This window comes from Streptomyces sp. R302 (genome assembly GCF_012927245.1).
Taxonomy (GTDB): Bacteria; Actinomycetota; Actinomycetes; order Streptomycetales; family Streptomycetaceae; genus Streptomyces.
Map to the genome: position 1 here is coordinate 277653 of NZ_JABBGE010000005.1, position 57671 is coordinate 335323.

44 protein-coding genes and 1 pseudogene (1 of these 45 only partly in view) are annotated in these 57671 nt (G+C 74.6%); 13 read left to right on the plus strand and 32 right to left on the minus strand.

What is annotated here, in order from left to right; genetic code table 11:
• Positions 1-169: 169 nt before the first annotated feature.
• From HHL19_RS17590 to HHL19_RS17605, 4 genes are all read left to right on the plus strand, one after another.
• A complete protein-coding gene (locus HHL19_RS17590; protein ID WP_169090631.1) occupies positions 170-736 on the plus strand; it encodes a dihydrofolate reductase family protein in 567 nt (188 codons plus the stop codon).
• A 166-nt stretch (positions 737-902) separates the two neighbouring features.
• Entirely contained in the window at positions 903-2003 is a 1101-nt protein-coding gene (locus HHL19_RS17595) for a hypothetical protein (RefSeq protein ID WP_169090633.1), read from the plus strand.
• An 87-nt stretch (positions 2004-2090) separates the two neighbouring features.
• Positions 2091-3434 (plus strand): GH1 family beta-glucosidase, encoded by a 1344-nt coding sequence (locus HHL19_RS17600; protein WP_169090635.1) that lies wholly within the window; start codon positions 2091-2093, stop codon positions 3432-3434.
• Positions 3431-4672, plus strand: a complete 1242-nt coding sequence (locus tag HHL19_RS17605) for an MFS transporter (protein WP_169090637.1) — start codon at positions 3431-3433, stop codon at positions 4670-4672. Before HHL19_RS17600 ends, HHL19_RS17605 begins: the two co-directional genes overlap by 4 nt.
• A gap of 186 nt (positions 4673-4858) precedes the next feature.
• Here HHL19_RS17605 and HHL19_RS17610 read toward each other — a convergent pair whose 3' ends face one another.
• A complete protein-coding gene (locus HHL19_RS17610; protein ID WP_169090639.1) occupies positions 4859-5074 on the minus strand; it encodes a hypothetical protein in 216 nt (71 codons plus the stop codon).
• A 21-nt stretch (positions 5075-5095) separates the two neighbouring features.
• Positions 5096-5836, minus strand: a complete 741-nt coding sequence (locus tag HHL19_RS17615; protein ID WP_169090641.1) for a GntR family transcriptional regulator — start codon at positions 5834-5836, stop codon at positions 5096-5098.
• A gap of 217 nt (positions 5837-6053) precedes the next feature.
• Between HHL19_RS17615 and HHL19_RS17620 the strand changes: the two genes are divergently transcribed.
• From HHL19_RS17620 to HHL19_RS17640, 5 genes are read left to right on the plus strand one after another with little or no spacing between them, the layout of a single operon-like run.
• On the plus strand, positions 6054-7217 hold the full coding sequence (locus HHL19_RS17620; RefSeq protein WP_169090643.1) for an extracellular solute-binding protein: 1164 nt from the start codon (positions 6054-6056) through the stop codon (positions 7215-7217).
• Positions 7214-8113, plus strand: coding sequence for an ABC transporter permease subunit (locus HHL19_RS17625; RefSeq protein WP_169090645.1), 900 nt, complete (start codon positions 7214-7216; stop codon positions 8111-8113). Before HHL19_RS17620 ends, HHL19_RS17625 begins: the two co-directional genes overlap by 4 nt.
• Positions 8101-8952: an ABC transporter permease subunit gene (locus tag HHL19_RS17630; protein ID WP_169090647.1), complete on the plus strand. Its 852-nt coding sequence runs from the start codon at positions 8101-8103 to the stop codon at positions 8950-8952. Before HHL19_RS17625 ends, HHL19_RS17630 begins: the two co-directional genes overlap by 13 nt.
• Positions 8949-10037, plus strand: coding sequence for an ABC transporter ATP-binding protein (locus HHL19_RS17635; RefSeq protein ID WP_169090649.1), 1089 nt, complete (start codon positions 8949-8951; stop codon positions 10035-10037). Before HHL19_RS17630 ends, HHL19_RS17635 begins: the two co-directional genes overlap by 4 nt.
• 51 nt (positions 10038-10088) lie before the next feature.
• The gene (locus HHL19_RS17640) at positions 10089-11567 is read left to right on the plus strand and encodes an HAD-IA family hydrolase (RefSeq protein ID WP_346768433.1); all 1479 of its coding nucleotides are present in this window, start codon (positions 10089-10091) and stop codon (positions 11565-11567) included.
• 205 nt (positions 11568-11772) lie between these two features.
• Here HHL19_RS17640 and HHL19_RS17645 read toward each other — a convergent pair whose 3' ends face one another.
• Positions 11773-12075 carry a hypothetical protein gene (locus HHL19_RS17645; RefSeq protein ID WP_169090650.1) on the minus strand — a complete coding sequence of 101 codons (303 nt, stop codon included), beginning with the start codon at positions 12073-12075 and terminating at the stop codon, positions 11773-11775.
• A gap of 209 nt (positions 12076-12284) precedes the next feature.
• Here HHL19_RS17645 and HHL19_RS37320 point away from each other — a divergent pair.
• A pseudogene (locus tag HHL19_RS37320) lies at positions 12285-12501 on the plus strand (hydrolase); the annotation flags it as partial.
• Positions 12502-12554: 53 nt separating this feature from the next.
• On the opposite strand, the gene HHL19_RS17655 reads toward HHL19_RS37320, so the two are convergent.
• The gene (locus HHL19_RS17655) at positions 12555-13649 is read right to left on the minus strand and encodes a serine hydrolase domain-containing protein (protein WP_169090652.1); all 1095 of its coding nucleotides are present in this window, start codon (positions 13647-13649) and stop codon (positions 12555-12557) included.
• 95 nt (positions 13650-13744) lie between these two features.
• Here HHL19_RS17655 and HHL19_RS17660 point away from each other — a divergent pair, with 95 nt between their 5' ends.
• A complete protein-coding gene (locus tag HHL19_RS17660) occupies positions 13745-14524 on the plus strand; it encodes a MerR family transcriptional regulator (protein ID WP_169090654.1) in 780 nt (259 codons plus the stop codon).
• Positions 14525-14533: 9 nt separating this feature from the next.
• Here the strand turns inward: HHL19_RS17660 and HHL19_RS17665 are convergent, their stop codons facing one another.
• Entirely contained in the window at positions 14534-14968 is a 435-nt protein-coding gene (locus HHL19_RS17665) for an SHOCT domain-containing protein (protein WP_169090656.1), read from the minus strand.
• 125 nt (positions 14969-15093) lie between these two features.
• On the opposite strand from HHL19_RS17665, the gene HHL19_RS17670 reads away from it, so the two are divergent.
• On the plus strand, positions 15094-15759 hold the full coding sequence (locus tag HHL19_RS17670; protein WP_169090658.1) for a phosphatase PAP2 family protein: 666 nt from the start codon (positions 15094-15096) through the stop codon (positions 15757-15759).
• Between the two features lie 12 nt (positions 15760-15771).
• On the opposite strand, the gene HHL19_RS17675 is transcribed toward HHL19_RS17670, so the two are convergent.
• The 21 genes from HHL19_RS17675 to HHL19_RS17775 all read right to left on the minus strand — a co-directional run bounded on the left by HHL19_RS17675 (position 15772) and on the right by HHL19_RS17775 (position 42355).
• Positions 15772-17112 (minus strand): glutamate-1-semialdehyde 2,1-aminomutase, encoded by a 1341-nt coding sequence (locus HHL19_RS17675; RefSeq protein ID WP_169090660.1) that lies wholly within the window; start codon positions 17110-17112, stop codon positions 15772-15774.
• An 8-nt stretch (positions 17113-17120) separates the two neighbouring features.
• Positions 17121-17672, minus strand: coding sequence for a dTDP-4-dehydrorhamnose 3,5-epimerase family protein (locus HHL19_RS17680; protein WP_169090662.1), 552 nt, complete (start codon positions 17670-17672; stop codon positions 17121-17123).
• Entirely contained in the window at positions 17669-18871 is a 1203-nt protein-coding gene (locus tag HHL19_RS17685; protein ID WP_169090664.1) for a polysaccharide pyruvyl transferase family protein, read from the minus strand. Before HHL19_RS17685 ends, HHL19_RS17680 begins: the two co-directional genes overlap by 4 nt.
• Positions 18868-19815, minus strand: a complete 948-nt coding sequence (locus HHL19_RS17690) for a glycosyltransferase family 2 protein (RefSeq protein ID WP_169090666.1) — start codon at positions 19813-19815, stop codon at positions 18868-18870. The genes HHL19_RS17685 and HHL19_RS17690 overlap by 4 nt, the downstream gene beginning before the upstream one ends.
• Positions 19812-21104, minus strand: a complete 1293-nt coding sequence (locus tag HHL19_RS17695; RefSeq protein WP_169090668.1) for a hypothetical protein — start codon at positions 21102-21104, stop codon at positions 19812-19814. The genes HHL19_RS17690 and HHL19_RS17695 overlap by 4 nt, the downstream gene beginning before the upstream one ends.
• Before the next feature lie 5 nt (positions 21105-21109).
• Positions 21110-22363, minus strand: a complete 1254-nt coding sequence (locus HHL19_RS17700; protein WP_169091162.1) for a DUF4910 domain-containing protein — start codon at positions 22361-22363, stop codon at positions 21110-21112.
• A 20-nt stretch (positions 22364-22383) separates the two neighbouring features.
• The gene (locus HHL19_RS17705) at positions 22384-23409 is read right to left on the minus strand and encodes an NAD-dependent epimerase/dehydratase (RefSeq protein WP_169090670.1); all 1026 of its coding nucleotides are present in this window, start codon (positions 23407-23409) and stop codon (positions 22384-22386) included.
• Positions 23410-23412: 3 nt separating this feature from the next.
• Entirely contained in the window at positions 23413-24060 is a 648-nt protein-coding gene (locus HHL19_RS17710; RefSeq protein WP_169090672.1) for a PIG-L family deacetylase, read from the minus strand.
• A complete protein-coding gene (locus HHL19_RS17715) occupies positions 24057-24851 on the minus strand; it encodes a glucose-1-phosphate cytidylyltransferase (RefSeq protein ID WP_169090674.1) in 795 nt (264 codons plus the stop codon). Before HHL19_RS17715 ends, HHL19_RS17710 begins: the two co-directional genes overlap by 4 nt.
• Positions 24848-26083: a class I SAM-dependent methyltransferase gene (locus HHL19_RS17720; RefSeq protein ID WP_169090677.1), complete on the minus strand. Its 1236-nt coding sequence runs from the start codon at positions 26081-26083 to the stop codon at positions 24848-24850. The genes HHL19_RS17715 and HHL19_RS17720 overlap by 4 nt, the downstream gene beginning before the upstream one ends.
• Positions 26083-27291 (minus strand): glycosyltransferase, encoded by a 1209-nt coding sequence (locus tag HHL19_RS17725; protein ID WP_169090679.1) that lies wholly within the window; start codon positions 27289-27291, stop codon positions 26083-26085. The genes HHL19_RS17720 and HHL19_RS17725 overlap by 1 nt, the downstream gene beginning before the upstream one ends.
• A gap of 7 nt (positions 27292-27298) precedes the next feature.
• Positions 27299-28519 (minus strand): O-antigen ligase domain-containing protein, encoded by a 1221-nt coding sequence (locus HHL19_RS17730; RefSeq protein ID WP_169090681.1) that lies wholly within the window; start codon positions 28517-28519, stop codon positions 27299-27301.
• Positions 28520-28557: 38 nt separating this feature from the next.
• Complete coding sequence (locus tag HHL19_RS17735) at positions 28558-30585, minus strand: alginate lyase family protein (RefSeq protein WP_169090683.1); 2028 nt, start codon at positions 30583-30585, stop codon at positions 28558-28560.
• Positions 30582-32774 (minus strand): bi-domain-containing oxidoreductase, encoded by a 2193-nt coding sequence (locus HHL19_RS17740; protein ID WP_169090685.1) that lies wholly within the window; start codon positions 32772-32774, stop codon positions 30582-30584. Before HHL19_RS17740 ends, HHL19_RS17735 begins: the two co-directional genes overlap by 4 nt.
• Positions 32775-32802: 28 nt before the next feature.
• On the minus strand, positions 32803-34737 hold the full coding sequence (gene asnB, locus HHL19_RS17745) for an asparagine synthase (glutamine-hydrolyzing) (RefSeq protein WP_169090687.1): 1935 nt from the start codon (positions 34735-34737) through the stop codon (positions 32803-32805).
• Positions 34738-34739: 2 nt separating this feature from the next.
• Positions 34740-36293, minus strand: a complete 1554-nt coding sequence (locus tag HHL19_RS17750) for a Wzz/FepE/Etk N-terminal domain-containing protein (RefSeq protein WP_169090689.1) — start codon at positions 36291-36293, stop codon at positions 34740-34742.
• Positions 36290-37624, minus strand: a complete 1335-nt coding sequence (locus tag HHL19_RS17755) for a Wzz/FepE/Etk N-terminal domain-containing protein (protein ID WP_169090691.1) — start codon at positions 37622-37624, stop codon at positions 36290-36292. The genes HHL19_RS17750 and HHL19_RS17755 overlap by 4 nt, the downstream gene beginning before the upstream one ends.
• Positions 37621-38868, minus strand: coding sequence for a glycosyltransferase family 4 protein (locus HHL19_RS17760; protein ID WP_169090692.1), 1248 nt, complete (start codon positions 38866-38868; stop codon positions 37621-37623). Before HHL19_RS17760 ends, HHL19_RS17755 begins: the two co-directional genes overlap by 4 nt.
• Positions 38858-40174 carry a nucleotide sugar dehydrogenase gene (locus HHL19_RS17765; RefSeq protein WP_169090694.1) on the minus strand — a complete coding sequence of 439 codons (1317 nt, stop codon included), beginning with the start codon at positions 40172-40174 and terminating at the stop codon, positions 38858-38860. The genes HHL19_RS17760 and HHL19_RS17765 overlap by 11 nt, the downstream gene beginning before the upstream one ends.
• Before the next feature lie 77 nt (positions 40175-40251).
• Positions 40252-41730 carry a sugar transferase gene (locus HHL19_RS17770; protein ID WP_169090697.1) on the minus strand — a complete coding sequence of 493 codons (1479 nt, stop codon included), beginning with the start codon at positions 41728-41730 and terminating at the stop codon, positions 40252-40254.
• Between the two features lie 337 nt (positions 41731-42067).
• Entirely contained in the window at positions 42068-42355 is a 288-nt protein-coding gene (locus HHL19_RS17775) for a hypothetical protein (RefSeq protein WP_169090699.1), read from the minus strand.
• Positions 42356-42558: 203 nt separating this feature from the next.
• Here HHL19_RS17775 and HHL19_RS17780 point away from each other — a divergent pair, with 203 nt between their 5' ends.
• Positions 42559-42972, plus strand: a complete 414-nt coding sequence (locus HHL19_RS17780; RefSeq protein WP_169090701.1) for a hypothetical protein — start codon at positions 42559-42561, stop codon at positions 42970-42972.
• An 87-nt stretch (positions 42973-43059) separates the two neighbouring features.
• Here the strand turns inward: HHL19_RS17780 and HHL19_RS38530 are convergent, their stop codons facing one another.
• The 6 genes from HHL19_RS38530 to HHL19_RS17810 all read right to left on the minus strand — a co-directional run.
• Complete coding sequence (locus HHL19_RS38530) at positions 43060-44538, minus strand: phosphodiester glycosidase family protein (protein WP_169090703.1); 1479 nt, start codon at positions 44536-44538, stop codon at positions 43060-43062.
• 2 nt (positions 44539-44540) lie between these two features.
• Entirely contained in the window at positions 44541-45311 is a 771-nt protein-coding gene (locus HHL19_RS17790) for a peptidase inhibitor family I36 protein (protein WP_169090705.1), read from the minus strand.
• 852 nt (positions 45312-46163) lie between these two features.
• Positions 46164-48065 (minus strand): hypothetical protein, encoded by a 1902-nt coding sequence (locus HHL19_RS17795; protein WP_169090707.1) that lies wholly within the window; start codon positions 48063-48065, stop codon positions 46164-46166.
• Entirely contained in the window at positions 48062-51592 is a 3531-nt protein-coding gene (locus HHL19_RS17800; protein WP_169090709.1) for a DUF5682 family protein, read from the minus strand. The genes HHL19_RS17795 and HHL19_RS17800 overlap by 4 nt, the downstream gene beginning before the upstream one ends.
• A complete protein-coding gene (locus HHL19_RS17805; protein WP_169090711.1) occupies positions 51589-52746 on the minus strand; it encodes an AAA family ATPase in 1158 nt (385 codons plus the stop codon). The genes HHL19_RS17800 and HHL19_RS17805 overlap by 4 nt, the downstream gene beginning before the upstream one ends.
• Positions 52747-53046: 300 nt before the next feature.
• Positions 53047-57671 carry the 3' portion of a DNA-binding protein gene (locus tag HHL19_RS17810; RefSeq protein WP_169090713.1) on the minus strand. Its footprint extends 283 nt past the window's final position, so only the last 4625 of its 4908 coding nucleotides appear in the window; its start codon lies off the right edge, out of view; the stop codon is at positions 53047-53049.

Here is a 57671-nt window from a genome sequence, read left to right on the forward strand (position 1 = left end):
TGACGGAGCGTCGACTTCCGGTCCCACGGTAGAGCAGCGGCCACCGGTCGGGGGAGCGCGCGCGGGCGCGTCGGGAGCGTGGTGGGCGGGGCGCGGACTGCGAGAATGCGCGTACCGGCGTGTCCCGTCGTGGAACGGCCGTCGAACCCGTGACTGAGGTGGACTTCTGATGCGCAGCGTTACTTACTCGATGGGCGTCTCGCTCGACGGCTACATCACGGACCCGGGCGGCGGCATCGACTGGGGGGACCCGGACGAGGAGGTCTTCCGCTTCGCCATCGAGGAGACCCGGAGGGTCGGCGTCCACCTGCTCGGCCGACGGCTGTACGAGACGATGCTGTACTGGGAGGGCATGGAGCAGGACCCGACGCTCGACCCGCCGACGCGCGAGTGGGTCGAGCTGTGGAACCCGCTGCCCAAGGTGGTCTTCTCCCGGACGCTGACCGAAGTGCGGGGGCAGGCCCGGCTCGCGGCCGGCAGCCTGGCGGAGGAGATCGAACGGCTGCGGGCGGAGCCGGGCGAGGGCGAGATCGCCCTCGGCGGCGCGACCCTCGCCGCCGAGGCCGCCGCGGCGGACCTGATCGACGAGTACCTGATCAGGATCTCGCCGGTGCTGCTCGGTGGCGGCACCCCCTTCTTCGCCCGGGACGAACGCCGGGTGAACCTCGAACTCGTCGAGTCCCGCACCTTCCGCTCCTCGCAGGTCGTCTACCTCCGCTACCGCGTGGCGCGCTGACCCCCCGTCATGCCTGCCGTCGCCGGCCGGGAGGACCCGACGGCTCGTGGCGGCGGCCCGTCCGCTTGTCGGACGTCTGTGCGATCATGCGATCCGAGCCATCGACCATGGGGCGAACGGGAACGGAGTGCGTGTGAGCGGGGCCGGGGGGCAGGACGGGTCGTCCGTGTCGGACGAGGAGTGGGAGCGGTTCCTGCGGGACGCGGAGGCGGGAGCGGGCAGCGCGCCCGTCGAGCCCTCGGCGCGCGCCCGTGAGACGGAGCGGCGGCTGCGGGACGAGGCCGGACAGCCCGAACCGTGGCGGACGTACACGCCCGCGGCGGCGCGGCCCCGGCGCAGGACGGGCTGGTACGTGACGGGGTTCGTCGCGGCGGTCGCGCTGCTGGCCGTCGCGTTCTTCCCGCAGCGGATCGTCGGCTGGTTCGGCGGCGACGGCGGGCAGGACGCGGCGCCCCTCGCCGCCGAGACCGGGCGCCCGCAGGAGGCGCCGGAGGCCGGGCGTGCCCTGCGGGCGACCCTGGCCGAGCCCTTCCGGGGTTCGCCCGCCGCCCGGTGGGCCGACGGCGCGGCCGGGATCACGGTGCCGGACGCGAAGGCGACCGGCTGGATGGACGCCGCCCAGGTCGCGCAGGCCCTCGGACGGAGCCGGGACTTCCTGGTGGCCGCCGGGCTCGACCCCCGCGTCCTGCGCGGCGCGCGGCCCACGAAGGCGATCGCGCTGCTGAACCCGCATCAGAAGGACGTCGAGGAGTACCTCCGTACCGCCCTGTCCGCCGAGGTGCCGACGCCCGACACCGATCCGCTCCTCCTCTTCAGCCGCTTCCGGCCGGAGCAGGCCCGACTGGTCGGCGACGTCGTCAAGACGCGGGGCCGGCTCACGTACCGCGAGGGGAAGCGGGGCGCGGTGGAGGTGACGGCGGACGTCACCTTCGTCTACCCGGTCACCCCGGCCGCCGGCGCCGGGGACGACGGCGAGGTCATCCGCACGATCGCGCGCCGCCAGATCGTCATGAGCTGGGACGACCCCGCCCAGGTCCGCACCGAACCCGGCACGATGACCCTCCTCTCCTACGCGCTCGACATGACCAACGGCGGCTGTGACGCTCCCACCGGCTACTTCGTACCGCCGTTCGGTACGGCCGCCGCCGACGCGGGGTCCACCGACCCGTCCCGGCAGGTCGACCCGTACGACCGCACCGAGCCGCTCGACCCGAACGGCGGGACGGGCACGGCGGGCGACGGATGCGACACCGCCACCCGCTCGTGACCGGTCGTCCGGGCCGTGCAACGTGAGGAATTCCGGAGACAATTCACCTCTGTGACCAGGGTGTTGACTTCCTACTGACCGGTACCGATGATCGCGGCCATGGCAGCTACCACGGACCCGCTCCCGACGTTCCCGCCCGGCTTCCTCTGGGGTGTCTCCACCTCCGCCCACCAGATCGAGGGCGACGTCGCCGGACGTCGCCCCTCGGTGTGGGACGCCTTCAGCGCCGAACCCGGGCGGATCAGGGACGGCTCCACCGCGGACGTCGCCTGCGACCACGTGGCCCGCTACCGCGAGGACGTCGGCCTCGTCCGCGACCTGGGCGTGGACGCGTACCGCTTCTCGGTCTCCTGGCCGCGCGTCCTCGCCCCCGGCGGACTCGACTTCTACGACCGGCTCGTCGACGAACTGTGCGCGCAGGGCGTGCGGCCGGTGCCCACCCTCTTCCACTGGGACCTGCCGCTGGAGGTCGAAGAGGCCGGCGGCTGGCTGGAACGGGACACCGCCCACCGCTTCGCCGCCTACACGGCGACCGTCGCCGAACGGCTCGGCGACCGAGTCCACACGTGGATCACCCTCAACGAGCCCGCCGAGCACACCCTCCTCGGCCATGCGCTCGGCGCCCACGCGCCCGGCAGGAAGCTGCTGTTCGACGCGCTGCCCGTGGCCCACCACCAGCTCCTCGGCCACGGCCTCGCCGCCGGCGCGCTGCGGGCCGCCGGTGCCACCGACATCGGGATCGCCAACTCGCACGGACCGACCTGGCCCGCCTCCGACAGCCGCGCCGACACCGAGGCCGCCGACCTGTACGACCTCATCCTCAACCGGCTCTTCGCCGACCCGCTGCTCCTCGGCCGCTACCCCGACGGCTTCGGCGAACTCATGCCGGGCGGAGACGTGGACGCCGACCTGAAGACGATCTCCGAGTCCACGCTCGACTGGTACGGGATCAACTTCTACCAGCCGACGAAGGCCGGCGCGCCCGCCGAGGAGGACGTCGAGTTCTCCGGACTCACCCTCCCCGCCGGACTGCCCTTCTCCGTGCGGCGGATCGAGGGGTACCCGGTCACGGACTTCGGCTGGCCGGTGGTCCCCGACGCCTTCACCGAACTCCTCCTCGCCTTCCGCGCACGGTACGGCGACCGCCTGCCGCCGCTGATGATCACCGAGAACGGCTGCGCCTATGAGGGCCTCGACGACCAGGCCCGCATCGCCTACCTCGACGGACACCTGCGGGCCCTGCACCGGGCCGTCGAGGCGGGCGTCGACGTCCGCGGCTACTTCCACTGGTCGCTCCTGGACAACTTCGAGTGGGCCGAGGGCTATACGAAGCGGTTCGGCCTCGTCCACGTCGACTACGCCACCGGGACCCGCACGCCGAAGGCCTCGTACGCCTGGCTCCGGGACGCGTTGAGAGCGCGCCGGGGATGACGGCGCTCGCCCTGGAGGAGCCCGCCGAGCGGGTCGGACGCGGCTGGACGGCCGCGCTGTCGCTGGCCAACGGCGCGATCTGGGTCGGCTGGTACGGGCCGCTGCAGATCCTCCTCGCCCAGCAGGCCGAACGGTTCGCCCCCGGCACCGGACTCTCCAAGGAGTCGCTGCTCGCCTGGGTGACCGGCGTCGGAGCGGTGGTGTCCCTGGTCGCCAACCCGCTCTTCGGCGCCCTGTCGGACCGGACCGCGTCGCGGTACGGGCGGCGTACGCCGTGGATCGTGGCGGGCACGGCGGCCGGCGCGCCCGCCCTGCTGTTCCTGGGCGCGGCGGACGCGGTCTGGACGCTGTTCCTCGGCTGGTGCCTGGTGCAGCTGACGCTGAACGCGGCCTTCGCCGCCGTCACCGCCGCCGTCCCCGACCGGGTGCCGCGCGCCCAGCGGGGCACGGTGGGCGGCTGGCTCGGCGCCGCGCAGCTCCTCGGCGTCGTCGCCGGCACCGGCCTCGCGGCGGCGGCCGGGGGAGTGGGTGCGGGGTACGCGGCCTGCGCGGTGTTCACCCTCCTCGGCGTCGCCCCGTACGTGCTGCGCCACCCGGACCTGCGGCTCGCCGAGGCCGACCGGCCCGCCTGGTCCTGGCGGGGCTTCCTGGCGGGCTTCCGGCTGAGTCCCCGCGCCCACCCCGACCTGGCGTGGGCCTGGCTGACCCGCTTCCTGGTCAACCTGGGCAACGCCCTCGTCCTCCTCTACCTCTACTACTACCTGCGCGACCTGCTCCACCACCCGGACCCGGAGACCGGCGTCCTCGTCCTGACGGCGGTCAACGGCGTGACCCTGCTCGCCACCGTCGTCGTCGGCGGCGTCCGGTCGGACCGCGTGGGCCGGCGCAAGCCCTTCGTCCTGTGGTCCGGAGTCCTGATGGCCGCGGCGACCGGCCTGCTCGCAGGCTGGCAGACCTGGCCCGGCGCCCTCGTCGCCGCGGCCCTCCTGGGCGTCGGCTTCGGGATCTTCACCTCGGTCGACTTCGCCCTGATGACGGACGTCCTCCCGAAGGCCGCCGACCGCGGCAAGGACCTCGGCGTCGTCAACATCGCCAACTCCCTTCCCCAGGTCGCCGCCCCCGCCCTCGCCGCCCCCCTCGTCAACCACCTCGGCGGCTACCGCACCCTGTACGCGGTGGCGGCGGCCGTCGGACTGCTCGGCGCGGTGCTGGTACGGCGGATCAGGTCGGTGGACTGAGCCGACGGCGGTCCGCCGGAGGCCAGGCCTTCGTCACGGCGCCGGCGGTGGTGTCGTCCGGGAAGGTCTCCAGGCGGACGACCGGTCGACACGTGGTTCCGCCGCTTCTCGGGCGGGGGCTCGGACGTCCGCCCCTGACCGACCCCCACCGCCGTCCCGCCGTGGGCGTCAGACCGCCCGGGCCCGTCAGCCCCGGTGGCCGAAGAACTCGATCTCGGCCACCGCCAGATGGCGCCCGCGCCCGGCACCGTACGCCGTCTCGGGCATCACCCGGATCCGGGTCACCCCGCAACCCCGCAGGTCGAAGGTCTGCTGGCCCGGCTGGTCCTTGAGCGTGATCCGGCGGGTCGAGGCGACCACCTCACCCGCCAGGCCGCCCGCCTCAACGCCCTGCTGCGCCACCGCTGAGTGGTCGGGGGTCCGTCACCCGGCGGTCGTCCGCACGAGCGGGTTGCGGCCGATCGCGTTGTGGACGGAGAAGCTGACCGCGTCCGGGCGGTAGCGGTCGTCGGACCACTCCACCGGCCGGCCGTCGTGGGTGGTCGTCACGCGGCGGACGCGCAGCAGCGGGCTGGTGCGGCGGACGGCGAGGAGCTCGGCGTCCCGAGCGCCGGCCGAGACCGCGTCGATGACGTGCTCGCCGTGGGCGAAGACCAGGCCCGTCTCGTCGTAGAGGCGCTGGGTGACCGACGCGCAGTCGGGGGCGAGGAGTTCGACCGCGGGCGAGATCCAGTCGGCGTAGACGGTGCGCTCGACCAGGACCGGCTCGCCGTCGAGACCGCGCACGCGCAGCACGTTCAACAGCGCTACGCCTTCGGAGAGTTGGAGCCGGGCGGCGTCCTGCGGGGTGGCCGGGCGGTACTCTTGCGCGACGACCCGGCCGGTGGCCTCGCGGCCCATCGACCGCGCCCACTGGGCGAAGCTGCGCAGCTCGGCGAAGCTCTGGCTGCGGCCGCCGGCCAGTACCACCCGCCGGGCGCCCTGGCGGGAGCCGATCAGCCCCTCGGCGGTCAGCGCGGCGACGGCCTGGCGGACGGTGCCGCGCGAGACGCCGTACCGGGCGGCGAGCTCGGTCTCGGCGGGGAGGTGCGCGCCGACCGGGTACTCCTCGCGCTGGATCGCCCGCCGCAGCTCCGCGGCGATCTGCTCGTGGCGCGCGCTCATCGCTGCTCCCCTGCTCCGTGTGTCGTGTGCGCAGCACGGCCCGTGTGCGCAGGAGCACCAGCCTAGTTGAACGTGTCAGTGGCCGGAAAGCGACGCCAATGTGCAGGGAATCGCGGGAATCCATTCCCTCCTCGTTCATCTTCGCGTCACCGGAGCCGGGCGTACTGAGGCCGACTTGTTCAGACAAGTTGCACCCTCGACCCTCCTTGGAGAAGCCGTGCCCGTCCCCGCGCACCTTCCGAGAAACGCCGTCCTCGGCGGTTCCCTCGCCCTCGTCGCCGCCCTCGCGCTCACCGCCTGCGGCGCCGCCCCCGAGCCCGCCGGCACCACCGCCGACGGCAAGAACGCCGCCTCCGCCACCTCCGCCGCCGACTTCGGCGGCATGGACGCCCTCGTCGCCGCGGCCAAGAAGGAAGGCACGCTCCACGCCATCGCGCTGCCCCGCGACTGGGCCAACTACGGCGCCCTCATCGACGGCTTCCAGCAGAAGTACGGCATCAAGGTCGAGGTGGAGAACCCGGACGCCTCCAGCCAGGACGAGATCAACGCCGTCACCTCCCGCAAGGGCCAGGACCGCGCCCCCGACGTCCTCGACCTGGGCAGCTCCTTCGCCCTCAGCGCCGCCAAGCAGGGCCTCCTCGCCCCGTACAAGGTGACCGCCTGGAGCGACATCCCCGAGGGCCAGAAGGACCCGGAGGGCCGCTGGTACAACGACTACGGCGGCTACGTCTCCATCGGCTGCGACGCCAAGCGCGTCAAGAACTGCCCCACCACCTTCAAGGACCTCCTCAAGCCCGAGTACAAGGGCCAGGTCGCCCTCAACGGCAACCCCACCAAGTCCGGCTCCGCGTTCGCCGGCGTCTTCGCCGCCTCCCTCGCCCAGGGCGGCTCCTTCGACGACATCCAGCCCGGCATCGACTTCTTCGCCGAGCTGAAGAAGAACGGCAACTTCACGCCCGTCGAGTCCACCCCCGCCACCGTCGAGAAGGGCGAGACGCCCATCAGCATCGACTGGGACTACCTGAACGCCGGCTACGCCCAGGAGTTCACCTCCAAGGGCCTCGACTGGAAGGTCGCCGTCCCCACCGACGGCCGCTACTCCCAGTACTACTCGCAGGCCATCAACAAGGACGCCCCGCACCCGGCGGCCGCCCGCCTCTGGCAGGAGTACCTCTACAGCGCCGAGGCCCAGAACCTCTGGCTCAAGGGCTTCGCCCGCCCGGTCCTGATGCCCGCCATGGACAAGGCCGGCACCCTCGACCAGGCCGCCGCCGTCAAGCTGCCCGCCGTCTCCGGCGTCCCGGCCTTCCCGGCCGAAGCCCAGCAGGCCAAGGCCAAGACCGTCCTCGCCGAGGGCTGGGGCAAGGCCGTCGCCGGATGACGGCCGCCGCCACCGCTGCCGTCGCCGCCGGGCAGACCCCTGCCCGGCGGCGCGGCCGCCGCGCCCCCGCCTGGCTCGCCGCCGTCCCCCTGCTCGCCGTCACCGCGATCGCCTTCGGCGTCCCCGCCGTCGCCATGCTCGGCGGCGCCCTCACCGTCGACGACCCGGCCACCGGCGCCGGCGCGTACGGCACCGGGAACCTGACCGCCTCCCTCCAGGGCGCCTACCTCACCGCCCTCCTCGGCAGCGTCAAGCTCTCCGCGACCGCCGCCGTCCTCGCCGCCGTCCTCGGACTGCCGCTCGCGCAGGCCGTCGTCACCTCCCGCTCCCGCGCCCTGCGCGAGGCCGTGCTCACCGCCTCCGGCGTCCTCGCCAACTTCGGCGGCGTCCCCCTCGCCTTCGCCTTCGTCGCCACCCTCGGCAACTCCGGCGTCCTCACCCGGCAGTGGGGCCTCACCGAGAAGGGCTGGAGCCTGTACAGCTTCTGGGGCCTGGTCCTCGTCTACCTGTACTTCCTGATCCCCCTCATGGTTCTCACCATCACCCCGGCCCTCGACGGCCTGCGCAGCCAGTGGCGCGAGGCCGCCCGCAACAACGGTGCCACCACCCTCCAGTACTGGCGCCACGTCGCCCTGCCGGTCCTCACCCCGAGCCTGCTCGGCGGGTTCGTCCTGCTCTTCGGCAGCGCCTTCGCCGCGTACGCCACCGCCGCCGCGATGGTCGGCAGCGCCGTCCCGCTCGTCACCCTCCAGATCTCCGACGCCCTCTCCGGCAACGTCCTCGTCGGCCAGGAGAACGTCGCCCTCGCCCTCAGCCTCGACATGGTCGTCGTCGCCGGACTCGTCATGGCCGTCTACCTGCCCCTGCAACGCCGGAGCTCGCGATGGCTCACCTGAACCGCACCGCCGCCGCCTGGCGCCCCCTCGTCCTCGGCCTCGCCGGGCTCTACTTCCTGGCGCCCCTCGCCGCCTCCGTGGTCTTCACCGTCGACGTGCCGGAACACGGCCTCACCTTCGACGCCTACACGAAGATCATCGGCACCGAGGGCTTCCTCACCAGCCTCCTCCTCTCCCTCGGCCTCGCCGCCGTCACCATCGCCGTCGTCCTCCTGCTCGTCGTCCCCGCCATGGTGGCCCTGCGGCTCGGCGCGCCCCGGCTGCGCCCCCTCGTCGAGGCGGTCTGCTCCCTGCCCCTGGTCGTCCCGCCCATCGCCTTCGTCGCCGGCATCGGCACCGTCCTCAAGTGGGGCCCCGAGCACCTCTCCCGCACCCCGCTCTTCCAGACCTTCGTGGCCCTGCAGAACCCGGACTTCCCCCTCGTCCTCGTCCTCGCGTACGTCGTGATGGCGCTGCCCTTCACCTACCGCGCCCTCGACGCGGGCCTGCGGGCCGTCGACGTCCGCACCCTCGTCGAGGCCGCCCGCAGCTGCGGCGCCGGACCCGCCCGCGCCCTGGTCACCGCCGTGCTGCCGAACCTACGCGGCGCGCTCATGAACGCGGCCTTCCTCACCCTGGCCCTCGTCCTCGGCGAGTACACCGTCGCCCAACTGCTCGGCTTCCGGCCCTTCGCCGTCTGGATCGTCAACATCTCCGGCTCCCAGGCCCAGATGTCCGTGGCCGTCTCCGTCCTCAGCCTCCTCGTCACCTGGGTGCTGCTCCTGGCCCTCGCCGGGGCGGGCGGCCGCACCCCCGGCGCCCGCCGCACCCGGACCCGCACCGCCAAGGGAACACCATGACCGTCACCCTCACCGACGCCACGAACCAGGCCTCCGCCGCCGAGGCGGCGACCGTCGAATTCCGCGCCCTGCGACGGCGGTTCGGGACCACCACCGCCCTCGACGGACTCGACCTGACCGTCGCCCCCGGCGAACTCCTCGCGCTCCTCGGCCCCTCCGGCTGCGGCAAGACGACCGCCCTGCGCATGCTCGCCGGCTTCGAGACCCCCGACTCCGGCGCGGTGCTCGTCGACGGCCGCGACATCACCCACGTACCGGCCCACCGCCGCGACGCGGGCATGGTCTTCCAGTCGTACAGCCTCTTCCCCCACCTCGACTGCGTCGACAACGTCGCCTTCGGCCCGCGCATGCGCAGGACCGGCAAGGCGGAGCGCCGTCGGCAGGCGCGCGAACTCCTCGAACTCGTCGGCCTCGGCGACAAGGGCGGCAGCTACCCCCACCAGCTGTCCGGCGGCCAGCAGCAGCGCGTCGCCCTCGCCCGGGCCCTCGCCCTGCGCCCCCGCGTGCTCCTCCTCGACGAGCCGCTGTCGGCGCTCGACGCCAAGGTCCGCCTCACCCTGCGCGACGAGATCCGCCGCATCCAGCGCGAACTCGGCATCACCACCCTCTTCGTGACGCACGATCAGGAAGAGGCCCTGTCCATGGCCGACCGGGTCGCCGTGATGCGCGCCGGCCGCCTCGAACAGTGCGCCCCGCCCGCCGAACTGTACGGCCGCCCGGCGACCGCCTTCGTCGCCGAGTTCGTCGGCACCATGAGCCGCATCCCCGGTCACCTCGACGGCAGCACCGTCGAGGTGCTCGGCCGCCGGCTGCCGATCGACGGCGACGCCCCCGCGGCCCGCGCGGTCGACGTGCTCGTCCGCCCGGAGGACCTGCGGGTCACCACGGACGGCGCGTGCTCGGCGCGGATCGTCGCGACGGCCTTCCTCGGCGCCACCACCCGGCTCACCGTACGGCTCGCCGACGCCACCGAGGTCAAGGCCGACCTGCCCACGCACGAGGCCGCCGCGCTCACGGCCGGCGACGCCGTGACGGTGACCCCGCGCGAACGCCCGGTCCTCGTCGCGGCCCGCGCCACCGCCTGAACACCGCGGCCCGCCCGACACCCGTACCACCCGCAACGGAAAGCGAACAGCGTGACCACCGAACTCCCCCTGCAAGCCGTCCTCTTCGACATGGACGGCACGCTCGTCGACACCGAGGGCCTGTGGTGGGAGGCGGTGGAACAGGTGGCGGGCCGCCCGCTGAACGAGGCCGACCGCCCCCACGTCCTCGGCCGCCCGGTCGAGCACACGGCGGCCTGGCTGGCCACGACGGCGGGCCGGGCCGCCTCCGCCGACGCGCTCGCGGCGGCGCTGCACCGCGAGTTCGCCGACCGGGTCAGGGCCGAGGTCGTGCCGCGCCCCGGCGCGCTCGCCCTGCTCTCCGCCCTCGCCCGCGACGGGGTGCCGACCGCCCTCGTCACGGCCTCGCCCCGGGCGGTCGCCGACCTCGTGCTGCACGCCCTCGGGACGCTCGGCGCACCGGAGTTCGCCGTCTCGGTCACCGCCGACGACACCCCCCGCACCAAGCCCGAGCCCGCCCCGTACCTCGCCGCCTGCGCCGCCCTCGGAGCCGCCCCCGCGCGCTGCGTCGCCGTCGAGGACACCCCCACCGGCGTCGCCTCGGCGGAGGCGGCGGGCTGCGCGGTCCTCGCCGTCCCCTCGCTCACCCCGATCGCCACGGCACCGGGCCGCACCGTCCTGGACGGACTCACGGAGGTCACCCCGGAGCGGCTGCGGGCGATGGCGGCCCGCCGCCTCACCGTCATGACCTGGAACCTGTGGCACGGCGGCGCCGCGGTCGACGACGCCCGGGCGAAGCAGCTGGCCGCGATCCGCGCCTCCGGCGCGGACGTCGTGGGCCTCCAGGAGACTTCGGGCACCGCGACCCAGGAGCTCGCCGAGGCGCTCGGCTGGCACCACCACCGGGCCGGGGTGAACCTGGGCGTCCTCAGCCGCCACCCGATCACGGCCCGTCTCGGCGACCCGGACGTCGGCTTCTACGGCGCGGCCGGCGTCCGCGTCCGGATCGCCGACGGCCACGAGGCGGACGTCTGGACGGCGCACCTCCACTACACGCCGTACGGCCCGTACGAGGCGGACCTCGACGGCCTCCCGGCCGGAGAGCTGATCGCCCACGAGTCGGTCCGTCTGGCCCAGATGCGGGACACGCTCGACCGGATCGCCGGCACGGCGGGGGAGGAGCGCCCGGTCGTCCTCGTCGGCGACTTCAACGCGCCTTCGCACCTCGACCGGGCCGACGTGGCCTGGCCGGTGACGAGGGCGGCGGAGGACGCCGGCTTCCGCGACAGCTACCGGGAGGCCCACCCCGACCCCGTACGCGCCCCGGGCCACACCTGGTCGCCGATCCACCCCGTCCACCCGGAGCAGGGCCCCCACGCCGGCCGCCCCGAGCCGCAGGACCGCATCGACTACGTCCTGCACAACGCCCGCGGCCTGCGCGTCCTCGACTCCCGCACCCTGGTGACCGGCACACCGGCGCCGTGGCCGGACGTCGCCGCGAACGACTGGCCGTCCGACCACGCGGCGGTGGTGACGACCTTCGCCTTCTGAGCGCCGGGGACGACCGTGCCCGGAAACGGATTGTGCCCCACACCCTGAAGGGTGTGGGGCACCGGAGGAACGGGAGTCCAACGACCAGTCGGCCCCTCCCTCCGTGGTTCCCACCGTAGTGGGCGTCCGCACCGAGAAGCCCGGTTCCACGGCTGCACGACCGGAACGAGTGACGGCGGGCGCGACCGCTGACGGCGGGGTGCGGTCAGGCGGAGAACGACCCGGCGCCACCGGGCACATGGACGCCGTAACCGGGCTGGACGACCACCGAGGGGCCGAGGCAGAACGGGTTGCCGTAGATCCGCACCGGCCCGTCCGTCTGGTTGTTCAGCACGTGCGCCGCCACGGGCAGCTGCCGACAGCCGACCGGGTCCCGGTAGACGTCCAGCGGCTGGAGCTCGGTGGAGAAGACGACGACGTCGCCGGAGGCGGCGGCCTGGGCGGACCCGGTCAGTCCGAACACCGCGCTCGCGGCGACCAGGGCGACCAGAACTGCTCGTGTGCGCATGAGACATATCCTCGGAACGGAAGATCCCGCATCGGCGCGGGCTCGCACCACAGCTATCGGCCCGCCCCGCCCAAGATCCACTTCAGCCGGGGGGTTTCACTCTCCAGGCTGAGAGGAACCCGCCCGGAGAAGCCCGTCCTTGACGCCCCCGGCCCGCGCCGGAGGCTGCCGCGTCGATCTCCATGGGGCTCTCGTTCGTCGTCGGGACCCAGAGCTTCGCCGGCTGGCACGTCCTCGTCGGTCGCCATCGACAACAGCCAGATCACCTACGACGACGACGGCGCCGTCTTCGGCACCCACGACCAGCGGGTCGACTACGTCCTGCACGTCAAGGACCAGGTCCTCGCCCCGGCCCAGGTGACGGCCCGGCTCGCCGCTCTGCGCGCCGCCGGCACCACCTTCGTCGACGAGGTCCCCGCCTCCTGACCCCCGCCTCGACACTGCCCAGGGGGCGCCCGTCAGGCGGCGCCCGCCGGCCCCTACGCGAACACCGCCTTGACCAGCGTCTGCTTCGCCTTCTCGAACGTCCCGGCCATGGTGGGCAGGTCCATCTCGACGTCCCCGGACGTCAGCGAGCCGGTCAGGGTCCTGGTGCCGTCGGGCGTGCTGTACATCAGCGCGCCCCAGCCCCAGAACCCTCCGTTGTGGTGGAGGACGGTGCCGCCGCCCTCCAGCTCCTCCACGAACACCCCCAGGCCGTAACCCATCGTGGGGTCCGGGACGCGCATCTCGGCCAGCAGCTCGGTCGAGATGAGCTTGCCGCCGTTCAGGGCGGAGAAGAACGTGTGGAGGTCCCGGCTGGTCGAGATCATGTCGCCGGAGGCGGATGCCCAGGAGGGATTGAAGCGGGTGGTGTCGACCACCTTCCACCGGCCGGCGTCGTCGTAGCCGAAGTAGCCGTGGGCGTGCGGCTCGGGGATCTCTTCCCGGGCCTCCGGCAGTACGGTGCCCGTCAGCCCGAGCGGGCCCAGGACCAGCCGGTGCGTCACTTCGGGCAGGGAACGTCCGGTGGCCTTCTCGATCAGCAGCCTGGCCAGTACGTAGTTGGTGTTGGAGTAGCTCCAGGCCGTCCCCGGTTCGAACCGCGCCGGCTTCGCCAGCGCTCCCCGTACCAGCTCCTCCGGCCGGAAGGTCGCGTGCCGGAGGTCGACCCACTCCTTGCCGAAGCCGGCGACCACACCGGGCTCGACCGTCCCGTCGGCGGAGAACTCGCCGGTGAAGTTGAAGATTCCGCTGGTGTGCTGCAGCAGCATCCTCACCGTGATCCGCCGGTCGAGCCCGAGCTCGGGCAGGTGGTCGGCCACCGGGTCCTGAAGGCCGAGCCTGCCCTCGTCCACGAGCTGCAGCACGACGGTCGCGACGAAGGTCTTGGTGACACTGCCGACCCGGAAGTGCCCGTCGGTCGGCGGCTTCGCGGTCCGGCCCAGTTCGCTCACGCCGGCGCTGCCGACCCACTCGCCGAGCTCGTCGTTCACGCGCAGCTGCACGCCGGCGAAACCGGCGTCGACGATCTCCTGCATGGCCTTCCGCAGCTCGGGGCGGTCCTGCGCGGCGGCGGTGTTCTGCTCGGTCATGGTGATTCCTCATCTCGCGTCAGCGGGTGTGAGATGAGCTTGGACCCTGACCCAAGGTCAAGGTCAAGGCGACGGAGGCGCGTTACTCTCGCCCCATGGCAGAGGGGCTCACGATCGGTCAGGCGGCGGCTTTCGTCGGGATCACCGTCAAGACGGTGCGGCACTACCACCGGCTCGGCCTGGTCGCCGAACCGGAGCGGGACCATTCCGGCTACCGGCGCTACGGGTCGGCCGACCTGCTGTGCCTTGTCCAGGTCCGGGCCCTGGCCGGGGCGGGCGTGCCGCTGGCCGAGATCGGCGAGCTGCTCGACGCCGAGCCCGAGCGGTTCGCCACCGCCCTGGACGACGTCCGCCGCCGGCTCACCGAACAGATCGAGGAGCTGACCGCCCGCCGCGACACCCTGCACCGGCTCGCCCACGGCGACCGCGCCCTGCTGCCCGACCGGGCCTGCGCGGTTCTGGAGCGACTCGCCGAGCTCGACTTCAGCCCCGACTACGTCACCACCCAGCGGGAGGCCCTCGTGCTGTCGCGGGCGCTGACTCCCGAGGTCTTCGACCTCTTCCTGACCAACCTCGAACACCGGCTCGAAGACCCGGAGTTCGTCGAGCTGACCAAGCGCGGCTGGGAGGCGAGGTCCTGGGACCCCGACGACCCGCGGATCGAGGAGCTGGCCTCGGCGGTGGCCGCCAACCTGCTGGGCGACCGCGCGCTGCTGACGCTGCCGGCCAAGCGACGACCGCACCGGCCCGACGCGGCCTCCCGGTACGGCGTGGTCAACCGCCACCGGGAGGACGAGGCACCGTCCATCGCCCGGCTGAACGCGCTGATCGAGGAGCACTTGCGCGCGGCGGGCATCGAGGTCCCGCGGCAGTGACGGACACCCCTAGGCGGCCTTCTGCGAGGGCTGGTCGTCCGTCAGGACGAGGGCCTTCGCCCGGGCGAACTCCTCGTCCGTGATGTCGCCGCGCGACCGGAGCTCGGAGAGGCGGGCCAGTTCGTCGACGCTGCTGCGCCGCTCGCCGTCGCCCGTGGCCGTCTTGCGGATGTACGAGTCGAACTCCTGCTGCTGGGCCCGCGCCTGGGCGATCTCGCGGCGGCCCATGTTCTTGCCGCGGGCGATCACGTACACGAGTACGCCGAGGAACGGCAGCAGGATGACGAAGGCCATCCAGCCGGCCTTGCCCCAGCCGTTCATGTCGTCGTCGCGGAAGATGTCCATGATGATCCTGAAGAGCAGGATGAACCACAGGATCCACAGGAAGAACCAGAGCATGCTCCAGAACACGCTGAGCAGCGGATAGTCGTACGCCAGGTACATGATCGTCTCCGGTCGCTATACGGCTTGTCGACCGTAACCTCCCGTCCGCCGTCTGTCGCGCGCAGAACCGGCGACCCCCGCGCCGCACGGTGGCTAGGGTGACCGGGACGGGGGAGGGGAGCGCGATGGGACCGACGGGCGCGGGGCCGGGGCGGGCGGTGCTGCCGGGGCCGGTGCGCGGGTGGCTGGGGGCGGTCGCGGGGCTCGCCGCCGTGGCGGTCGCCCTGCTCGGCGCCCGGTACGGGGGCGCGGGCGGGCCCGGCAGGGCCGACGTCCGGGTCCGTGGCCTGCTGGGCGACGCGGGGGCGTCCTGGCGGCGGCTCGCCGAGGGCGCGGACTTCCTGGGGGAGCCCGTGGGGGCCGCGGGCCTGGTCGCGGCCGGCGTGCTGGGGTGCCTGGTGGCGCGGCGGCCCCGTGCGGCCGTGCTCCTCCTGGGCGGGGTCGGGGCGTCCGTGGCCGCGACGACCCTGCTCAAGCCCGTCGTGGGGCGGACCATCCACGGAGGGTACCTCGCCTTCCCGAGCGGGCACACCGCCTTTCTCACCGCGTTCGCGCTGGTCGTGGCGCTGGTCGTGAGCGGCAGGCTCGGCCTCGGCCGGACGGCCGGCCTGTCGCTCGTCCTCGCCGCCGGGGCGGTCGGCGGCGCCCTCATGGGCTGGGCCCAGATCGTGCTGGACGCCCACTACCCGACCGACGTCCTCGGCGGCTGGTGCACCGCCCTCGCGGTCGTCCCGGCGGTCGCCTGGATGGTCGACCGCCTCGCCGACTCCCCGGCACACACGAGAAACTGACCTGCCGTCACCTCACGCCAGGCGGCGGAAGACCGGTTTCACCGGCCGGCCCGTCAGCCACGGTGCCGGGTCGCCCGCGTCCAGCGCCTTCCGGTACACCGCGCACGCCTGTGCCACCACGTCGACGGTGTGGTCGATGTCGGCGTCGTCGAGGGCGCCGCTCACCACGAAGGACGGAGCCAGCACGCCGCCCGCCAGGAGCCGGTGCAGGAACAGGGTCCGGTACTCCTGGGACGGCCGGCCGGCCCCGTCGAGCGTGGCGAAGACCAGGTTGCTGGACCGGCCCCGTACGACGACGTGGTCGGCGACGCCCATGGCCGCCGCGGCCTCGCGGACCCCGGCGGCGAGCCGCTCGCCGAGGGCGTGCAGCCGGGCGGTGACGCCCTCCTCCGTGTAGGTGCGCTGCACGGCCATGGCGGCGGCCAGCGCGTGCGTCTCCGCGCCGTGCGTGGTGGACAGCAGGAAGACCCGCTCCCCGGAGTGGCGCAGACCGCCCCGCTCCATGAGCTCCCGGCGGCCGGCGAGGGCGGAGACCGCGAAGCCGTTGCCGAGCGCCTTGCCGAAGGTGGAGAGGTCGGGGACGACCCCGTACAGGCCCTGGGCACCCGCCTCCGACCAGCGGAAGCCGGTGATCATCTCGTCGAAGACCAGCACGCACCCGTGCCGGTCCGCCAGGGCGCGCAGTCCGGCGAGGTAGCCGGGCGGCGGCTCGGTCCGGGTGGCGGGTTCGAGGATCAGGCAGGCGATCTCGCCCTCGTACCGGGAGAGCAGCTCCTCCGTCGCCGGCAGGTCGCCGTAGGGGAAGCGGACGGTGAGGTCGGTGGTCGCGACGGGGATGCCCGCCGCCATGGGGGTGGTGCCGATGAACCAGTCGTCCACCGAGAAGAAGGGGTGGTCGGCGCAGACGGCCACCCGCGCGCGGCCGGTGGCGGCCCGGGCGAGGCGGACCGCGGCCGTGGTGGCGTCGGAGCCGTTCTTCGCGAACTTCACCATGTCCGCCGTCGGCACGGTGGCCAGGAACCGTTCCGCCGCCTCGATCTCCACGACGGACGGCCGGACGAAGTTCCCGCCGCGCTCCAGCTCCCGCCGCACCGCCTCGACCACGCGCGGATGGGCGTGGCCGAGGCTGACCGACCGCAGCCCCGAGCCGTACTCGACGTAGCGGTTGCCGTCGACGTCCCAGACGTGGGCGCCGCGGCCGTGGCTGATGACCGGGGCCAGATGCTCCGGGTACTGGTCGTCGCCCTTGGCGTAGGTGTGCGCCCCGCCCGGGACGAGCGCGTGCAGGCGCTCGTTCGCCGCCCGCGACCGGGGAAGGGCGAACTCTTCGGTGTCCTTCTCCTCGGTGTCCATGCCCCGCCTCAACTCCCCATCCGCTTCAGGACGTCGGCGAGGCCCGGGGCCTCACGGTCGCGCCGGGACACCGAGGTGACCGGCAGCGGCCAGGGGATGCCGAGCTCCGGGTCGTCGAAGGCGATCGTCACGTCCTCGGCCGGGTCGTGCGGGCGGTCGATCCGGTACGAGACGTCCGCGGGCCCGGTCAGCGCCTGGAAGCCGTGCGCGCAGCCGGCGGGGACGTACAGGGTGGCCTGCGTCTCGCCGGACAGCTCGACGGACACCCGGCCGAGATAGGTCGGCGAGTCCGGCCGCAGGTCGACGACGACGTCGAAGATCCTGCCGTACGAGCACCGCACCAGCTTCGCCTCCCCGGCGCCGGAGCGCAGGTGCATCCCGCGCACCACGCCCCGGACCGAGCGGGACAGGCTGTCCTGGACGAAGGCGTCCGGGTCGATCCCCGCCGAGCGGACGACCTCGGCGTCGAAGGTGCGGCAGAAGGAACCGCGTGCGTCGGTGTGCGGGGTCGGCTCGAAGAGGAGGGCGCCGGCGATCTCCGGGACGTGGGTCGTTTTCATCGTGCCTCTCGGGAGGTGGGGACGGGACCGGGGAACAGGAACGAGGTCAACGCGTCGAAGTGCGCGTCGAGTCGGTCGGCGACGTCGCCGTTCCGTTCGGCGAGGGTCCGGCGCACCTCGGCCGCGTGTTTCTCCAGCTCGCGGAAGAGGCCGAGCAGCCGGTCGGCGTCGACCTCGCGCGCCGGGTGCTGGTACGCCCCGAGGCCCATCTCCTCCATCAGGGCGTCGCTCTTCGCGGCGTAGCTCAGCGCGAGTGTCGGCGTACCGGTCCGCAGCGCGCACACCAGGTTGTGGTACCGGGTCGCCACCACCGCCTCGGCCGCCGCCGTCTCCGCCATCAGGTCCGCGAGCGAGTCCGCCTCCGCTGCGGTGACCAGCGGCGAGCCCACCGCGTCGAGGATCGCGGCGACCACCGTCGCGTCGCGGGCGTCGCCGGTGAGCAGCCGCACCCGACGGCCCTCCGCCACCAAGGCGCGGACGAAGCGGATCGTCTCCCCGACGTACCGGCGGTGGATCTCCCCGGCCCTGGCCCGGTCGTCGTTGCCGCCGTGGAAGTCCATGACGCCGACGCACACCGGGCCGGGCGGCGCGCCCCGGGGCGGCGCCGGCAGGGCGAACGCCAGGTCGGGGTGGACCGGGTCGCCCGTGGTGTCCACACCCATCGCCCGCATGGCGTCCCGGGACAGCCCGTCCCGGTAGGAGCGGTACGCGGCCAGCCGCGCCGCCCAGCGGACCAGGACGCGGGTCGGCCGCTCGGCGATCGCGTCCGCGCCCACCCCGACCAGGGCGACCGGGGTGCGCAGCAGCCGGCCGCTCGCGCAGAGCAGGAACAGGGAGTACGGGAAGCCCCACGGCCGCAGCGGCAGCGTGGCCTCCAGGACGCCCATGCCCGGCACGATCACCAGGTCGTGCCGGCGCACCCAGGCGGCGGTGCGGGCGGCGTCGACGAGCTTGCCGAGCGCCTTCCCTGCGACCGCGCCCGCCCGCGACGCGGTCCGGTACTCGCCCCGGTACCAGTGCAGCCGGGCCGCCGGGATCCCGAACCGGGCCGTGACGGCCTCCGGGCCGCCGCACAGCGCGTCGACGACCGCCGCCGGGTGCGCGGCCCGCACGTACCGGAGGACGGCTTCGAGGGAACCGTCGTTGCCGAGGTTCCCGGAGCCGAGCAGCCCGAACACGCCGACGCGTACGGCGCTCACCGCCGCCTTCCCTCGCGCCCGGCGACCAGCGCGTCGACGGAGACGTCCAGCAGGGCCGGGTCGACCGGGGCGCGGTCCTCGACCCGCTCGCCGGCGCCCGGCCGGGCCCGGCTGGCCGCCCAGTCCGCCAGGTGCCGGTAGCAGGCGCGCCGGTCGGCGGAGGAGAGCGGCGCCCGCCGGATCGCCGAGACGAACCCCCACACGTACTCGGCGAGCAGCCGCGGCGTCGGGTGCAGCGGGCCCGCCCGGCGCGGGTCCAGGTTGACGCAGCGGGACCGCTTCGACGGGTTCGCCCGCTCGGCGCGGGTCGGGTGGTCGCGGCGGAAGTACAGCAGCTCCGGCACCTGGTGGAAGGGGCCGTTGAGGCCGATCTCGGCGACGAAGGTGCGGTCCGCGTGGTGGTAGCTGTCGTGCGGCCGCACCCGGCGCAGCACGTCCGCGCGGATCACCCCGTAGAAGTCGTCGCCGCCCGGCTCGAACAGCATGCTGCGGAAGCGCTCGGGGGCGTGCGGGGAGGCGGTGGCCAGACCGTACGCGTACGGGACCTTCACCTGGCCGTCGCCGTCGATGACGGCCTGGTCGGCGTGGGCGAGGATCACCTCCGGCCGCTCGTCCAGGGCCTCCACGCAGCGCCGCAGCAGGTCCCTGGCGTACAGGTCGTCGTGCGAGGCCCACTTGAACAGTTCGCCGCGGCACTCGGTGAAGACGTGATTGTGGTTCGGCGCCGCCCCGATGTTGCGGGCGAGCCGGAGGTAGCGGACGCGCGGGTCGCGCGCGGCGTAGTCGCGGCAGATCTCCTGGGTGCCGTCGGTCGACGCGTTGTCGGAGACGACCAGCTCGAAGTCCCCGTACGTCTGGCCGAGGAGGGCGTCGAAGGACTCGGCGAGGTACTCCTCGCCGTTGTGGACGGGCAGGCCGATGCTGAGCCGGGGGACGGCGGTCATGAGGTCCTCACTTCACGGATCGGTTTCTGGTCGTGCTCACGCAGGGCGGACCGCAGCTGGAACCACCACACGGCCGAACTGCCCAGGGTCGCGGCGGCCACGCCCCAGGCCGAGCCGACGGCGCCGCCCGCCGCCGCGCCGCCGAGACCGCCGGCGGCGTAACAGAAGGAGGCGAGGAGCTGGGCGCGCAGGCTGCGCCGGGCCGCGCCGAGCGCCCGCAGCCCGGCCGCGGCGCCGGTCCCGAGGCCGGCGCCCGCGACGCCGAGCGTGGCGGGGACGACGAGCAGTGCGGCCGAGTGCCAGACGTCGCCGAGCACCAGCGCGCCCGCCCGGTCCGGCACCAGGAGCAGCGCCGCACCCCACAGCAGCGCGGCGCCCGCCTGCCCGCCGCCGAGCAGCAGACAGAACCGGCCGAGCCGGTGCGGGGCCCGCCTCAGGACCCGCGCCGCCTCCGCGACGGTGACGAGCGACAGGCCCATGAGCACGGCGAGGAACGGTCCGAGGAGCAGCTCGGCTCCCCGCACAGCGCCCACCGCGCCGGTCCCGGCGAGCGCGCCGAGCCCGTACGCCCGCAGCTGGCCCGCGCCGCTGAGGCTGACGTTCTCGACGAGGTACCGGCCGCCGAGGTCGCTCTGCTCGCGCAGCCAGCCGCGCGCCGCGCCCGGCCGGGGGCGGATCCCGGACTGGAGGCAGCCGTACGCCGCGGCGACGGCGGCGGACCCGCCCCAGGCCAGCAGGAAGGCGGCCACCCCACCCACCCGGGCCGCCACCACCAGGGCGGGGACGAGCGCGACGCCCCACACCACGTCGTTGACGAAGGCCTTGCGGCCGTCGCCCGCGGCGAAGAACGCGAACCGCCAGGCGTCCTGGAGCAGCAGCGCGGGCAGCACGACCCCGAGGCACGCGAACGCCGCGCCGACGCCGCCGCCCAGGGCGAGCCCGGCCGCCAGGCAGACCGCGCCGACGGTGGCGCCGACGCCGAGCGAGGCCCCCGACGAGCGGGCCACCGCCGCCCGCCAGGACGCCGCAGGCACGGCGCTGAAGCGCACCACCAGCGGATCGGTGGCGACGCCCCGGGAGACGTTGAGGACCACGCCGTACGTCACCCAGGCCAGGCTGAACACGCCGAAGGCGGCCAGGCCGAGCGAGCGGGCCACGTAGACGCCCACCGCGAAGTTGGTCATGCTGGAGGCCGCCTGGTCGGCGAGGCCCCAGGACAGCCGGCCGGCGAGCGCCCACCGGCCGGAGCCCCCCGCCGGGGCCGCCTCCTTCTCCTCCTCGGTGGTCACCGGCCTCACGCCTTGATCAGCCCGGCGTCGCACAGCGCCTCGGCAGCCGCGGCGACGGCGTCGAAGGCCAGCCCCGACCGCTCGGCCACGTCGAGGAGTCCGTGGTCGCCGTCGGAGAGGCTGAGCACCCACAACATCGCGAGCTGGGCCTCCTTGGCGTCGCTGCGCCCGCCGAGCGAGTCGTACAGCCCGCGCCGGCCGAGCTGGGGTTCGCCGTACGGGCTGAGGTTGACGTACCGCCGGTTGCGGTCGAGCACCGCGAACGCCTCGCGGCAGACCGAGAGGGTGTCCTCCATCGCCTCCGGGGAGACGAAGCCGGGGTCGTCCGCCGACGTGTGGTACTCGGGGTAGCCGCCGTACGGCGTCCGGCTGAGCGAACCGACCCCGAGGTCGAAGCCGGGGGAGCAGTACTGCCGCTCGTCGTACCCGTACGGAGTGAACCCGACGATCTCGTGCGGCCGCCGGGACGTCTCCAGGACGTGGCGGAGCACCCGGTCGATCTCCGCGTCGCCGCGTCTGCTCCGCTTGTACGTGAGCCGGCCCCGGTCGCCCGCGCAGGCCAGCACGAGCCCGTGCCTCACCCGCTCGATCCGGTCCGCGTTGCGGGCCAGCCAGGTGATGGCGCCGATGGTGCCGGGCGCGAAGACGAACCGGTACGTGTAGTACGGCGTCGTCTCCGCGAGCGCGCGGGCGAGGAAGACGGCCACGGCGATCCCGGCCAGGTTGTCGTTGGCGAGCGCCGGGTGGCAGACGTGGCTGGAGACGATCACCTCGTCGGCGACCCGTCCGGGGACCACGTGCTCGGCGTAGGTGAGGTGCCCGTCGGCGAGCGTGGAGTCGATCCGCACCTCGTACTCGCCGTCGGGCAGCGCGTCCAGGGTGTTCTGGGCCAGGCAGAACCCCCACTCGGGCGTGTAGTAGCTGGTGCGGTACGGGATCAGGTCCGGCTGGTCCGGCAGCGTGTGCAGACGGGCGCGGAGCTCGGACAGCGGCATCCTCGCCGCGACCGGCACGCTGTAGCCGAGCACGTGGAGGCTGGACTCGGCGAAGTCGACGACCCGCCGGCCGGTGGCGTCGGCGACGTACGCGTCCCGGATGTTCCACTCCTGCGGCACGGTCCAGTCGAGCACCCGCGTCCCGGTCGGCACCTCGTGCACCCGGAGCGGGAGGTACTCGCCGACGACGTCCAAGGTGGCCCGGACCCCGTCGCCGGTGATGCTCCGGCACAGCGGGTACAGCCGCTCCACCAGGGCGTGCATCTCCTCGCCGGCCGTCGTCGTCACCGGCGCCGCCGCAGGGTGTCGTCGACCGTGCCGGTCTCGGTGGCCCCGCGCAGCACCGCGAGCCGGGTGAAGCGGCGCTCGAAGTCCTCCCGGCCCAGGCCGTGTTCGCGGTAGGCGTCGGCGAGTTCGAGCGCGCCGCGCTTCACCGTCCACTCGCAGTCGAAGCCGGGGACGGCGGCCCGGAAGCGGGAGAAGTCCACCCGGTACGAGCGCGGGTCGGCGCCGGTCTCCCCGGTGATCACCACCTTCGAGCCCTCCACCGCCTCGGCGACCTGCTCGGCGATCTCGGCGACCGTGACGTTGTTCGCCTCGCTGCCGATGTTGAACGCCCGGTCGTGCACGGCCTCCTGAGGAGCCGTCAGGGCCGCCGTGAAGGCACGGGCGATGTCGGCGGCGTGCACCAGCGGACGCCACGGCGTGCCGTCCGACAGCACCAGCACCTCGCCGGACAGCAGCGCGTGGCCCACCAGGTTGTTCAGGACGATGTCGGCGCGCAGCCGGGGCGAGAAACCGAAGGCGGTGGCGTTCCGCATGTACACGGGGGTGAAGTCGCCGTCCGCGAGCGCGTGCAGATCGTCCTCGACGCGCACCTTCGACTCCGCGTACGGCGTCACCGGGCGCAGCGGCGCGTCCTCGCCGACCAGCTCGTCGCCGCCCGCGGCGCCGTACACCGAGCACGTCGACGCGTACAGGAAGCGCCGCACCCCGGCGTCCCGGGCCAGCCGGGCGAGCCGCACCGACGCCCGGTGGTTGATGTCGTAGGTGAGCTCCGGCGCCAGCGAGCCGAGCGGGTCGTTGGAGAGCGCGGCCAGGTGGATCACCGCGTCCACCCCGGCCACGTGCCCGGCCGTGACGTCCCGCAGATCCACCCGGTGCCCGGCCGGGTCCGAGGGCGCCGGGCCGAGGACGCAGTCGGCGAAGAGTCCGGCGTCCAGGCCGACGACCTCGTGCCCGGCGGCCGCCAGGACCGGGGCCATCACGGTGCCCAGGTACCCCTGGTGTCCGGTCAGCAGTACGCGCACGATTCATTCCCCCAGATCGAGAGTGAGTTTGGTGACGTCGAACGCCTCGGCGTAGCGCGCGTGGCATTCGATGCCGCGGATCCGGGCCAGGCCGAGGAAGGCCTCCCGGTCGTACCAGGGCCGGTGCCGCTGCGAGGGGTAGTGCTCCTGCAGCAGCCGGACCTTCTCCTCGGCGATCTCCGGCGTCAGCGGCTGGTACGCCGTCGGACGGCCGAGATCGGCGTCCCACTTGACGATCTCGTACCCCAGCACGAGATGGTCGCGGAAGGCGGTGGGCATCAGCCGGGCCAGGCCCCGGTGGTCCTGGTGCGCGTCGGCGGTGCGCGGCGCGAGGACCACGTCCGGCTCCGTCCCCGCCCGCAGCTCCTCCACCGCCGCCTTGGCCTCGTCCCAGTACGCGGGCAGCCGGCCGTCCGGCAGCTTCAGCACGGTCAGCCGCAGGTCGGCGTCCGGGCAGAAGGCCGCGAGCGCGGCCCGCTCCTCCGCCTCCCGCTCGCCGCCCCCGCCGGTCAGCACCAGCGCGTCGACGCGGACGCCCGGCCGGGCCCGGCAGACCGTCAGCAGCGTGCCGCCGGCGCCGATCGCGATGTCGTCGCAGTGCGCGCCGACCGCGACGACCCGCGCCACGGCCCCCGCCCCCAGCCGGATCACGCCCGCGCTCCGACCCGGTCCCGCTCCCACACGGCCCACGGCCGGTCGCCCCGCGCGTAGGCCTCGTCGAGCGCGGCCCGCTCCTTCACGGTGTCCGTCGGCTTCCAGAAGCCGCGGTGCCGGTGGGCGACGAGCCGGCCCTCCTTCGCCAGCCCGGCGCAGCCGTCGGCGACCAGGTCCCCGCCCGCCGGTATGTGGTCGAAGACCTCCTGACGGAGGACGAAGTAGCCGCCGTTCTCCCACAGCGGCAGCTCGCTCACCGGCGTGATGCCGCCGACCAGGCCGTCCTCGCCGAGTTCCACGCAGTGGAAGGAGGACTGCGGCGGCACCACCATCATCGACGCTCCGGCGTCCCGCCGCGCGAACCGGTCGATCATCTCCGGCAGCGGCGCGTCGGTGAGCACGTCCGCGTAGTTGGCGAGGAACATCTCGTCGCCGTCCAGATGGTGACGGACCCGGCGCAGCCGCTCCCCGATCGGCGACTCGATGCCGGTCTGCGCGAAGGTGATCGTCCAGTCGGCGATGTCGGTGGTGAGCAGCTCGGTCCGCCCGCCCCGCAGCACGAAGTCGTTGGAGGTCGTCTCCTCGTAGGAGAGGAAGAACTCCTTGATGTGGTGGGCGCCGTAGCCGAGGCACAGGATGAACTCGGTGTGCCCGTAGTACGCGTAGTAGCGCATCACGTGCCAGATCAGCGGCCGGGGGCCGACCATCGCCATCGGCTTCGGCACGTCGTCGGAGGCCCCGGCGCGCATGCGCAGCCCGTAACCGCCGCAGAACAGGACGACCTTCATCGCGTCACCTCGACGATGCTCAGTTCCGGGATGGGGAAGACCAGCCGGCCGCCCCACTCGTGCACGTACGACAGCTGCTCGACCAGCTCGTCCCGCAGGTTCCACGGGAGGACGAGCACGTACTCCGGCCGGTCGGCGGCGATCCGCTCCGGCGGCAGGATCGGGATCCGGGTCCCCGGGGTGAACCTGCCGTGCTTGTACGGGTTGCGGTCGACCGTGTACGCGAGCAGGTCGGGCCGGATGCCGCAGTGGTTGAGCAGCGTGTTGCCCTTGCCGGGGGCGCCGTAGCCGACGACCGTCTCGCCCCGCTCGGCCGCCTCGATCAGGAACCGCAGCAGGTCCCTGCGCACCTTCGCCACCCGCTCGGAGAAGCGGGCGTACCCGGACAGCTCGTGCAGCCCGGCGGCCTTCTCCCGGTCCAGGACCTCCGCCACCCGCCGGCCGGGCTCGCCGGCCGCCCCGGACGGGCGGGCCCACAGCCGGACCGACCCGCCGTGCGTGGGCAGCAGCTCCACGTCCACCAGCGTCAGCCCGCCGCTCGCGAGCGCCCGGGCCGCCGACTCCACCGTGTAGTACTGGAAGTGCTCGTGGTAGATCGTGTCGTACTGGTTCTCCTCGATCAGGGTCAGCAGGTGCTGCACCTCGATCGACACCCAGCCGTCGTCGGCGACCAGCGCCCGCAGCCCCTCGGTGAACCCGACGACGTCCGGGACGTGCGCGTACACGTTGTTCGCCACGACCAGGTCCGCAGGACCGTGCTCGGCGCGCACCGCCGCACCGGTCCCCGGCGACAGGAACTCCGCGACCGTCGGCACGCCCGCCTCCCGCGCCGCCGCGCCCACGTTCACCGACGGCTCGATGCCGAGGCAGCGGATCCCCCGCTCCACCACGTGCTTCAGCAGGTACCCGTCGTTGCTCGCCACCTCGACGACGAACGCGTCCGCGCCGAGCCCCAGCCGCTCCACCGCGCCCGCCACGAAGCTCCGCGCGTGCTCCACCCAGGACGTCGAGTACGAGGAGAAGTACGCGTACTCCGTGAACGTCTCCTCCGGCGTGATCAGCGGCGGGAGCTGCGCGAGCCGGCACTCGGCGCAGACCCGCAGGTGCAGCGGGTACGCGGGCTCCGGCAGGTCGAGCCGGTCCGCGGCGAGAAAGCTCTCGCACGGCGGGGTCGCCCCCAGGTCGACGACGCTCACCAGCGCCGCCGAGCCGCAGAGTCGGCATCGTGTCATCAACTGCCCCCCATCGATTCCGTCCGCGCCGCGATCGCGGCGCGGTACTCCTCCACCAGGCGCTCCAGGCCGACCGCCGGACTGAAGAACCGGTCGTAGCGGCGCCGGGCCGCCCGCCCCATCTCCTCGTTGCGGCCCGGGTCGGCGGCGATCCGGCGCACCGTCGACGCCAGCGAGGCGGCGTCGCCCGGACGGTGCAGCAGCCCGGTCACCCCGTCCTCGACGAGCTCGGAGAAGCCTCCGTGGCCCGCGGCCACCACCGGCACCCCCGCCGCCATCGCCTCCGCCGCCACCAGACCGAACGTCTCCCTGGCCTCCGACGGGGCCACCACCGCCACCGCCCCGGCCACCGCCTCCCGGACCCGCGCCGGGTCGTACAGGCCGACGTACCGCACGTCCTCCCGGCCCTCCGCCCAGGCCGCCACCTCCCGGTCCAGCGGCCCCGCCCCGGCGATCACCAGCGGCACGCCCACCCCGCCGCCCGCCGCCAGCTCCTCCCACGCGGCCATCAGGAGCCGTACCCCCTTGGCCTCCGTGAGCCGGCCGAGGAACAGCAGATGCCGGCCGGGAGCCGTACGGACCGCGCCCGGGTCCGGCACGAAGTTGTGCTTCACCGCGAGGCGCCCGGCCGGCATGCCGGACCGGACCAGCACCTCCCGCTGCGCCGCCGAGATGCACAGGAAGCGGTCCACACCGGACCACCAGCGGCGCCGGTTGACCGCCAGACCGACCGCGAGCGGCACCGTCGCCAGGCGCGAGTCCCGGTAGCAGCCGTGCCGGACCGCCGCCAGCGGCACCGGCGCCCCCACGCACTCGCCGCACGCCCGCCCGTCCCGGTGCAGGGTGCCCGGCGGGCACACCTGCGTGTAGTTGTGCAGCGTGGCGACCACCGGCACGCCGGCGTCGGCGCAGGCGGCGAGGACCGACGGCGACAGCAGCGGGAAGACGTTGTGGACGTGCACCACCTCCGGCCGCTCGGCCCGCAGCCGCGCCGCCAGCTCCGTACGCACCGCCGGATTCCACGGCACGAGGAGCGGCACCGCCGCCTTCCCCAGCAGGGACCGGGCGCCGATCGAGTCGCTGCGCCGCTCGAACAGGCCCACCTCGTGGCCGGCCGCACGCAGCAGCGCCACCTCCTCGTCCACGACCCTGTTCTCGCCGCTCGGCTGCGCCGAGGAGTAGCGGTTGTGCACCACGAGGACACGCATGCTCAGGTCACCTCCTCGCCCACAGCGGCACGCGCCGGACGGGCGGCTCGGCCGCCACCGGGGCCGGTACGGGGGCCGGAGCCGCCAACAGCGAGGCGGCCAGGGCCAGATGCAGCAGATACGCCGAGGCGTCACCGAGCCCGACCTCGGTGTACGTGGAGAGCGCGCAGTAGCCGATCAGGAAGATCGCGCACGCCCGCGGCAGCGACGGCGGCCGCAGCAGCGCCACCCCGCCGAGGACGAGGAGCAGCGCCGCCACCAGCGTCACGCCGAGGAGACCCTGCTCGTGGTAGACGGCCAGCCAGCTGTTGTCGATCGGCAGCCCGTCGAAGGACTTGTCGCCCAGGCCCACGCCGAGGAACCGCTCCCCGGCCGTCCGGGGCGCCGCGAGCAGCGCGTCCCAGACCTTCGCCCGGCCGGTGAGGTTGGCGAAGTTCTCCTGGCTCTGCCCGCGCAGGAACCACGCCCGCAGCGCCGAACCGAACACCACCGCGGCCACCGTGGCGCACAGCACCGCCCAGGCGAACACCCGGCGGGCCGCCGCGCTCGTCAGGAACAGCGAGCCGATCGCGAGCGCCAGGCCGATGAGCAGCCCGAGCGTCGCCGTCCGGGTGTGCGTCATCGCGAGCAGCACCAGCGCCGGCACGACCACCACCGCCGCGCCGGACACGGTCGTCCGGCGGCCGAGCAGGAGCAGCACCGTGAGCCCGACGACCACCGCCGCGTACTGCCCGATCTGCGGCGGCGTCAGCGGCCACAGCGCCCCGACGAGCCGCCCGCCGTAGTACTCGGGCATCGCCGTGCCGGGCGCCACGACCAGACCCGCGGCCACCAGGCAGAGCACCGCGACGTACATCCGGACGTGCAGGCGTACGAAGCCCAGGCCGCCGTTCCACCAGCGGGTCAGCAGCCACAGCGTGGCCACGAACAGCGCCAGCCGGGCGCACCGGAACAGCGCCCCGAACCCGACCTCCAGGTGCAGACCGGCGATCACGCTCGGCACCAGCAGCAGGGTCAGCAGGAAGACGAAGGCACTGGGCCGCACGCGCAGCGGCCGGTTCACGGCGAGCGCGAGCGCGAAGGCGACGACCAGCGCGCCCATGGTCACCATCTGGATGAGGGAACGCGGGATCGCGACGACGGTCTTCGCCCCGGCGGAGCCGAGCGTGTTGAGGGCGAGCAGCGCCCAGGCCGCCCCGACGGCCTTCGGCATGCGGTCAGCGGTCATGCCGGCCGCCCACCGGAGTCGCCGGCCGGCGCCGCTCCTCACTCACCACGCGCCCCCCGGCCGTGGAACCTGAGCACGGTGGTGAACCCCGCCGCGCCGTCGGCGGAGCCGCTGCCGATCAGCGCGGTGGCCGGCTCCTTGCGGCCGAAACCCGCGGAGTACCATCCCAGCGGAGGAGCGCTCTCCCCCCGGTGGGCCCGCCACGACAGCTCCCCGGGCAGATCGAGCACCGCCGAACGCTCCTCGCCCTCCGGCGACGGCCAGGTGAGCACCGCCCGGTTCCCCACCAGCTCCGCGGCGACCGACGGACCCAGATGGAAGGCGAGACGCACCCGCCCGCGCCTGCCGTGGACCTCGTCGACGATCCGTAACTCCCCGGATGGCGCGGTCAGTTCCACCGTCCGGCGGTGCGCCACGCCCTCGTATCCGTCGTGTTCCGCACACCACCGGGACGGCTGCCCGCCGGAGTCGTCCGGGAGGTCCGCGACGTCCGCGACCAGGACGCGGGTGCGGGCGTGCCGGGTCCACAGGAACGGGCCGCCGGAGACGGACTGGTCGGCGCCGTCCCACTGCAGCGTGTTGTGGGCGAGGGTCGAGCGGAAGTAGCTCCGCCACTCCGGCTGCCCGTGGTAGCAGTACGTCCCCGGGTCCGCGAGCACGTCGACGCCGTCGTGCCGCACCTCCACGGAGAGCGCGTCCGCGTGGGCGTGCGCGGCGATCGACAGGAAGCCGTGCGGACCGCCGTCGCAGCGGCACCAGATCCCGCCCGGGCCCCGCAGCACGGTGAGGCCCGCGTCGGCGAAGTGGGCCGGGCGGACCCGCGGGCGGGACACGGCCGGTGCGGCGCCGCCCTTCCCGTACGGGCGGACGAGCGCGGCGAGGAGCGCGGTGCGCACGTCGGTGCCGGGCACCTCCGGCCACCAGGAGAGCCTGCCGAAGACGGCGTCCCCGGTGGCGAGCAGCGAACCCCAGCGGTCGGTGTCCGGCCCGTCGACGACCAGGCCGTGGCCGTCGTCCGCGTCGCCCTGGCGCGGCGGCCGCAGCCGGTCGTCGACGACGGCCGCGAGCGCGTCCGTCATCCGCAGCAGCACCAGCCGGACGGTCCTCGGGACCGGCACACCGGCCGTGTCGGCCTCGGCCACCGCCGCCAGGCCCAGTTCGAGGACCAGGCCGTGGTACTCGGTGGCCAGCTCCCGGTTCAGCCCGGAGGGGAAGGTGTTGCCGCGCAGCCGCCGCTCCAGGGAGCGCAGCGCGTCGGCCCGCCACCGCGCCGAGGAGGGGAACCAGCCGAAGGCGCAGGCCGCCGCGAGCTGCCCGGCGGCCTCGGCGACGACGTGGTTGTTCGCCGAGGAGCCCCGGCTGGGGAAGGCCGCCAGCCAGCGCTGGTGGTGCCAGATCTGGCGGAGCGCCACCGGGTTCTCCTCGAACAGACCGGGCGCGCCCGGCCAGCCGTCGAGGAGCCGCCGGACCCACACCCAGGACAGGAGCCGGATACCCAGCTCGATGCCGCTGGTCCAGTGCACCCCGCGCAGCGGCGCGTTCGCCGCCCACCAGGACCGCAGGTGCGCGTCCACCCGCTCCGCGTACCGCTCGTCGCCGGAGAGCGCGTAGGCGGCGGCGAGCACGGTGAGGTACTGGTGCCGGGACAGCTCCCAGATCTGCTTGACGTCCCCGACCGCCTCCTCGTCCCGGTACGGCACGTCGAAGGCGTACCCCCACGGCGCCCGGCGCCCGGTCTTCGGGTCGTACCACCAGTCCGGGGCGACCAGGTCGTCGCGCGCCACCCCGAAGTACACGGCCTGCCCGGCCATCAGCCGGTCGGCCTCCGCCAGCAGCCGCTTCGCGGCGTCCGGCGGGACCGCCGCGAGCGTCCCGGCGGGCAGCACCGCGGTGAAGCGGCCGCCGGTCACCGTCGGGAACACCGGCCGCGCCGACCGCCACCGCCGCCTGCGCACCGCGTCGCCGACCCGGCCGCCGACCTCCCGGGGACCCATCCGGGACAGCCGCCGGAGGTACCAGCCGGCGCTCATGGTGCGCGCGCTGCCGGCGCGTGTGCTCCTGGTCATCGGGCCGCCGCCGTCGCCGGACCGCCGGCGAGCGTCACCGGTACCCCGGCGGCGAGGGACGCCGGTACGGCGAGCGTGGCCGCCGTCGTGGCGACCAGGGACTCCAGCGGCACCGGCATCGGACCGCCGGTCCGCACGGCCTTGACGAACGCGGCCAGTTCGGCCGACTGCCCCTTGTCCCGCGCCTTCGGCAGCCGCGAACTCACCCACCGCCTGCGGCCGTCGTACACCGAGGCGCGGACGAAGTCGTCGAACCGCAGCACCCTGCCGTCCGCGACCAGGTCCACCGTCTCCTTCGGGAAGCCGGGCGCGCCGCCAGTGACGTAGCTCAGGGTCGCGGTGGAGCCGTCCGGGTAGCCGAGCACCACCTGGAGGTCGTCGTGGCCGGGCGGGGCGACCGCGTACACCGACACCGGGTCGGCGCCGAGCAGCCGGCTCGCCGTGTCGATGAAGTGGCCGCCCTCGCCGGTGAACCGCGAGCCCTCGGAGCCCGCCCGGAGGTACCAGCTGCCGTGATCGAGCCGGCCCGCGTTCACGAGGTAGCGCAGACTCGCCGGGCCGGTCCGGACGCCGAACCGCTCCTGGGCCTCCCGCAGCAGCGGCGCGAACCGGCGGTTGAAGCCCACCTGGACCCGGTCGTTGCCGGACTCCGCCACGGCCGCCAGGACCCCGGCCAGCTCGTCCCCGGTGAGCGCCAGCGGCTTCTCCACGAACACCGCCTTCCCGGCGAGCAGCGCCCGCCGGGTGAGGTCGGCGTGCGAGCTGTGGCGGGTGACGACGAACACCGCGTCGACGGTCGGGTCGCCGAGGACGGCGTCCAGGTCGGTGGTGGCCCGGACGAAGCCGAACGTCCGCCGCGCGTTCGCCGCCGACAGCGCCGTCGTGGTGACGACCGCCGACAGCTCGACGCCCTCGCGTCCGGTCAGGTGCGGCAGCAGCATCGAGGACGCGTAGTTCCCCGCGCCGACGAACGCGAGCCGCACCGGCCGCCCCGCGACCCGGGCCGGCGCCCCGCCACCGCGCGGTACGGCGGGCACGGCCACCGCCGGTGCCCCGCCGTCCGCCTCCGCCGCCGGCCCCTCGGGGTACCGGAACAGCACCGCCACCGCCTTCAGGCCGCCGTCCTTCAGCCGCCCGTACGTCTCCACGGCGTCGTCGAAGTCGGCGACGTGGGACACCAGCGGCCCCACGTCGACCCGGCCCCGGGCGGCCAGGTCGAGGAAGCAGGCGAGGTTCCGCCGCTCGGTCCAGCGGACGTGGCCGATCGGATAGTCGCGGCCCTCCAGCTCGTACTCGGGGTCGTAGCGCCCGGGGCCGTAACTCCGGGAGAACCGGACGTCGAGCTCCTTCTCGTAGTACGCGTTCCACGGCAGGTCCAGGCGGCACTTGCCGATGTCGACGACCCGGCCCCGGTCGCGGCACAGCCGGGCGGCCAGCTCCACCGGCTGGTTGCTGCTCCCGCCCGCCGCCAGGTACACCTGGTCCACGCCGTGCCCGGAGGTCAGCTCGGCGACCGCGTGCGCCACCGCCGCCGAGTCCGGGTCGCCGCAGGCCACCGCGCCGAGCCGCTCGGCGAGCGCGCACCGCTCCGGGTCGGGGTCGACGCCGACCACCCGGACGCCCGCCGCGGTCAGCAGCTGCGCGAGGAGCTGGCCGATCAGCCCGAGGCCGATGACCAGCGCCACCTCGCCGAGCCGCGGCTCGCCCTGGCGCAGGCCCTGGAGCGCGATCGAGCCGACGGTCCCGAAGGCCGCGTCGCGGGGCGCGAGACCGTCCGGCACGGGGGTGTAGAGGTTCTTCGGCACCCAGTTCACCTCGGCGTGCAGCGCGTGCTCGTTGCCCGCGCAGGCCACCAGGTCGCCGACCTTCACGTCGTCGATCCCGGCGCCGACCTGCTCGACCACCCCGCACAGCGAGTAGCCCAGCGGCGTGTACGAGTCGAGCTTGCCCATCACCTTGCGGTAGGTGGCGGGCACCCCGTTGACGGCGACGCTCTGGACGACCTTCGCCACCTGGTCGGGCCGCGAACGGGCCTTGCCCACCATCGACATGCCGGCCTCGGAGACCTTCATCAGCTCGGTCCCGGTGGATATCAGCGAATAGGCGGTCCGTACGAGCACCCCGCCCGGCTTGCACCCGGGCACCGGCACGTCGAGCAGCGCCAGCTCGCCGCTCCTGTAGTTCTGCACGACTTGCTTCACCGAAGTCCTCTTGTCTCTACGCAGTGAGGGAAGGGCCCTGGCCGGACGCGGAGGTCGCGCCGCGGTACCAGTACTCCAGGGTCAGGACGTGCCACAGGTGCTTGGAGTAGTCGTGGTGGCCGGCCGCGTCCTCGGCGACCAGCCGCCGCAGCGCGTCGCGCCGCAGCAGCCCGGAGCGGACCAGCTCGCCGTCGTGCACCACCTCGCGGACCAGCGGCGCGAGGTCCCGGCTCATCCACGCCCGCAGCGGGGCGCTGAACAGGCCCTTGGGCCGGTGGACGACCTCCCGGGGCAGGACCGAGGACGCCGCCTCCTTCAGGACGGCCTTGCCCCGCCGTCCGACGATCTTCCGGGAGCCGGGCACGGCGAACGCCGCCCTGACCACCTCGACGTCCACGAACGGCACCCGCACCTCGGTCGACGCCGCCATGCTCGCCCGGTCCGTGTAGGCGAGGTTGAGGCCCGGCAGGAACATCCGGGCGTCGCCCAGGCACATCCGGTTGACGAAGTCGTCGAGGTCGTTGTCCCGGTAGACGTCCGCGTGCTCGGCCAGCACGTCGTCGACCGTCCCCGCCAGGTCCGGATCGACCAGGTCGAGCAGCTCGGCCCGGTCGTACATCGTGTAGCTGCGGCGGAACGCCGTCTCCTCCGGCAGCTCCGCGAAGGACAGGAACCGCTTCGCGAACCGCACCGACCGGTACCCCCGCCGGGCGGTCGCGACCGGAAGCCGGTCCACCACGCCGGACACGGCCCGCCGCAGCGGCCGGGGCACCCGCTGGTAGCGCAGCGCCACCAGATTGGCCAGGTGCTTGCGGTAGCCGGCGAACAGCTCGTCCGCGCCCATCCCCGACAGCAACACCTTGACCCCGGCCTCCCGGGCCGCCGAGCAGATCAGGAAGGTGTTGATCGCCGCCGGATCCCCGATCGGCTCGTCCAGGTGGTACGTCATCCGGGGCAGCAGCTCCAGGACGTCCGGGGCGATCTCGATCTCGTGCAGCTCGACCCCGAACCTTCCGGCCACCTGCCGTGCGTAGCGCAGGTCGTCCGGCATCGCCTCGAACCGGGCGTCCTCGGCGCGGAAGCCGATCGTGTAGGCGGAGATCCCCGGCCGGTCACGGGCGGCGAGCGCGGTCAGATAACTGGAGTCGAGACCGCCGGAGAGGAAGGTCGCCACCGGCACGTCGGAGAGCAGATGACGCCGGGTGGACTCCTCGACGACGGCCGCCAGGTCGGGGAGTTCGCCCGCGCGGGCCCGGTCCCGCCCCTCGGCGGCGACCTCCCGCAGGTCCCAGAACCGCCCGCGCTCCACCCGCCCGTCCGGCCGGCACCGCAGCCAGCTCCCCGGCGGCAGCTTCTCCGCCTCCCGGAACGCGCACCGCGAGTCCGGCACCCAGTAGTACAACAGCGAGGCCACCAGCGCCCCGTGGTCCACCTCCAGCGCCCCGCCGCTCACGGCCGCGAGCGCCTTCAGCTCCGACGCGAACACCAGCCCTTCGCCGCGCCGCAGCAGGAACAGCGGCTTGATGCCCAACTGGTCCCGCGCGAGCACCAGTTCACCGGTGCGCTCGTCGAAGATTCCGAACGCGAACATGCCCCGCAGCCGGGGCAGGCAGTCCGTGCCCCACCGCCGCCACGCCTCCAGGAGCACCTCGGTGTCCGACGTACCCCGGAACCGCACCCCGGCGGACGCCAACTCGGCCCGCAGCTCGGGCGCGTTGTACAGCTCGCCGTTGTAGGTGAGGACCAGACCGTCCGACTCCATCGGCTGGGCGCCCGTCTCCGACAGGTCGACCACCGCCAGCCGGCGGTGCCCCAGGTGCACCTCGACGTCCCCGACGCGACGGCTGTACCGGCCCGCCCCGTCGGGGCCCCGGTGCGCCAGCGTCTCGGTGAGCCGGTCGGCCACCGCCTTCCCGTCCGGCCACCGGTACGTACCCGCGATGCCACACATCCCTACCGTGCCTCCTGGTCGCTGTCCGGGACCCGCGCCGCCCGCACCGGCAGCCGCTCGGTCCGCCACCGGCCCTCCTTCGCGGCCTCAAGGGCGGGGGAGGTACCCCCACCGCTCCGCGGAAACCGCTGCTCGCCCGGCCCGCGCCGCGGCCCGGGCGGCGCCCCGTCCCACAGGGTGCCGTCGGTCCGGTCGCGCGGATCGGGATCCACCAGCACCACGCCGACCACCGGCACCCGCTGGTCGGCGAGGTGCCGGGCCACGGCGTGCAGCCAGGCGACGCTCCCGTACCCGGCGCGTACGAACAGCACCGTCCGCGCCCCGAGATACGACAGGTCCGCCCACGCCGCACCCGGCGCCACCGAACCGACGCCGAGCCGGCGCTCCCGGTGCGACAACTCCACCGCGCCCTCGCCGTCCACCACCACCGGATCCCCCGGGACCGGGCGGCGGCCCGCCAGCGGCAGCCCCGGCAGCCCGTCGATCACCGCCACCGGACCGTCCGCGCCCAGCGCCCGCGCGAGGTCCAGGGCGACCGCCGCCGTCTCCCGCGCACAGCCGAGTTCGAGCAGCGACACCGGGCCCGCCGCGCCGCGCACCGTCCGCGCCAGCGACCGGGCGAGCCGCTCCCGCGCCTCCCGGGGGCGCCGCCGCTGCCACGGCCACGGCCGGCGCGGCAGCTCCGCGACGACCGAGGCGCCGAGGTGAGCGGCGATCTCCCGGCGCAGCACGGGACGATCCGCCACCACAGAGGAGACCGCCGCCACCGCGAGGCCGAGCGCGAGCCCGAGGGCAAGGCCGATCGCCGCGTCGGCGGCGACGGACTTCGGCAGCGAGTACGGCACCGGACGCGGGGCGTCCACGATCTGCGTACCCGCGACGAGACGCGGGGTGCCGACCCGGGCCTGCGCCGCACGCTGGTCGAAGTCCGAGATCCGCGAGGTGAGTTCGGCCCGGCGCGCGAAGAGCGACTCCATGTCCGCCGGCGCCTTCGACTCCTTCTCCCGCGCCCCCTCGGCAATCGCCCCGTTGACCCGGGCCAGTTCGTCCCGCATGCGGTCGCGCTGGTCGAGCAGCGCCTTCGCCTCGGCGTCCGCAGACTCCCTCAGCCGCCGCACGTGATCGGCGACGAACGCGTCGGCGAGCGCCCCGGCACGGGCCACCGCCTCCGCCTCGCTGTCGCCCGAGACCGTGATCTCCATCAGGTTGTTGGTGAGCCCGAGCCCCTCGTACTCCTCCATGAAGTCCTCCGGCCTCTCGGGGGAGTCGAGCGACCGCAGCGCCGCGCCCGCGATCCGGGTGGTGTGCAGCAGCGCGACATCGGTACGGATCAGCGTCCCCGGATCGTTCGGCTGGTCCTCCTGGTGCGCCACCAGCACCTTCGCCGACGCCGTCGGCGGCGGCACGAGCACGACGGCGAGCACCGCGCCCGCGAGCAGCCCGAACAGCGCCAGCGAGGACCACAGCCCGCGCCGCCTGCGCACCGCCGCGAGCAGCGTCTGCAGGTCGATCAGCGGAGCGGCGGCCGCCGGCTCCTCCTCCGTACGCGTCGTCACCGGGCGCCTCCCGCCGGCCGGCCCCGTACCGCCCCCGCGACGACGAGGCCGACGACGTCCTGCCGGGCGTCCGCGCACGCCCCGGCGATCCCCGCGAGCTCGCCCGAGGTCCAGCTGCCCGGGCTGACCACGACCACCACGCCCGACTCGCCGTCCCGGTCCGGCAGCAGCGGATGCGCCACCGTCACCCCCACGACCTTCAGCGCCGGACCGCCGCCGTCCTGGGAGGCGGTGCTCCCGGCCTCGGCGATGAGCTCCCCGGCGGCCCTGCGGGCGATCTCGTCGCCGTCCGGGACGACGACGAGGAGCCGGCCGGCGGCCGGCAGCCGCTCCCGGAGCCGGGCGCACACCCGCCGGTAGCGGATCCGCCGCCCCGAGGCGTCGCCGGACCCCCTCGGCACCGGCACGTCCCAGCGGACGTCGAGCCCGAGCAGTCGACGCAGCCAGGCCCCGGGACCGCGCGCCCCGGGACGGAGCACGGGACGCCCGCCGGGCACGTCCACGGATCCGACGGGCACCGCGCCGAGCGCGGCCGCGATCTCCTCCTCGGTACGCGGCCGGCGGCTCATCCGCGCGGCGGTGAAATGCCCGACGACGGCAAGGAGGAAGAACAACAGGGCGCCCGCGACGACGAGTTGGACCCGGGTCGGCGGAGCCTCGCCCGCCGGCCGGACCGCGGGGCCCATCACGACCATCGACACCTTCCCCGACTTTCCGGCCGCCGGGTCCGTCTCGTCCAGCTTCGTCATGGCGTCACGCAGCGCCGTACGCAGCTTCTCCAGCTCCGTACGGGCCTGCACGCTCTCCACCGTCCGCCCGGGGTCGGCGGCGTCGGCCAGCTCGGTGATGCGGCGGCCCGCCGTCTCCACCGACCTCCGCAGCGCTTCGAGCCGCGTCTCCGCCCCCGGGTCGGCGTTCCCGCCGACCACCCGGGTCGCGAAGGCGACGAACTCCCGGGCCGCCGTGTCGGAGAGCCGCTGCGCCCGGACCGGGGTGTCGGCCGTGCCCGAGATCCTGATGATGTTCCCCTCGGCCGCCTCCGCGGTGATCCGCTTCCGCAGCTCGACGCCGTCCACCCCGCTCCACGCGAGCGAGGCGGCCACCCGGTCGACCACCACCGAACTGGTCGCGATCTGCGCCTGCGTCAGCAGCTCCCGCTCCTCCCACGCGCCCGGGAGCAGCACCGACACCGAGGTCGTGTAGCGCGGCGGCAGCAGCAGCGAGGTGCCGTGCCCGACGAGCGCGCCCGCCAGCGCGAGGAGGGTGAGGAGCCGCCAACGCCGACGGAGGATCCGACCCAGGCTGACCAGGCGTATCGTGTCGTCGCTCAACGGCGCGGCCCCGTCCCCGCCCGGCCCCGGACACCGCCCGACAGCGCGGCGGCGTACGCGGCGAGCAGCGCGCGCTGGGAGTTCCGCCAGGCCAGCGGCCCGCCGATCCGCTCCTGGCCGGCCTTCCCCATCAGGGCCCGCTTCTCCGGGTCGTCGAGGAGCAGCGCGATCAGCCGCGCGAACTCGCCCTCGTCGTTCGCCGGCGCGTACAGGGCCGCGTCACCGGCGGAGACCCGCGCCTCCCGCAGGTCGAAGGAGACGATCGGCCGGCCCATCACCATGTACTCCAGGACCTTGTTCATCGTCGACACGTCGTTGAGCGGATTGCGCGGGTCGGGGGAGAGGCACACGTCCGCCGTCGACAGGTAGCGCACCAGATCGGCGTCCGGCACCCGCCCCGTGAACTCGACCCGGTCCGCGAGTCCCAGCCGCCGCGACAACTCCACCATCGCGTCGAAGGTGTCCCCGCCGCCCACGAACACCGCGTGCCAGTCGGTGCGCCCCACCTCGTCGCGGAGCTTCGCCAGCGCCCGCAGCGCGTAGTCGACACCGTCCTGCGGCCCCATCACACCCAGGTAGCACAGCAGATGCGGCTTGCCGCGCTTCAGCTCCGGCTCGGGCGGCACGGGACGGAACCGCTCGGTGTCGGGCGCGCTGCGCACCACGAACACGTCCTCGGCCCGCCGTCCGCCACGGCGCACCGCGACGTCCCGGTAGCTCTCGTTCGTGGCGAGCACCACGTCCGCCGCCCGGTACGTCATCCGCTCCAGCGCGCACACCGCCCGGTACAGCAGGTCCTCGCCGCGGTCGAACCGGGACAGGTACAGCTCGGGCACCAGGTCGTGCTGGTCGAAGACGAACCGCGCCCCGCGCCGCTTCAGCCACCGCGCCGGCAGGAACAGCAGGTCGGGCGGGTTGCAGGCGTGGACGACGTCGACCGGACCGACCCTCCGGGCCAGCCTGGCCGTGTGCCAGAGCGCGGAGCCGTACTCCCGCAGATAGCCGGCGGGCCCTCCGGTGGCCGCGCGCAGCGGATAGCGGTGGATCCGCACCCCGTCGATCACCGCCTCGCGCTCGGTGTCCCGCTTGTGGCCCGCGGGGCAGATGACGTGTACCTCCCAGCCCGCGTCCCGGAGCGTCAGGCACTCCTGCCACACCCGCCGGTCGAACGGCACCGACAGGTTCTCCACCAGGATCAGCGCGCGCCGGCGGTTCCCGCCGCGGCCGGTCTCGTCACCAGGCAAGGCCCACGTACCCCGGTTCGGCCCGGCGCGCGTCGGCGTCGGGAAGGCGGACGAGGTCGACGATCAGCGGCCCGCCCCCGTGGGGGAGTGCCGCGAGGACGGCCGGATCCCTGGTCCCGACCAGGCACACCTCGGCGTGGTCGAGCACCTCGTCGACGGTGTCGGCGAGCAGCTGCGCCAGGTGCGGCAGCCGGTTCTCGATGTACTCGCGGTTCGCGCCGAGCAGCCGGGAGAGGTTCACGTTGGCGTCGTGGATCCGGAGGTCGTACCCCTTGCCGAAGAGCCGTTCCGCCAGTTCGACGAGGGGGCTCTCGCGCAGGTCGTCGGTGCCGGGCTTGAAGGAGAGCCCGAAGAGGCCCACCCGCCGCTTCCCGGTCCGCTCGACCAGCTCGACCGCTCGCTGGAGGTGGTCGGCGTTGGAGACCAGGACGTGCGAGAGGATCGGCACCGACACGTCGGCCCGCCGCGCCGCGTGGACGAGGCTGCGTAAGTCCTTGGGCAGGCAGGAGCCCCCGAAGGCGAAGCCGGGCCGCAGATAGGCGGGGCTGATGTTCAGCTTCCGGTCGGCCAGGAACACGTCCATCACCTGGTGCGAGTCGACCCCGAGCGCCTGGCACACCGCGCCCAGCTCGTTCGCGAAGCCGATCTTGAGGCCGTGGAAGGCGTTGTCCGCGTACTTGATCGCCTCGGCCGTCGGCACCGGCACCCGGAACACCGGTCCGGGCAGCCCGTCGTACAGGGACTCCACCACGTCGCCGCCGGCCGCGTCGAGCTCGCCGATGACGGTCTTCGGCGGGTCGAAGAAGTCCCGCACGCTCGTGCCCTCGCGCAGGAACTCCGGATTGACCGCCACGCCCACGTCCACGCCGACGGTGCCGCCGAGGTACTTCTCCAGGATCGGCACCAGCAGGTTCAGGCAGGTGCCCGGCAGCATGGTGGACCGGTACACGACGGTGTGCCGCCCGCCCCGCTCGGCGAGCGCCGCGCCGATCTCCTCGGTGACCCGCTCCAAGTAGCCGGTGCACAGGCTGCCGTTGGCCGCCGACGGCGTCCCCACGCAGACCAGCGACACGTCGCTGCCCGCGATCGCCTCCCGGACGTCGGTGGTGGCGCGCAGCGCCCCGGCCTCGACGACCCCGGCGACCAGCTCGCCGATCCCCTCCTCGACCACCGGCGCCCGGCCGCCGTTGACGAGGTCGACCTTCACCGGGTTCACGTCCACCCCGATGACCTCGTGCCCCAGACTGGCCAGGCACGCGGCCGACACGCAGCCCACGTACCCGAGCCCGAACACGCTCACCCTCACGACCCGCTCCTTCCCCCCGGACGGACCCTCACGGCCCACCCTCCGCCCAGCCCCGCCCGATTCCCCGACTCCGCGCATCAGTACGCCCCCTGACCATGGATCACCGCGCGGAAGGTCTTCCAGAGGATCACCGTGTCCAGCGCCAGCGACCAGTCCTCCACGTACCGCAGGTCGAGCCGCACGGCCTCCTCCCACGACAGGTCGCTGCGCCCGCTGATCTGCCACAGGCCGGTCAGCCCGGGCTTCACCAGCAGCCTCCGGCGGATGTCCGGGCTGTACGCCGCGGATTCCTCCGGCAGCGGAGGCCGCGGGCCCACCAGCGACATCGACCCGGCGAGTACGTTGACGAGCTGCGGGAGCTCGTCGAGCGAGTACCGGCGCAGGACCGCGCCCACGCGTGTCACCCGCGGGTCGCGGCGCATCTTGAACAGCAGCCCCGCGCCCTCGTTCCGCCCGGCCAGCTCCTCGCGCGCCCGGTCGGCCCCGGCGACCATGGTCCGGAACTTCAGGATCATGAACTCCCGGCCGTCCTTGCCGACCCTGCGCTGCCGGTAGAGCACCCCGCCCCGGCTGTCGACCAGGACGAGGACCCCGACGGCCAGCATCAGCGGCGCGAGCAGCACGAGCAGCACCGCCGCGCCCAGCCGGTCGACGACCTCCTTGACGGCCCGGCGGCCCCCGGTGAACGCCGGCATGCTGACCCGCAGCAGCGGTATGCCGAGCACCGCGTCCACGTGCAGCCGCGGCCCGGCCACCTCCATCAGCACCGGTGCCACCACCATCTCGGCGTCGCTGCCCTCCAGGTTCCACGCCAGCCGCCGCAGCCGGCCCGGCGACCAGTGCGGGTCCGGGGTGACCGCGACGACCCGGAAGCCGTCGCGGTGCACATGGTCGGCGACGTCCGCGAGGCGGCCCACGACCGGCACCCCGTCGAGCCGGCCGCCGTCGGCCCCGAGCCCGTCCGTCGTGCACACCGCGTCCACCCGCCACCCGAGGTGCGGGAACTTCCGCGTCCGGGTGATCAGGTCGCGTACCGTCGCCCTGCTCCCGGCGGCGAGCACCGGCCGCAGACAGCGCCCCTCCTTCCGCTGCTTGTGCAGCCACAGCCGCAGCAGATACCGCGCCGTCATGGTGACCAGTGCGATCGCGGGAATCGCGACGAAGATCCACAACTTGATGTTCCGCGAGGTCAGCGCGATCCCGCCGAGCGCCAGGGCGACGGTCGCCATGAACAGCGAACGCCCGAGCCGCCGGAACTCCTCGGCCCCCTGCCCGAGCACCGCCGGAGCCCACGACCGGCTCACCGCGAGCGCCCCCAGCACCAGCAGTTCGGTGCCGAAGGCCAGAATTCCCCACTTCTCGTGCCAGTCGGCCGCGTCCCTGGCCCCGAAGAAGTCCCCTATTGTGCCCACCACGAGCGCGGTGGCCACCGTGTCGCTGGTGATCACGGTACGGCGGTACCGCTGCTCCCAGTCCATCGACGGTCGACTGATCTGCCCGTTCGTCAGGCGCTCACGCGCAGACGGAAACGGGCTCAGTAATCCCCCTTGCCGCACAGAACCCCCCAGGTCCCAGTGGTCGACGCGCTCGCCTTGCACTGTTCCTCAGCCCGGGGAGGCCCCCCACCATCCCCGTATGGCACGCAGGTGCGCGAGAACCGATCGCGCGGGTCCGGCGCGATCAGCTGAAGCATGGTCAATCTAGAGCATGGGAACCGGGTTGGAGAGAGGATGTGTGCAATATGTGCGTAAGGTTTGAGCCGTTGTCCACGGCTTACACACCAGCCACGTGAGGCCACGCTTCCCCACGCGTCACATCGGTCACGCGCGCATCGCGCCACTGCGACAACAAGGCTGTAGAGAAGGGGAGTTGATGCCAGGGGGGAGGGGGGGATCAGCCGAGGCCGCGGTGCGCCGCCCACAGCCCCGCGGCACGCCCGGCGGCCTCGGAGACCAGGGCCGCCAGCGCGGGCTCATCGGGAACCGGGAACGACACGTACGCCCCCCGCCCGCCTGCGACGGGCCGCCCGTAGGCCTTGACGGCGAGGTGACCGTCCGGCAGGAGCCTGACGTTGAGCGTGGTCAGCGTGAACGCCTCACCCCGCCGCGTATCCGTCCACCGGAGCGCCTCGGGGATCGTGACGTTGATCGCCAGAGCGCTGACTTCGAGGTCGTGGTCCATCCACGGAGCATCTCATCCCCACCGCGAACGCCCCCAGGAGTGCCGGTTACCCTCGACGCGACGGGAAAAGGGGGGCAACGTTGTCGGGGTGCGAGGACGTACACATCGGTGAGTACGGTGCACGGGCGCGGTGTCTGCCCGAGCCCTGGATGTGCCGTGTCTTCCACGTCGACGGCAGCCTGAGGGACATTCGGGTCCCGGACGTGACGCGGGCCGAGTGGATCGCCGTGCTGGAACGCCTGCGCGCGGTCGCCGACGAGACGGAGACGGAGCACCCTTACCCCCGACTGCATCCCGTGCGGCCGGCCATCGCCGAGCTCTTCCGGACCTGGGCGGACGACCTGGAGGGCGAGGGGACGTCGTTCGCGTTCCGGGCGCGCTTCGGTGCGGTCTGGTTCTTCGGGCTCCCGTACGACGAGGAGGAGATCGAGTTCTCGGTCTGGCCTGACACCGTCGTCGACGGCCCGGGCGTCGCCGCCGTGCTGCGCTTCTTGACCGAGATCGCCGAAGCCTCCGGACACTGGTCGGTCCTCACCGCCGAGACCAGCCGCTACGACGCCACCCTCCCGACCCTGATCGCACACCACCCCGCCACCGGCCGCACCACCCACATCTGACCCGCACCACAGCGCCACCCCACGGCACCGAAGGCCGGCGCGGTCGCTTCGGGCGGTGGTCCCGGAGCGACCGTCAGGCAGGAGGCGTCAGTTGCCGCCGGCCGGCAGGCCGTGTCCGCCGCGTCCCGCGTACACGGCGTCGTAGACGGGTCGTTCGACCCCGCCCGCGTCCGAGAGGACGTTCTTCACCCGGCCGTCGACGACGAACGTGGTGGATCCGCCGCCGTCCAGGTTGAGCGCGTCGACGGCGCCGAGGTCCTCCATGATCTTCGCGAGGTCGTAGATCGGGACACCGCGGCGCAGGCCCTCGTCCCTGGCGGTGACGCTGACCAGGAGGGTGCGTCCGTAGCCGTCCGCGCCGATGGCGGTGCGCGGGTCGTTCGCGACGTTGTCGTCCGGTTCGGCCACGACCCTGCCGTGCCGCATCAGATCGTGGGTGCCGTTGACGACGTCGATCGACGGGTACGCGGGGTCGAGCGGCAGGTCGACGTCGTCGGTCAGGTCCTCGACGACGCCCATGTCCGTGGCGCGCTGCGTGTACGTGAGCTTCGCGCCCACCATGGCGTGGTCCCTGAGCCACTGTGCGCCGCCCTCGGTCAGGGCGTCGTCACCGATGCCCTGCAGCACCATGCCGCCCGGGGGGATGTCCGTTCCGCCGCGCGGGGACTTCACCGCTGTGACACGGCCCGACGCGTCGACGGCGACCTCGACCCCGTCGGCGTCGTCCGCCGCCACGAAAGGAGTGTGCCGGGGCTCCGGCGTCTTCTGGCCGTAGGCCGAGGTGAAGACGACGATCTCGCTGTAGTCCTGGTAGTAGGGACCGCTCTTGATGACCTGGCCGTACTGGTCGAGCTGGTGGACCTTGCCGTTGTCGTCGACCTTGGTCGGGAGGCGCTTGTCGCCGTCCTCCTGCTGGCAGAACACGATCCAGCCCGGGTACCGGTTGACGGCGTCGACCTCGCGCGTGGCGTCGTCGGCGGTGTCCGCGGTGTTCCGGTCGGACGTGATTCCCAGCGTCGTCCTGATCTTGGTGAAGTGCGGCCTGCCGTGCTGGAGAACGACGGAGTTCTGCCCCTTCAGGCAGGCGGCGCCCTGCACGACGTCCTCCTGGACCGAGGTCACCATCGGGACCGAGCGCTCCTCCGGGACGCGGTTGCCGGTCGTGTCGTCCTCGTCCTTGGTGGAGACGGAGTAGCCGCCGTTCACACCGACGTAGGGCGCGTCCTTCGCGGTGGTGCCGACGGTGGCCAGCATCGCGGTGGTGGGCTCCTTCACGCTCGCCCCGGCACCCACCGTGCTGTCCAGGGATATCGCCCCCAGGTCCGGGTCGATGACCGCCACACGGACGACGATCTCGGAGGAGCCGCTGGAGTACGTGGTCCGCTTGATGCCGTCCGCCACCGTGAGGTGATGCGCCGTCAGGGTGTCCAGGACCGACTGGATGCCGTTGGTGGCGGGGTCGGCGACCGCCGCGCTCTGGGTCAGGGCGAGAGTCGCCAGGGCGACGGGAACGGCCGCGGCGCGGCGCATGCGTGAGCGGCCGGCGGACTTCGTGGCGGGGTTCACGGTCAGCACTTCCCTTCCACGTCGGCGAGCTTGTGGGAGCTGACGGACGACTGGTACACGTCGGGCAGGGTCGTCTCCTCGCCGGGCAGGACGACGAACGCCCGGTACGCGACGCCCCCTGTCTCCTGCCAGGTGCCGGAGTATCCGGGATCCCGGTAGAAGCAGGCGACCTTGTGCGAGCGGTTCGCGACGGACACCAGCTTTTCGTCCCAGGCCACGCCGTAGTCCCTGTTTCCCAGGACGCCGTCGGGAAGGACCTCGGCCTGGCTCGTCACGCCTGCGACTCCGCGCCCGCTGGGGCCCTGGAAGATGCACACCCGGCCGGCGTGGCAGCGGTCGAACCCTGTCCGGCAGAGCGACTTCGACGGGGCGAACTTGTGCGAGGCCACCGTCACCTTCGGCAGCCCGTCGGCGCCCTTGGCCAGGTCGCCACCGGTGTGCCCGGGCAGCACGGCCTGGATGTCGATCCCGCCGTACGCCGGGTCGTCGTAGAGGCACGTCCAGGAGGCGGTGTTGTTGCGGAACGACAGGAAGGTCCGGTCCTTCAGGCTCTCGACCGTGCCGTAGTCGAGGACGGGCCCGTCCTGAGGCGCGAGCGAAACCATCTCGCCCGCGCCGCCGGCCTGCGTGTACAGGCAGAACGTCTTCGCCGGACAATCGGTGTACGCCGCCTGCGCCGGTCCGGCCTGCGACCACACCAGGCAGGCGGCCAGGAGAACGGCGACCAGCCCGGCTACGGGCAGGCGGCCGAGCGAACTCTTGATCATGTGCATGGTCGTGAACTCTAGAGAACGCCACACACGTCACGGCACACCGGATCAGCCGAGTGCGTTCACCGCGAGCGCGACCCGCAGGGAGGCCCGGCCGAGGCGGGCGCGATCCGGTGCCCGAGCGGGGGCCTCTCCAGCGTGAGCAGCCGGTGCCGGAAGCCGACGCGACGTCAGGCGGTCTCGTACGCGGCTGGGCCCGTCTCCGGAAGCAGACGCCAACTCACGAACCGCCCTCGCAGGCCGGCACGCTGGACCGGGCCTCCGAGTAGCCCTCCAGCCGGCCGGCCGAGCCGGGCCTGTGGTGCAGGCCCCAGGGAGACCACTGCACGAGGCCTCCGAGTTGGGCATCCGCGCCGGCCTCCGAAGCCGGCGTCCAGGTCAGGCCCCAGGATCCGGTCCCGATTCGGCAATGAGCGTCGGCAATTCGCGTCGGCCCCGAGTGGGGGCCTCCACGTCGTCCCTCCGGATCGGATTCTGGACCGCCTACGGAGTCGCCCCCCGGAGTGCGGCCTTCGGGCCAGGCATCTCGGCCGGGCCTTCGAGTCGGGCCCTGCGTCGGCACGTTGAGCCGGCCCTCCGGGGCGCGAGCAGGCACGGTGATCCGGGCCCCGAGCTGCGCCTCCAGGTCGGCCCTCCGAGCTGACCCTCCGAGCCGGGCCTTCGAGCCGGGCTCCGGGCCGGGCCCCGAGCCGGCACTCTGAGCAGGGCCTCGGATTCGGGCCTCTTCGCGAGGCGCCGACCGCGCGCGGTTCCTCCTCCTTCTCTTCCTGTTCGGTGACGAATCCTTCCCCAGAGGCGGGCCCGAAAGCCCTGGGGTGCCCAACGGGTATTCGGGCACCCCGGGCCGTGGCGCGGTCAGGACCAGGAGGCCAGGACCAAGGAGCGTTCGGCGGCGTGCAGGTGGATTGCCGAGGCCAGCCATGCGCGGGCGTACGCGTCGGAGGAGGGGTCGATCAGGCGGCCGAAGGAGTCCCGCGGTCTGCGGTCGGCCTCGGCGGCCAGGCTCTCGGCGAGTTCGGCCGCTCCGGTGAGGCCCGCCCGGCGCAGCGGCACCGCCAGGGCGGCGCGGTCGGTGCCCCGGGACGCCTCGGCGACCGCGCGGCGGCCGCCCGCGACGCCGGTCTCCAGGAGCCGGCGGACGCGCCACAGCGGCGCGTCGGCCAGTGGATCCGGCTCATCGGGCAGCGGCGCGGCGGTCGCCTCCGGGCGAGGGAAGTGGTCGCCCTGGAGCCGGTCGTAGCCGAGGTCCGCGCGGCCGAGCCACTCCTCCGGCAGCCGCAGCGTGTGCGACGCGCCCGGCACCGGGGCCACCGCGAGCGGCCGGAGCGTCGCCGCCCGGTCCGGGTCGGGTCGGCCGAGGACCCGCAGGGCGAGCCCGGGGTACCCGCCGATCCGGCGCAGGTTGGCCGTGTGGGCGAGCTCCGGGTGCGGGTGGGCGACGCGCAGCCGTACCAGCGGGCCGCCACCGAGGACGCGGGCCACCAGGTGCTCCTCGGCCGCACCGACCACCTCCACGTCACAGCCGAGCAGCCCCGGCCCCGTACCGCCGTCCGTCTCCGCGTCCGCGGCGAGCGCGGCCGCCACCGCCTCCCCTACCGGTCGGGCGAAGAGCGCCGCGACCGGCTCCTCCGACCAGGCCACCCCCCGCACCGGCGTCGCGCGGACGCCCCTGCCCGCACCGAGCCGCCCGTCCGCCGACACGGTCGCGCCCGCGATCAGCAGCCCGCCGCGCGCGAGCCCGGCGTGGTCGAGCACGGCCCCGCCGAGCGCGACCGACGCCGTCCCGGCGCCCTTGGCCCGCCCGATGCCACCCGGCCGCACGTCGGACACGGTGTGGAACGCGCCCTCGGGGCCGAGGAGATGGGTCGTCACCCCGCTGTACCCGGTCGCGGACAGCACCGGCTCACGGCACAGTCCGAGCACGCGCAGGCTGCCGCCCTGCTCGTACGCGCGACGGGCGCCACCGACGGCCCCCGGCCCCGCCACCCCGCTCGCGAGCGCGAACGCCCCGGCGAGCAGCTCCCGGAACGCGGCCGTCAGATCGGACAGCCGCTGGCCCCTGCCCTGCTCCCGCGCGTTCCGCAGTCCCCGGACGACTCTGAGCGCGGCGGCCTCCGCCCGCGGCAGCCCCGCGAGGCGCGCCGTGTGCGCGGCGCGCAGCAGCTCGGCCTGGACGACCGTCCCGCCCGCGGTGACCCCGGCGGCGAGCGCCTCGGCCGCGGCCTGCCAGAGGGCCGCCCCGGCACGGGCCTGGGCGGGCGTGAGGGACTCCGTCACGACATCCCCGATGGAGCCGGAGCCGGAGCCGGAAACGGAGTTCGCGTTCGGGTCGGAGGCCGATCCGGAGGCGGGCGCCGCCGCCCCGGACACCGACGCGACCGCTGACGGGACGCCAGCGGCAGCCGCCGCGTCGGTCTCCGTCTCCGTCTCCGTCTGCATCTCCGCCTCCGCCGGCGGCGCCACGTCCGCGATCGGCGCCGCGCCCAGCACGGCCGCGCGGTGCAGGCAGCGCGGTGCCAGGAGGCAGCTGCACACCGCCTGCCCGGACTCCGTCACCGCGCCCGACGGCCCCGGGGCGAGCGTGACGACGGTGTCCTCGCCGAACCGCACCTCCACGGTGCCGTCGGACCCGGCCGCCGCTCTCCCGGCGCACTCGGCGACCGCGGCGTCGAGCTTCTTGCGGAGCCGCGCGGTCAGCGCCTCGACGGCCTCGGCGAGGACCTCGGGGGCGACGGGCGGCAGGGATGCGGTGCTCAACGGGCTTCTCCACGGAGGCGGTCGCCGACCCAGCGGGCGAGGGCGAGCGGGCTGAGGGCGGCCACCGGCATCCCGGCGGCGACGAGTCGGCGCGCCACCGGCACCGAGTAGCGGGGCGCCCCCGCGTCGTCGAGTGCGGCGCAGCCGAGCAGGTGCGCGCCGGACGACGCCAGCGCGCGGACCTCCCCGAGGAGGCCGGAGAGCGGCGCGCCCTCCTCGAAGTCGCTGACCACGACGACGAGGGTGCGACTGGGCACGGTGATGAGCGTGCGGGCGTGCGCGAGGCCCGCCGCGATGTGCGTACCGCCGCCGACCCGCACCTCCAGGAGCAGCGACAGCGGATCCTCGACCCGGTCGGTCAGGTCCACCACCTGCGTGGAGAACGCCAGGAAGTGCGTGGACAGCGTCGGTACGCCGCCGAGCACGGCGGCGGTCAGCGCCGACCAGACGACCGACGCCTCCATCGAGCCGGAGACGTCGACCACCAGGATCAGCCGCCAGTCCGCCTCCTTGCCCGCGCGGGTGCCGAACACCGGGCGCTCCGGGACCACCACGACCCGCCCGTCGTCGAGGCGCCGGGTGTGCGCCAGGTTCGCCCGCAGGGTGCGGGCGAGATCGAGGCGGCCCCCGGGCCGCCGGGTGGGCCGGGGCGAGGCGAGGCCGGAGAGGGCGGGACGCACCCGGGTCGCCAGCTCCTTCGACAACTCGTCGACCAGCCGCTTCACCAGCGGCCGCAGCCGCGCGAGCTGGGCCTCGGGCATGCCCCCGGCCAGCGAGAGCACCGAGGAGAGCAGCTCCACCGACGGACGCACGGACGCCGGGTCCAGCTGGGTCAGCACATCGTGCCGCCCCGCGTCGGCGGCGTCCGCGAGGACCTCCTCACGGACGTCGGCTCCGAACAGCGACTCCAGCTCCTCCGCCCACTCCCGGGCCGTCGGGAACGACGCCTCCTGCCCGCCGCCCTGCCCGGCCGCACCCCCGTCGAGCCCTTCGGAACCCTCGCCGTGCCCGTGGCCGTACAGCTCGTCCAGCGCGTGCGCGTACCGGCGGGCCCGCCCGCTCAGCTTGTCCGTGTGCCGGCCGAGCAGCAGCCGCCACCGGTCGCCGGCCCCGATCCGGTGCTCCGGCACCGGCAGCACAGCCCCGCCCGCCGGCACCCGTGCCGCCTCCCCGCCCGCCGGCACGGGAGCCGGCTCCACGGTCTTCGACGGTACGGGCCCGGCTCCCGGGCCGGGCAGCGTCAGCGACGCGAGCGCGGCCGAACCGGCCGCGTCCGCCGCCGCCCACAGCGCGAGGAGCTCGGCCGGGGCGTCCAGGGAGAGGTCGAGACGGTCCCCGAGCCGCTCGGCGACCGTGGTCAGCAACCGCTCACGGGCCGCCGGGGACAGCGCGTCGAAACCGCCGCGCAGGGCCGGCAGACGGTCGAGGAACTCCTGGTCGGCCAGCGTGTCGACCCGGTCCAGGAGCGGGCCGAGGGCGTCCGGGGACATCTGGAGCAGCGGCCCGGCGGCGGTGAGCACCCCGGCCAGCCGCTTCGCCAGCGCCCGGCGGGCCTCCGGCCCCGAGGCGCCGTCGATCCATCCGGCCGCCCGCTCCCCGAGCCCGGTGGCCGGGTCGAGGTCCAGCAGGACGCGGACCGCGAGCGCAGCGCCCTGCACGAGCGGCGAACCGTCCGCGGCGAGCTCGGCCAGCGCCCGGTCCATCCGCAGTCCCAGCTGCCGGGCCGCTGCCCGGTCGGCCAGCGCCACCAGGGCGGCGGCGTCCGAGGGCGCGTCGCTCCCGGCGAGACCGGGCAGCGCGCGGACGGCGGCGTCGAGGAGCTCACCGGCCAACGCGCCCGCGGCGGTACGCGTTCCTTCCACCGTGCCGGGGTAGTGACCGCGCCGCAGCCCTTCCAACAGGTCCAGGGCGTCGAGGAGTTCCGCGAGCCCCGCGCTCGCGGGCAGTACCTCCGCGGCCTCCCGCAGCCGGTCCCCGACCAGCTCGGGCAGATCGCAGCGGGCCGCCGCGGCGAGCCCCGCGAGCACCTGCCCCGGCGTCGGCCCGCCGTCGGCCGCCTCGCGGCGCGCCGTCTCGGCCAGCGTGCCGGCCGCCGCCTGCGCGGCCGTCACCCCGCGCACCCCGGCCAGATCGAGCCGCGCGGGCACCGAAGGCGTCCACGTCAGCCGCCACTTGGTGCCCAGGGCCGTACCGTCCCCGGTCGAGGCCACGGCGACCGGCTCCCCGTACGAGGCGCCGATGACGAGCAGCCGCTGCAGCAGCACCTCACGGCGCCCGTCCAGCTTCGACCGCAGCGGATCGAGCCGCACCTCGCGCGGTTCCGGCTCGTCCGGACGCGGCAGCCGGAGCTCCGCCAACTCCTCCTCCACGGACGGGCCGAGTCCGGAGCGCGGCGCGTGCGGCGTGAGCCGCCCCCGCACCGTACCCACGAACACCGCCTCCAGAGCACGGGCAAGCGCCCGCCCCCGCCCCAGCGGCTCGCCCTGCCCGAGCACCGTGGTGACGGCCTCCAGGACCTCGCCGCGCCCCGGCGCGGGCAGCCCCCGCAGCGCCGCCAGATCGCAGGCGAGCCGCAGCGCCTCGGCGGCCTCGCCCGTACCGGCCGTGTGGCCCGCCCGGCGCAGCTCCCGGCACAGCCCCGTCAGCGCGGCGGCAGCCGCCTCCCGCAGCCGCTCCGGCACACCGCCCGCCTCGAACACCGCCTGCTGCCACCGGGGGTCCCGGATCCCCGCCGGATAGCCCGACCGCGCGTCGAGCAGATCGAAGGAGTACGGAACGAACGACGTGACCGTCGCCTCGCCCGCTCCCTCCGCCGAGGGGCCGGGCGCGGCCGGGTCCTGCTTCGCGTCCCCCGGCACCAGGGCCGGGGCGTGGAAGGCGCCGATCACGGCCGCGACCCGCCGCCCGCCCGCGCCGGCCTCGGCGATCACCCGGCGCATGCGGGCCTCACGGGCCAGGTCCGTCGCGGGCACCTCGGCGTCGGCGCGCAGCGCCCAGCCCACGCCGAGCGCGGCCCGCCGCACCGCCTCGGGCGCGCACCCGGGGGCCAGCACCTCGACGGCACGGTCCCACAGGTCGTCGCCGTCCCGGCCGGTCCCGGCCGCCGACAGCGCCTCGGCGAACAGCCGCCGCCCGGTGCCGGCCGCTCCGGCGGGCTCCCTCCCCGCCGACCAGCCCGGGTCGCCGAGGGGCAGGTCGCAGCAGACGACCTCGGCGCCCCGGGCCCGCGCCCAGCGCACCGCCGCCAGCTCCGGCGAGAAGTCGGCGAACGGGTAGAACGCCAGCCGCCCGCCCTCGCCCGTCCCCGCCAGCGCCACCGGCGCGACCGTCTCGGGATCGGCGAGGTGCCCCAGCCACGGCTGGAAGTCGGCGGGCAGCTCCACGCAGACGACCTCGGCGTCCGCCGCGTCGAGGAGCGCGGGCACCACGGCGGCCAGCGCCGGGCTGTGGTGCCGCACACCGAGCAGGTACGGCGCGCGCGACGCGGCCAGCGCGTCGACGGCCGCCCTCGGGTCGGGGACGGTCACTTCAGGCTCCCGCGCAGGTCCCAGAGGCGGCGCCACATGGCCGAACCGGTCTCCGCGCGGCGGCGCACCGGCCCGTCCCAGTAGCCGAGCAGCCGGGCGTGGTCCGCCGGGTCGTCCTTGCGGACGACGCCCAGGAGGTGCCCCGGCAGCAGGTCGAGGACGTCCCCGCCGGGCAGGTACGCCGCCGAGAGCCCGAGCGACGCCGCCACCTGCACCGCCTCGGCGGTCGACATCACCGTGCCGGGCCGCTCCACGTCCCAGCCCTCCGTCGACCGGCCCGAACGCAGATCGCGGAAGACCGTGACGAGCGCGTCCAGGACGGCGTCGTCGACCGAGAACTCCGCCCCCGCCCGCCGCACCGCCGCCACGGCCTGACGCCGGATCAGCGTCGCCTCCGCGTCCGCGTCCGCGATCGGGTCCACGGTCTCGAAGTTGAAGCGGCGCTTGAGCGCGGCCGACATCTCCGAGACGCCCCGGTCCCGGAGGTTGGCCGTCGCGATCACGGTGAAGCCGGGCGCGGCGCTCACCACGGCGTCCTCGGACGCGGTCAGCTCGGGGACGGTGACGCGACGGTCCGACAGCAGCGACACCAGCGCGTCCTGCACCTCGGGCAGACAGCGGGTGATCTCCTCGACCCGTACGACCCGTCCGGTACGCATGGCGGACAGCACGGGGGAGTCGACCAGGGCCTGCGGGGTGGGCCCCTGGGCGAGCAGCAGGGCGTAGTTCCACCCGTACCGGAAGGCGTCCTCGGTGGTGCCGGCGGTGCCCTGGACGGTGAGCGCGCTGGTCCCGCAGACGGCCGCGGCGAGCAGCTCGGACAGCATCGACTTGGCCGTGCCCGGCTCGCCGGTCAGCAGCAGGCCGCGCTCACCGGCCAGGGTCACGACGCAGCGCTCCACCAGCGCCCGCTCGCCGACGAACTTCGGGCCGATCTCCAGCTTCGCCGGCAGCCCCTCGCGCCGCTCCGGCAGGACGAGCTCGACGCCGGCGCTGCCGCAGACGAAGGTGACGACGGCCCGCGGGGTCAGCGCCCAGCCGGGCGGACGCGGACCCGTGTCCTGCGCGGCGAGGAAGGCGAGCTCGGCGGCGTACCGCTCCTCGGCGGGCCGGACCTGCCGGGCGGGAGCGGACGGTTCGGTGGTGACGGTCATGCGCGGTTCCTTCGGAAGATCGCTGGGGAGAGGGACGGACGAACGGTGTACGGAGCGGGGCCGGACCCCGACGACGGGCCCCGCCAAGGGGACGCGTCGGGGCGGTCCTGGCCGGGAGGGCCGGGCAAGCCGGACCCGGTTGGGAGGGGAGGGGAGGGGAGGGGAGGCGCTGGTGAAGGCGGATCCGGCCTGGAGGGGCCTGCCGGGTGGACCCTTCCAGGAACGCCCCGCCCGCACGGACCCGGAACCGCCCCCTCCCCCCCCGAGAGGGGAGGCGGTTCCGGGCCCACCCGCGTCGGGTCAGCGTCGTCGACGCGTGCGCTTCACCTTCAGCTCCTCGAAGCGCGGCAGGTCGCCGTCGACGATCCGCCGCCACGCCCGGGCGTACAGCTCGGCGACCGGTTCGGCCGGCACCAGCGGGCCGAGGACGGGCCGGCCGCCCGCCGGCAGGCCGAGCAGCGCCAGCTTCCACTGCTCGACGGGCAGCACCGGCGCCGACTGGTCCACCCACGCGCCCGGCAGGAACAGCGAGCGGCCCGCGCGGGCCCGTACCGCCGACACCACCAGGTCGGTGGCGGCGAGTTCGGCCCGCGCCGCCTTCAGCCGCGCCGGCTTCCACCCGGTCCACCGCGCCGTGTTCCGGTCGGTCGGGTCGGGCAGGGCCAGCAGCATCAGATACAGCGCCGCCGCGTCGGCCCCCAGGCCGTACGCCTCCGCGACCTCCGCCACGAGGCCGGGCACCGAACGCGTCGGGTCCTGCGGCGACCACGTGCCGTCCGCGTCCGCCGTGCCCGCCGCGGGCGCGCCCGGATCGGCGAGGAGCCGTGCGAACGCCGGGTCGTGGCAGCGCCGCAGCGCCGCCTCGACCCACGTGGGCTGCTGGTCCTCCCCGCGCAGCGCCACCAGATACGGGTCGGATCCGGTGGAGTCGAGCAGCGCGGGCCGCAGCGCGGGCAGCGGCTGCCCGTCGTGCGTGGCCATCAGCACCGCCCCGTACCGCTCGTGGTCCGGCGCGGTCTCCGTCGGAGTGCCCGCCACCCTCCGGAACTCCGCCAGGCTGGTGTAGTGCCCGACGGCGAGGAGCAGTTCCGGCGCCGCGAGCCGCTCCCGTACGGCCGTCAGCGCGCCCGGCAGCGCCGCCCGCAGCGGATCACCCGCCGGGAGCCGGTAGGCCAGCCACGTCAGCAGGCCCACGGCACCGGTCAGCACGGCTCCGGTGAACGGCGCCTCGGCGGGCGCCGCCGGCTCCGGCCGGTCCTTCTCGATCCGCCACGCGACGTCCGTGCCGAGCTCGGGGGAGCCCGCCGGGTCGAGGAGCGCGGGGAGCGCCCGGGGCACCGGCCAGCCGGTCCGCACCGCCCGCGCCGCCTCGGTCGTCAGCCAGTCGGGCACCGGCACCCGGCGACCGACCCGCGCGTTCCACACCTCGGCCGCGGCCGCCACGTCCGGGCCCTCGGTCCACAGCAGGGCCGGGTCCTCGGGCAGCAGCGCCGCCACGACCTCCTGGCGCACCTCGACCGGCAGGCCCCGCAGCTCGTCCCGGGCGTGCCCGGCCTCGGCGACCTTCAGGCCCAGGGTCGTGCGCAGTTCCAGGGGCAGGAAGTTGTTCTCGTGGCTGTCGATCCCGGGCATGCCGGCCAGGACGAGCCCGGAGAGCGCCCGGGACGCCCCGGTGAGCCGGCCGAACTCCTCGGCCGCCGCCGGCAGGAACGGAGCCGCGCCGCGCGCCTCCGCCTCCTTCAGGAACGCGGCCGCCCAGCCCGCCCCGCGCACCGGGTCGCCGACCGGCCCGCTGCCGCGCCCCGTGTACGGCCCGGGCACCTCGAACCGTCCGCTCGGGTCGTGGAGCAGGGCGCCGAACTCCCGGCCGTCCGCGACGCCGTCGCTGTGCTCGGTGAACCCGAGGGCGGCCCCGCCGCCGAGCGGGACCACGCTGCGGTGCGCGTGGTTCCGGCTCTGCCCGTGCGCGTTCGCCAGGTGCGGTTCGGCCAGGTGGAGCAGGACGCGCCGCCAGCGGTCGGCGGATCCGGCCGCCGACAGGACGCCGAGGGCGTCGGCCGTGGCGAGCAGACCGAGCAGGGTGGCCCGGTGCTCCTCGTCCGCGCCGGGCGCGACGGCCCGGTAGGCGATCGCCGCCGGCCGGTCGAGGAGCTGGGTGAACGGCAGCCCGGACCAGGGGAGCGACGGCAGGTCGAAGTGGAGCCGGCCGGGGACGGCCTCCGCCTCCGTGTCGGCGCGCACCGCCGCCAGCTCCTCCAGGTACCGGTGGGTGACGTCCGACTCGGAGCCCCACCGGTGGTAGCCGGAGCCCACCACGCCGTTGAGCGCCTGGGCGAGGACCCGGTCGGACGGGCCCGCGACCCGCTCCACGACGGGCTCGGCCGTCGGGTGGAGGCGGGCGGCGACCGCGTCGAGCGCCCGCTGCTGCCGGGTGGCGAAGAGCACCGTCTTCACCACGCCGGCGACGAGCTCGGGTGCGCTGACCCCGGGGAACGCGTCGGTCACGAGGGCCGCCACCTCCTGGACGGTCTCCGCGTCGAGGGCGGCCTTCAGGAGGGTGCCCGCCGTCTCCGCGTCGGCGGCGCGCAGGGCGACCGACCCCTGCGGGTCGCGGGGGCGGAGCGCGTACAGGAAGGGCAGCGGCGGCAGCACCGACGCCGCCGTCTGGAACAACTCGGTGCGGCCGCTCTCGGCCGTGGCCGTCACGATGCCGTCCGGGTCCGTCAGCGAGAGGTTCCGCCACTCGCGGCCGAGCGCGCGCGGACGGTCGTCGCCGGGGAAGAGCAGCGCCGCGACCGGCGTGGTGGCCCCCTCGGGGAGCACCACCTCGCGCCCGGCGGTGTCCTCCGCACGCCAGCCGTTCCCCGGCAGGCGCACCACGCGCCAGCCGAGCAGCCCGTCGACGGGCGCGCCGACGGCGGAGCCCTCGACGGTCGGCGCGGGCCGCAGCCAGGAGGAGAACGCTCCGAGCCTGGCGTCCGGGGCGTGCCCGCGCAGCGCGTCGGCGAGGAAGCCGGGCTGGGAGCGCCGCCCGTAGGCGCCCTCGGCGGGGTCGTACTCGACCCAGCCGCTCTCGTCCCCGCCGTTGCGGTTCTCGAAGACCCAGTACGAGGTGCCGTCGGAGATCACCGCGGCCTCCGCCGGCAGCCGGGTGTCCCCGGCGTGCAGCACGCCGCGGCCGGTGGTGCGGCCGCCGCCGGGCAGCTCCAGGCTGACCTCGGAGGAGCGCAGCGACCACGGGTTGACGTTGTCGTCGAGGGTGATCAGCCGGTCCGGCGCCGTGTGCCAGTACCCCTGCGCCGGGCCGCCGCTGAATCCACTCCAGAAGACGAACAGGGCGCCGTCCACGTAGTGGAAGCCGCGGTTGCGCACGTGGGACGCCACGGAGGACGGGATGCGCAGGTCATGGGTGAGGAGGGTGGAGTCGGCGCCGATGACCCGGACCTCGGAGGCGTTCGACACGATCAGGTGGGGCCAGGCCTCGGCCACCGTCAGCTGCGCCGGATCCGACGCCAGCTCCGCGACCGCGCGCTCCCACTCCGGCCAGTGGAACTCCTCCCACACACCGCCGCGCAGGCTCCGCGCCAGCGTCTCGCCGAGATCGGCGCCTGCAGCCGCCGCCACCTCGTCCGGCGCGAGCGCCAGGGCCTCCGAAGGCAGCCACGACAGCGTGGACAGGGCGTTCGGCAGGGCCGGCAGCCCGGCCGCCACCGACTTCCGGGCGACCTCGGCGGTCCAGCGGGCCAGCAGGACGCGCCCGCCGGCCGACGCGGCGAGGCGGCGCATCACGTCCGCGTCGTGCCCGCCGCCGCGGAAGCCGTCCGCACCCCGGTCGAAAGCCCGGTGGAAACGAGAGTCCGCGGCCAGCGCGGCCAGGTCCCTGGGCCGCTCCGACTGGTGCCAGTCCATCAGGTCAAGCGCGGCGTTCTGCCGGCGGCCCTCCTGGTCCGGCGCGGCCACCGGCACGTCGAGGGCCAGCAGCAGGTCGAGGAGGTTGACGTCCTCCACCCCGATCCGCAGCGCGCGGCGCCCCTCGGGACGGGCCGCCAGCTCGGCGCGCAGCCGCTCCGTCGCCCGCTCCACCAGATCGAGCAGCGCCGTCGGCGTGAGCCGCCGGCCCCAGCCGCGGTGCCGGGCGCCGTGGTAGCGCTCCAGCCACCCGGCGGCGCCGTCGGCACACCGCTCCTCCGCGGGCAGCCCGGCGTCGACGAGCCCCGCGTCGGCGCCGGACTCCGCGAGGATGTCCAGCCACAGCTCGCTCAGCTCCCCGTCGTCCGACGAAGGCGTCAGCGTGAGCAGCGTGCCCCGGACCGCCGGCACGCGCCGCGCCAGCGCCACCAGCGTGGCCCGGTGCGACTTCCACCAGCCCGCCGCCGCCCGCAGGGTCGCCGGCAGGGGCAGCAGCTCGGCGACGAAGTCCTGCTCCGCCTCCCCGCCCGCCAGGCCCGCCGCCCGGGCGAGGCGCCGCAGCTCCGTCGTGGCCTGCGCGGACGGCGCGAGCCCACCCGCCGTACGGCGCACGCACAGCCGGCGGAAACGCTCGTACGCCTCCTCCGGCGCGAGCCGCGCCGACAGCTCCTTGCCGTACCCCGACAGCACCTTCACCGGCAGCGCGCCGGCCAGCGCGAACTCCAGGAACACCGCGTCGAGCCGGTCCTCGTCGACCGGCAGCCCGTGCTGTGCCTCCGCCGTACGGGCACGGCCGAACAGCTGCCCCGCGTAGGTGGTGTTCTCCACCGCGAGGAAGATCCGCGCCGCCTGCTCGTAGAACACCGGCAGGAAGTGCGGCACGGACGAGGCGAGCCGCCCCGCCAGCTCCAGGCAGGCGTCGAGCGCCGCCTTCGGCTTGGACTTCGCCTGCCGCGCCAGCCGGTCCAGCTCCGGCACGACGGCCAGCGCGTGGTGCCCGTCCTCCGGGTGGTGCA

What these genes read in the sequence shown, in the direction of transcription:
- HHL19_RS17590 (WP_169090631.1), top strand. Translation starts at nt 170, where the DNA reads ATGCGCAGCGTTACTTACTCGATGGGCGTCTCGCTCGACGGCTACATC.
- HHL19_RS17600 (WP_169090635.1), top strand. Translation starts at nt 2,091, where the DNA reads ATGATCGCGGCCATGGCAGCTACCACGGACCCGCTCCCGACGTTCCCG.
- HHL19_RS17605 (WP_169090637.1), top strand. Translation starts at nt 3,431, where the DNA reads ATGACGGCGCTCGCCCTGGAGGAGCCCGCCGAGCGGGTCGGACGCGGC.
- HHL19_RS17615 (WP_169090641.1), bottom strand. Translation starts at nt 5,836, where the DNA reads ATGAGCGCGCGCCACGAGCAGATCGCCGCGGAGCTGCGGCGGGCGATC.
- HHL19_RS17625 (WP_169090645.1), top strand. Translation starts at nt 7,214, where the DNA reads ATGACGGCCGCCGCCACCGCTGCCGTCGCCGCCGGGCAGACCCCTGCC.
- HHL19_RS17630 (WP_169090647.1), top strand. Translation starts at nt 8,101, where the DNA reads ATGGCTCACCTGAACCGCACCGCCGCCGCCTGGCGCCCCCTCGTCCTC.
- HHL19_RS17635 (WP_169090649.1), top strand. Translation starts at nt 8,949, where the DNA reads ATGACCGTCACCCTCACCGACGCCACGAACCAGGCCTCCGCCGCCGAG.
- HHL19_RS17645 (WP_169090650.1), bottom strand. Translation starts at nt 12,075, where the DNA reads ATGCGCACACGAGCAGTTCTGGTCGCCCTGGTCGCCGCGAGCGCGGTG.
- HHL19_RS17655 (WP_169090652.1), bottom strand. Translation starts at nt 13,649, where the DNA reads ATGACCGAGCAGAACACCGCCGCCGCGCAGGACCGCCCCGAGCTGCGG.
- HHL19_RS17660 (WP_169090654.1), top strand. Translation starts at nt 13,745, where the DNA reads ATGGCAGAGGGGCTCACGATCGGTCAGGCGGCGGCTTTCGTCGGGATC.
- HHL19_RS17665 (WP_169090656.1), bottom strand. Translation starts at nt 14,968, where the DNA reads ATGTACCTGGCGTACGACTATCCGCTGCTCAGCGTGTTCTGGAGCATG.
- HHL19_RS17670 (WP_169090658.1), top strand. Translation starts at nt 15,094, where the DNA reads ATGGGACCGACGGGCGCGGGGCCGGGGCGGGCGGTGCTGCCGGGGCCG.
- HHL19_RS17675 (WP_169090660.1), bottom strand. Translation starts at nt 17,112, where the DNA reads ATGGACACCGAGGAGAAGGACACCGAAGAGTTCGCCCTTCCCCGGTCG.
- HHL19_RS17680 (WP_169090662.1), bottom strand. Translation starts at nt 17,672, where the DNA reads ATGAAAACGACCCACGTCCCGGAGATCGCCGGCGCCCTCCTCTTCGAG.
- HHL19_RS17690 (WP_169090666.1), bottom strand. Translation starts at nt 19,815, where the DNA reads ATGACCGCCGTCCCCCGGCTCAGCATCGGCCTGCCCGTCCACAACGGC.
- HHL19_RS17700 (WP_169091162.1), bottom strand. Translation starts at nt 22,363, where the DNA reads ATGCACGCCCTGGTGGAGCGGCTGTACCCGCTGTGCCGGAGCATCACC.
- HHL19_RS17715 (WP_169090674.1), bottom strand. Translation starts at nt 24,851, where the DNA reads ATGAAGGTCGTCCTGTTCTGCGGCGGTTACGGGCTGCGCATGCGCGCC.
- HHL19_RS17720 (WP_169090677.1), bottom strand. Translation starts at nt 26,083, where the DNA reads ATGACACGATGCCGACTCTGCGGCTCGGCGGCGCTGGTGAGCGTCGTC.
- HHL19_RS17725 (WP_169090679.1), bottom strand. Translation starts at nt 27,291, where the DNA reads ATGCGTGTCCTCGTGGTGCACAACCGCTACTCCTCGGCGCAGCCGAGC.
- HHL19_RS17730 (WP_169090681.1), bottom strand. Translation starts at nt 28,519, where the DNA reads ATGACCGCTGACCGCATGCCGAAGGCCGTCGGGGCGGCCTGGGCGCTG.
- HHL19_RS17735 (WP_169090683.1), bottom strand. Translation starts at nt 30,585, where the DNA reads ATGACCAGGAGCACACGCGCCGGCAGCGCGCGCACCATGAGCGCCGGC.
- asnB (WP_169090687.1), bottom strand. Translation starts at nt 34,737, where the DNA reads ATGTGTGGCATCGCGGGTACGTACCGGTGGCCGGACGGGAAGGCGGTG.
- HHL19_RS17775 (WP_169090699.1), bottom strand. Translation starts at nt 42,355, where the DNA reads ATGGACCACGACCTCGAAGTCAGCGCTCTGGCGATCAACGTCACGATC.
- HHL19_RS17790 (WP_169090705.1), bottom strand. Translation starts at nt 45,311, where the DNA reads ATGCACATGATCAAGAGTTCGCTCGGCCGCCTGCCCGTAGCCGGGCTG.
- HHL19_RS17805 (WP_169090711.1), bottom strand. Translation starts at nt 52,746, where the DNA reads ATGACCGTCACCACCGAACCGTCCGCTCCCGCCCGGCAGGTCCGGCCC.